Below are 54,618 nucleotides of genomic sequence, written 5' to 3'. Positions count from 1 at the left end.
GCCCGATGACCGAGCGCTGGGTCCAGCCGTGCGCCCGGCACACGGCGGCCGCCGCCTTCGCGATGGCCTCCAGCTGGACCTTCGGCCACGGGTCCTCGCCGTCGCCGAGGTTCTCGCACTCGAAGCCGTAGAAGTGCCGGTTGCCGTCCGTCGTGGCCTCGTCGTCCGGCGGCAGACGCTGCTCGGCGACGACCGCCCTCAGCACCTCGTCGTCGCCGAGGCCCGCGTGGTTGGTGCGGCCGTAGCCGACGAGGTGGACCGTTCCGTCCTTGGCGATCACGCCGTGGCAGAGCGGCCCCGGCAGGGCCGCGTAGCCGTCCCGGCAGAGCCGGACGGTGCTCGCGGTGCCCTTGGTCACGGTGTGATGGATCATCACGCCGTGCACCGGGCCCCACGGGCCCTTGTGGTTGCGGTTGTGGGTGGACCAGTCGCCGACCTGGACGACCGCGAGGCCCTCGTCACGCAGTGCGTCGAGGAACCTGCTCGCGGACATGGGTGAGGCCATGACCGACTCCCTTCGGGGGACGGGGTGAACTTCCGGAGTACCGGAGTCCGCCGCTCCGCGGCCATCCGTTCGGGTGGTGTGCGAGCCGATCCGGACACGGCGGGACGCGGCCCGCGACGCGCCGCCGCCCGGGGGAAATCGCACGACATGCCCCGAAGATCGTCGAACAGTCCCACCCGAATGTGTAATGGCGCGGACACGTTCCGTGCTGAAAGGCTTTCTCTCGCAACTCACGCATACGAGAGGGAGTTCCATGTCCGTTGGTTCGGTTGGCGACGAGGTCCGTACGGACCAGGCACCGCAGCAGAGTCTCGGTACCGCCGCCGCGCGGAACCTCGCCACGACCACCAAGTCCGCGCCGCAGATGCAGGAGATCACCTCCCGGTGGCTGCTGCGGATGATGCCGTGGGTGCAGGTGCAGGGCGGTACGTACCGGGTGAACCGCAGGCTCAGCTACTCCGTGGGCGACGGCCGCGTCACCTTCGTCCAGACGGGGCAGCGCGTCGAGGTCATCCCCGCCGAGCTCGGCGAACTCCCCGCTCTGCGTGGTTACGAGGACGAGGGCGCCCTGGCCGAGCTCGCGTCCCGCTGTACGCAGCGGGAGTACGCGGCGGGCGAGATCATCGCGGCCGTCGGCGCGGCCAACGACCGCGTGCACCTCCTCGCACACGGCCGGATCGAGCAGGTCGGCGAGGGACCCTACGGGGACGAGGCCGTCCTCGGCGTCCTCGCCGACGGCGCCTACCTCGGAGAGTCCGCGCTGGTCAGCGCCGACGCCGTCTGGGACTGGACGGCCCGCACCGCCACCGCCTGCACGGTCCTCGAGCTCACCCGGGCCGACGTGCTGAACCTCGCGGACCGGGCCCCCTCGCTCGCCGCCCACCTGGAGGCCGTCGCCGCGCTGCCCGACCAGCGCACCAACACCTACGGCGAGGCCGCCATCGACCTCTCCGCCGGCCACGTCGGCGAGGCGGTCATCCCGCACACGTACGTCGACTACGACCTCGCGCCCCGCGAGTACGAGCTGAGCGTCGCCCAGACCGTGCTGAAGGTCCACAGCCGCGTCGCCGACCTCTACAACCAGCCGATGAACCAGACCGAGCAGCAGTTGCGGCTGACCGTCGAGGCGCTCCGCGAGCGCCAGGAGCACGAGCTCATCAACAACAAGCAGTTCGGTCTCCTCGCCAACTGCGACTACGGACAGCGGCTCCAGCCCCACGACGGCGCCCCCAGCCCCGACGACATGGACGAGCTGCTCTCCCGCCGTCGCGGCTCGAAGCTCTTCCTGGCCCACCCGCGCGCCATCGCCGCCTTCGGCCGCGAGCTCAACAAGCGCGGCCTCGTGCCCGAGACGATCGAGGTCAACGGCAACCGCATCCCGACCTGGCGCGGTGTGCCGATCTTCCCGTGCAACAAGATCCCGGTCTCGGACGCCCGGACCACGTCGATCATCTGCATGCGTACGGGCGAGGCCGACCAGGGTGTGATCGGTCTGCACCAGACCGGCCTCCCCGACGAGATCGAGCCCAGCCTCTCGGTCCGCTTCATGGGCATCGACGAGCAGGCGATCATCTCCTACCTCGTCACGGCCTACTACTCGGCCGCCATCCTCGTCCCGGACGCGCTCGGCATCCTGGAGAACGTCGAGGTCAGCCGCTGGCGCTGAGCCGGTGACGCCCGGGGGCGGGGACCGAACCTCCCGCCCCCGGGCGTTCCCCAGCGCTCGCGCCGCGAAGGACATGAAGGAAGTGACCGTGACCACGACCAGCGCGGAAGCCGTCGCCGACGGTCAGGGGGCCGTGATGCTCCTGGACCAGACACGGGCCGCCGTCCATCCTCAACTCCGCTCCACCGTCGAGTCCCTGCCGGGCTCCATACGCCGGGTGGCGATGTACCACTTCGGGTGGGAGCACGCCGACGGCACCCCGGCCGCCGGGCAGGCGGGCAAGGCGATCAGGCCCGCCCTGGTCCTCGCGGCGGCCCGCGCCCTCGGCGCCGAGTCCACCCAGGCCGTGAAGGCCGCGGCGGCCGTCGAGCTCGCACACAACTTCACCCTGCTCCACGACGACATCGTGGACGAGGACCCGACCCGGCGGCACCGGCCCACCGCCTGGACCGTCTTCGGCATCCCGGACGCCCTCATCGCCGGTGACGCCATGAACGCACTCGCCCTGCGGCTGCTCGCCGAGGACCCGCACCCCGCCTCGCCGGCCGCCGCCGCACGCCTCGCCGCCTGCGTCATCGAACTCTGCGCGGGCCAGCAGGCGGACTGCGCCTTCGAGCAGCGCGGCCCCCGTGACGTCTCGCTCGACGAGTGCCTGGCCATGGCCACCGCCAAGACCGGAGCCCTGCTCGGTGCCTCCTGCGCCATCGGCGCGCTCTACGCGGGCGCGGGGGAGGAGGAGGTCGCGGCGATGGACGCCTTCGGCCGCGAGGCCGGACTCGCGTTCCAGCTGATCGACGACCTCATCGGGATCTGGGGCGACCCGGACCGTACGGGCAAGCCGGCCGGCGCCGACCTCGTCGCCCACAAGAAGTCGCTGCCCGTGGTGGCGGCGCTCGCCTCGGGGACCCCGGCGGGCGACGAACTGGCCGAGCTCTACTCCCGTCCGGCCCTCGACGCGGCGGCGGTACGGGCGGCGGCGGACGCGGTCGAGCGGGCCGGCGGCCGGGACTGGGCGCAGGCCCAGGCGGCCGAGCGCATGGGCCGCGCCGTCGAGTATCTGGCCGAGGCCGTCCCGGACCTGGCGGCGGCGGGGGACCTGCTCGCCCTCGCGGAGTTCGTCACCCGGCGCACGCGCTGAGGCGCTCCGGGGGCGTGGTCACTCCGCCGGGACGATCCGGTTGACCACGGTCTCGACCAGGTCGTCGAGGTCCCGCTCGGCGTGGAGGCCGGGCACGGTGAAGTGGTCGAGCAGCAGCCCGGTGAGGGCGAAGTAGAGCACCCGGACCGTGTCCGCGTCCCCGGGCATCCCCGAACCGACGTGCAGCCGGATGTTCAGGTCGAGGTCCTCCCGGAGCACCTGGGTGAAGCGGGCCTGGAGCTCGGGGCGGCGAGCGGCCTCCAGACGCAGCTCGAAGAGCCCCAGGTAGCAGGTGCGCTCGGCGGTCATGCGCCGGGCGACCCAGCGCATCAGCTCGACGACGAGAGCGCGGCTGGGCTCCGGGAGCAGTGCGGCGTCGATGGCGCCGGGCTCGGGGGTCAGCCGGACGAAGATCCGGTCGGCGACCTCGGACAGCACCTGGTCCCGGTCGCTGAAGTAGTTGGACGAGGTGCCCGTGGGGACCCCCGCCCGTGCGTCGACGGCCCGGAAGGTCAGCCCGCGGGCACCTTCCTCGGCCAGCACCTCGATCGCGGCGTCGAGCAGTGCCGTACGGCGCTCCGGATTCCGGGCCACGTGGGCCCCCTCTCTCTCAGGACTCTTCGGATTCTGCGAGTGCTCTTTCGAGCTCTTCGAAAATAGGTCTTGCGCAACCACTACAGATGAAGCACTATAGCCGTCGTGGTTGCGATCGCAGTCCACTCCCAGAGAGACAAGAGGACCGGTTTGCGCAAGCTCACCTACTTCATCGCCTGCACCATCGACGGCTTCATCGGTGACCCCAAGGGCGATGCCACGTCCATGTACCAGTTCGTGGACGCCGAGTTCCTGGAGTTCCTGACCGGCGAGTACCCGGAGACCGTCTCGGCCCAGGGCCGGGAGATGCTCGGGATCGACGCGGAGAACAAGCGGTTCGACACCGTCATCCAGGGCAGGGGCTCGTACCAGATCGCCCTGGACATCGCCGTCACCAGCCCGTACGGCCATCTGCGGGAGATCGTCGCCACCCGCTCGCTGTCCGAGTCGCCCGACTCCAACGTGGAGCTGATCGCCGACGACCTCGTCGGCCGCGTCCGCGAGCTCAAGGCCGAGGACAGTCCGCTGGACATCTGGCTGTGCGGTGGCTCGGCGATCGCCGGCGAGCTCATCGACGAGATCGACCAGCTGATCATCAAGACATACCCGCAGGTGTACGGCTCCGGCATGCCGATGTTCGGCGCCGGCTTCGAGCCGCGGGACTTCGAGCTGGACGACCTGCGTGTCTTCGGCAACGGCGCGTTCGTCCGTACGTACACCAGGAAGCGGTAGCGGCGGGGAAGCGGGTCCGTGCGAGGCGTCCTACCCTGGAAGCATGCGTCACGAGGTGCCTCACACGACGCGGGACCCCTTGGCCGAGCCCACGTGCCCGGCCTGCGGTGGACCGTGCGACAAGGTGGCCACCCGGCACAAGGTCCTCGGGGCCTGGGTGCCGGAGTGGGAGGTGCAGCCGTGCCGCAACCCGGACTGCTCGCTGTACGAGGGCGCGGAGCGGCGCGCCGACGGGGGGCGGGGTCCGGGGCGCGGAAGCCACTAGCACGCAGGTGACCGGCAAGAACGGCGAGATCGGGAGAAGTCCGGCCACCGGGTGACCGGCCGCGCGCCGGAGCCGGTCATACCGCTACAGTCCGCGCATGTCATCGGAGTCGACAGAAGTCTGGACCGGTTGGTACCGGGACCGCAGCGGCGCGGAAGCGATCGTCATCACGGCCACCGGGCGGCACGTCGCCACCCGGATCAGGGGGGTCGAGTACACGGGCGCGACCTTCGCCGCGCTCAGCGCCGCCGAGAGCGGCGGGCAGGCCCTCGGCGGCTGCGTCCTGGAGTGGGACCTGCCGCTCCCCGTCGTCGTGGACGGCGTGACCCAGCAGGCCACCCTGAGCTGTCTGCTGACGCTCGGTGAGCGCTCGGACCTCAGTCTGACGCTCCACTACGGTGGCGCCGCCTTCGAATCGTGCGTCGCCGGAGGTGACTTCGACGGGGCGCTCGACCGGGTCCGGCGTCAGCTGCCCCCCGGCGCCGACTTCGGCCGTCGCCTCCTGCAGACGGCCTGACGCAGCCCGGGTCCCGAACCCCACCCGAACGCCGGACGGCGGCGCCCTTCACGGGCGCCGCCGTCCTCTTCGTACCGGTTTCTCGCCTCGGCCTCGGGGATCAGAAGGTCTTGAACGCGGAGGCGAGTCCGTTCCGCCACAGCTGGTCCACGCGGGAACGCTCCTGGGCGTTCGGTGTGGCGTTCTGGCAGGAGGTGCCGGGGCCGCCGCCCGACATCAGCTCGCTGCACGGACCGCTGTAGTGGTCCGGCAGGCCGAGGACGTGCCCGGTCTCGTGGGCGGTCACGCGGGTCGAGTTGTACTGCTGGTTCTGGCGGTAGTCGAGGAAGATGTAGCCGCGGCCGTGGCCGTCGGTGCTCGCGTACGAACCGCGCGAGTCGTTGCCCTCGTAGTAGCGGAAGTCCGGGTTGCTGCCCTCGACGAGCCGGACGTTCACCACCGAGCTGTTCCATATCTGGGTGGAGCGGGCGATCTGGGTGCGGAAGCTCGGCGCGTTGGAGGCGCTGTAGACGACGGTGACGGCGGCGGCGCCCGGGTTGGCGGCCCGCTTCTTCGCCACCGACTTCACGACGGCGTCGAAGAAGGCCTTGTTGGCCTTCGCGTCCTCGGACGAACCGGCGTACGCGGCGGTGACGGTGCCGGCGGTCACGGCCCTGTCGGTGTCGGCGGCCACCGCAGGAGCGGCACCGAGCGAGGCGGCGAGACCGAGGCCGAGGGCCGCGGTCAGTACGGAGTTGAGGACCTTGGGGTGACGCATGGGGGGCTCCTCCTGTAGGGGGTCGGAGAGAGTCTCGGGGAAGCCGGGGCGCGTGGGGATGATGTCAACCGGCGATAGCCCGCCCACATCACCCGGTCCGGACCCCCCAACTGCCTTGCATACCAAGGCGTTTGACATGTACCGGCTGTCTGGTGCGACGCAGGCCGCCGCCCTACCCTCGGGCCATGGAGCTGGAGGTGAGGCATCTGCGGGCGCTCTGCGCCATCGCGGACGCGGGCAGCCTGCACAAGGCGGCGCGACAACTGGGCATGAGTCAGCCCTCGTTGACCACCCAGCTGCGCCGGATCGAGAACTCCCTGGGCGCCGAACTCTTCTCCCGCGACCGCACCGGCTGCCGGCCCACCCCGCTCGGCCGCTCCGTGCTCAGCCGGGCCCGCCCCCTCGTCGCGGACATGGCCGCGCTGGTCACCGAGACCCGGGCCGCGGTCGCCCGTACCGAGGGTCCCGGACTCCGCGTCGGCTCCACCGCGAGCCGGGCGCTCCCCGGCTGGCTGCGCCGGATCCGTGAGCGGCTGCCCGGCACGGACGTCGGCCTCCGCGTGGACGTCTCCGCCAACGCGCTGCTGCGCACGGTCGCCGCGGGCGGGCTCGACGTGGCCTTCGTCCACGAGGTCGAGGGCTGCCCCCTACGGGTGCCCGAAGGGCTCCAGCACCGGGTCCTGGTCGCCCGTGAACCGCAGTTCGTCTCCATGGCCCGCGACCATCCCGCCGCCGCGAGCCCCGTCGTCGACCTCGCCGACCTCGCCGGCGACCACTGGATGGTCGATCCGACCGTGGACGGCGAATGGGACGGTCTCCTGAGGGTCCTCGGGGCGGCCGGCATCGACCCGCCCCTGCTCCACGGCGACTACCACACGGCCGCGTCCCTGATCGTCCTCGGCGAGGCCGTCGCCCCCTGCCAGCCGACCTCCGTCCCCCGCGAGGACATGGCGATCCGGCCCCTGCGCGGCGACCCGCTGGCGGTCCGGCTGCTGCTGTACGCGCGCCCCGGGACGGCCCTGGACACGCTGTACGCGGAGCTGTCCGCCGCCTATCGCGAAGCGGCCGTGCGCGCCGCCCCGTACCGCGAGTGGCTGCGGCGTCAGGGCGCGGCCGCCGGGCTGTCGGTGGGGCCGTGCATGATGGCCGTATGAGCGATCGTGACAGCGGGGGCGGACGGGCCGTGGTGCGCCGCGCCCGCGTGGACGACCTGGGGCGGGTCGTCGAACTCGTCGCCGAGCACGCCGAGTACGAGAAGGCCACGCCCCCGGCCCCGGGCCTCGAAACCCGCCTGGCCGGCCTCCTCTTCGGCGGGGAGGGGCCGACCGGCGGGTCGCACGGACGGACGGGTTCAGGCGGCGCGTCGCCCCGCCTCCGCTGCCTCGTCGCGGAACTCCCGGACGGCAGCCTCGCGGGCTACGCCACCTGCGCGCCCGAACTCTCCACGTGGGACGGCGTCGCGTACCTCCACATGGACTGCCTCTACCTCACCTCCACGGCCCGGGGCCACGGCCTCGGCCCGCTCCTGGTCGACGCGGTCCGCGCGGAGGCGCGGGCGCTGGGCCTGACGGAGATCCAGTGGCAGACCCCCGCCTGGAACGAGGGCGCGATCCGCTTCTACGACCGCCTGGGCGCGACGTCCAAGGAGAAGCGCCGCTACACCCTCCCGACGGACCCGGCCTAGGGCCTGTCCGGCGGATCATGGCCGGGGCCGCGGCGTCTGGCACGGCACCTCGCCGCTCCTATCCGACCCTGATCCGTCGGACAGGCCCTAGCGTGCGTCGACGAGGCCCAGCTCCGGATCGGCCCGGAGACCGGCCTGCCAGACCGTGGGCCCGCAGCGCTCGCCGTTGGGCGTGGACTTGCGCAGCGTGACCTGGGCGGAGCGGTCGTAGACGGGGCGGCCGTCGGCCGGGTCGGTGACCCGGAAGCGCACGGTCACGCGCTGCTCTCCGGTGGCCTCGGGCAGGAGCACGTGGAAAGTCCCGAAGGGCGCGTCCTGCGCCACCCCCGTCGCGTCCCGGCAGACCTGGTCGACGCAGAGCCGGTACAAGGCCCCGGTGGGGAACTGCGGGACGTCCCAGACGACACTCACCTGGGAGTCGGCACCGATCAGCGTGCAGATCCTGGGCTCCTCGCCGCACCCGGCCACGGTCACCGAAGCCGCCGCTGCCACCACCCAGCGAACCGCTCTCTCCACCGTCATCATCGAAGTATCAGTCCGGTACCGACGGCGGCCAAGGGGCGTCGAGCAGCCGCTCCGCCTCCTCGACGACGGCTGCCGCCCGCAGTTCCCGCTCGGCGCGCGGCATCGCGGCCCAGTCGTTGAAGGCATCGGTCCTGTCGACCAGCTCCTTCAGCGACCGCGGCCGGCCGAGCGCGGACCAGCCTTCGTACGTGATCAGGTCGCCGCCGGCGCCGGGCGCCAGACTGCCGTTCACGATGAGCCGGAGCCACCAGCGGACGAGCTCCCAGCGGGCCGCTTCCTCGGGAAGGTCCTGGAGCAGACGGAGTTCGGCCAGTACGTCCTCGAACAGGCTGTCGGCCTGCCGGTGTTCGGCGCGGGAGAGGCCGGCGAGGAGAGGGAGGGACTCCGCCTCGACGTCGAGGACCAGGGCGGTGAGGCCGGCCTCGACGAGCTGCTCGGGGCGGTGGGTACGGCCGATCAGCCGCTCCAGGGCCAGCATGCGCAGGCAGTCGACGGCCTCCTGCGCGCTCACGGCGTACGGCGTGAACGGGGTGGGCGCGGTGACGTCGATGCCCGGCCCGCAGTCGACGAAGTACGACCAGAAGTCGACGCCAAGGCGGCCATGGGCGCCACTCGCCTGACCGAGGAACTCGTACCGGAGGTAGTCGCTGAGGTCATTGCCGTAGACGATGATGTCGGTCTGCCAGACCGACAGGACGGGCTGCCCGTACGCGCCCGCCGTACCGGGCAGGTAGCGGTGTCCGTAGACCGGAACGAGCCGCGGCGCGGTCGCCATCTCCGACCGCGCGAGCCGCAGCGCGTCGGACGTCTCCGCGGGCCGCGGCGGCCACGAGGGGTGCCAGAACCTGGCGTGCTCCACGTCGAAGAGCACACCCTCCACGGGCCGGGCGAGCCGCCCGGCCAGGTCCTCGGGATCGCCGTCCCGCCAGTCGGGCCAGCGCGACGAACCGAGGGGGAGGCCGGCGGCGAGGAACACCCGGTGATCCGCCGAGAACGTGAAGCCGAACCGCGCCTCGACCGCGTCCAGTTCCCGCTCGCCGAGCCCCGGACCGATCTCGGCCCCCAGCATGCCCTGAAGGCTTCGGGCGGCGTCCGGCGTCAGGGGCGAGGGCGGTGGGACGGTCATGACCGTCAGCGTAGTGAGGAGCGCGCACGCCCCGCGCCGGGGGCCGGAACGCAGACCGCACCCGGTCCGTCGGGACGCCGTGTCGGGCGGCCCGCGGAGCGGGTGCGGTCGGAGGGAGCGGCGAAGGTCAGGCCTTCTTCGTCTCCTGGTAATGGGCTGGGTCGGTGACCTGCGGGGACGGGTGCCGCAGGTCGCTGACCTGCCCTTTTGGTGATGGTTGGCGAGGGGGTGCGACGGTCCTGATCGGGTGTCCTGCGGACTGGGTGCGGACTGCTCTGCCGAGAGCGGACAGGAAGAGCTGCCGAGTTTCGCTGGTTCGCGTGCCGGATGGCGAACCCGGTCGTTACCGATCACGGTCCTCGGTGGTTGACCTGGGGCCTTGCGACGATGAAGGGCACCACAGGCCGTCATGACCCACCGTTTTCCTGACCTCGCTTCGACTCCGTGCGGCGAAGCCACCCCGCCTCCGGACCAGATGCTGCCGGGAGTCCACCCGAAGGTACTGCGGGACGAACTCGTCGCTGCGGCGGAGTGGGTGTCGCAGTACTTGAGCAGCCTCCCGGCGGGCCCGGTGAGCCGTCCGATGTCTCCGCGACGCCGGGCCCGGCTGCGTGAGTCACCGCTGGCCCGCACCGGCGCGGAGCTGGGAGAGGTGCTGGACTTCGTGCGCGAGGAGATCGCACCGTTCCCGACGGGCAACGGGCATCCCGCGTTCTTCGCCTGGGTCAACTCGCCGCCCGCACCGGCCGGGATCATCGCCGAGCTGCTGGCCGGCGCCGTCAACGCGACCTGCGGCATGGGCGAGAACGCGCTCATGGACCTTGAACGCGGCACCGTGCGAACGCTCGCGGACCTGGCCGGTCTGCCCGACGGGACGGGTGGGGTACTGACCAGCGGCGGCTCCATGGCCAACCTGCTCGCCCTGGCCACCGCCCGCACCTGGTTCCTCACCCGGCGCGGCTCCGGCGACGGCCCCGCCTACGACCGCGACCACGCCCGCCTCACCCTCTACTACGGCGCCCAGGCACACATGTCCGTCGCCAAGGCCGCCGCCTGCATCGGCCTGCCCGCGCACCGGCTGCGCCCCATCCCCACCGATGCCCATGACCGACTGGAGCCCGCCGCCCTGCGTGCTGCGGTCACCGCCGACCTGGACGCGGGCTTGCTGCCGTTCTGCGCCGTCACCACCCTGGGCACCACCGCCACCGGAGCCGTCGACCCGATCGAGCCCGTCACCGACCTGTGCCGCAGCGTCGGGATGTGGCACCACGCGGACGGCGCCTGGGGTGGGCTAGGCGCCGCCGTCCCGGCCCTGGCACCGCTGTACCGGGGCATCGGGGGAATCGATTCGCTGACCGTGGACCCGCACAAGACACTCAGCGTGCCGGTGGGATGCGGAGCCCTGCTGGTCCCGGACCCCGAGCACCTGCACACGGCCTTCGCCCACCGCGCCTCTTACCTCACTGCCAGCGAACCGGACACGCTGCCGTGGCTCTCCCACTCCACCGTCGAGCTGACCCGCCCCGGCACCCGGGCCCTGGCCCTGTGGGCCACCCTGCACCACCTCGGCCGCGACGGCGTCAGCACCCTGATCGAGTACTACCTCTCCCTCGCCGAGCAGCTGCGCGACAAGATCAGCGCTCAACCCGGACTGGAACTGCTGGCGGGGGGTCCCTGGCCGGTCGCCTGCTTCCGCATCACCCACCATGGCGGTGACCCGGACGCCCTCCACGTCCGCGTCGCCCAGCGCGTCCAGGCCGCCGGACGCGCCTACCTCGCCACCGTCTCCGTGCGGGGACACACCGTCCTGCGCGCCTGCCTGTGCAACTACCGCACCACCACGGACGACCTCGACCTGCTGATCCGCGAAGTCATCCACGCCGCCGACGCCGGCCACCAACCACCGCCTGTGGTGAACGAGCGGCCGGCACACCGTCAATGACCACCGGGGCCGGCGCCACCGTCTGGGTTCCCTTCGTCGGGCGGATTGTCGGGCATGTGGGGGCGATGGCCTCGTCAGCACTGGCTTGGGCGGCGAGGCTGCCGCCGAGGGTTTGATTGCGGGCGATGGGGTGCGACGGTCTTGATCGGGTGCGCTTCGGACCACCGCGCGGCGCTCCGCCGCTGGAGTGACGATGGGCCTGCTGCCGGAGCGGGAGGGCAACACCCTCGACGGCTTCCTTGAGGCGCTCGCCGCATGGGTGCACGACTCTTCAGGCGCGTACCGCCGCGGAGGAGAACGCATCCCGCCCGACGGGGACTGGACCTTCAAGGCCCGAGCCCTCCAGGCGGCCACCGTCGACGAGTGGAGAGGCGCTCATCGCGCACATCGGCGCTCACAAGATCAGCACGGTGAAGTAGTCGACTTCGTTGCGTACGGGCGGCGGCTACCGCGTACGCCTGCTCGCGCAGCCACTGGCGTGGGGTGATCTGCCGGCCCTGACGTTCGGCCTTGGCGCGCTCAGCGCCGGTCGGCGTGGGGTGGGGCGGTGAGGTCGCCGGACTCCAGGCGGCGTAGGCCGAACTCGATCTCGTTCTTGAGACATTCGGCTTGGGCGCGCCGGCCGTCGGCGTACGCGATCGTGAGCGCGGAGGCGGGAGGAGCGGATGGGGCACAGGCTGAAGGGCGTCGAGGGCACCTACTCGCACGCCTCGCCCGAGATGGAGCGCGCCGTCGCGAGGGGGCTTCAGAAGCTGTGGGAGGTGTCCGCGGGCGCCGAGGACTGGGCGCACCGGCAATTCTGGGTGACGCCCGGCTACCGTACCTCCCATATTTCTCCCATTGGATCTTGAAAACAGGAGCGGCCCGCGCCGGGATGACCGGGCGGACCGTTCCATTTGCCCTCTGACCTGCAACGGAGCAGATGGCGGGAGAGACCTGGATCAGGCCTTCTTGGTCTCCCAGAAGATGCGGTCGATCTCGGCGATGAGCTCCAGCGCCTTCTCGCCCGTCTTCGGGTCGGTCGACGCCTTGGCGGCCGAGAGGGCCTTCAGGGTGTCGTTGACCAGCTGGTTGAGCTGGGGGTACTTCTCGAAGTGCGGGGCCTTGAAGTAGTCGCTCCAGAGCACCGAGACGTGGTGCTTCGCGAGCTCCGCGCGCTGCTCCTTGATGACCGTGGCGCGGGCACGGAAGTGCGCGTCCTCGTTCGCCAGGTACTTCTCCTGGACAGCCTTGACCGACTCGGCCTCGATGCGGGCCTGGGCCGGGTCGTACACGCCGCAGGGGAGGTCGCAGTGGGCGCTGACCTTCACCTTGGGGGCAAACAGGCGGGAGAGCATTGAGCCGTCCTTCCTCGTGATCGTCTTCTCAGGTGGGACATTACTCGGTGAGAAGGGCGTTTTCGCGGGCGCCCCCTGGGGCTTAGGTCAAAAGTCCAGGGTCATCATGGGACTCGTGTACGAGTGGACGAGGCGTGTCGCGGGACGGGTGCTCGCACGGCGGGAGTGGCGATGAGGGAAGCGGGGCCGGAGCGGGTGGGTGCGGTCGGTGGGCCGCCGTTCGGGGTCGCCGAGGTCACGGGGGTGTCGATGGTGCCCACACTGCTCCACGGCGACCAGCTGCTCGTGCACTACGGCGCACGGCTGCGGCCCGGTGCCGTCGCCGTACTGCGGCATCCGCTCCAGCAGGATCTGCTCATCGTGAAGCGGCTGATCGAGCGACGTGACGGCGGCTGGTGGGTGCTGGGGGACAACCCGGACGCCGAGGGGGACAGCCGCGTCTTCGGAGCCGTACCGCCCGAGCTGGTCCTCGGGCGGGTGCGGGGGCGGTACCGGCCGGTGACGCCGGGGCGTCAGCGGTCGGCCTGGGTGGTGCTCTCCTGGCTCTTGTCCTCGGTCAGGCCCGTGTGGTCCGACCGCTCGGCCTCCAGGCGCTTGCGGGCCCGGTAGGCGGCCACGTTGGCCCGGGTGGCGCAGCGGTCCGAGCAGTAGCGGCGGGAGCGGTTGGTCGAGGTGTCCAGGTAGGCGTTGCGGCAGGGCGGTGCCTGGCAGAGGCCGAGCCGGTCGGCGCCGAACTCGGTGAGGTGGAAGGCCAGGCCCATCGCCGCGATCGCCGCGTAGCCCGCGGTCGCGTTCGAGGGGTGGTCGGCGAGGTGCATGTGCCAGCGGGGCCGGCCCTCCTCGTCGAGGGTGTCGTGGCCGGAGATCTGCGGGCTGACGGGGAACTCCAGGAGGAGGGAGTTGAGGAGGTCCACCGCGCCCGTGTGGTCGCCCTCGTCGGCCGCGGTGAAGACCGCCCGCAGGCGCGCGCGCACCGAACGGAAGCGCGTCACGTCGGAGTCGGTCGCCCGCCGGGCCATCTGGGTGGCCGGGCCGAAGAGCTCGCGGATCACCTCGACGGAGGTCAGGGCGTCCTTGCTGCGGGCCGGCTCCTCGGTGTTGACCAGACGCACGGCGTAATCCGAGTAATAGGCCAGTTCCACTTGTAGTCCTTACTCCGTCGGGCTAGGGTCTCGGTCGGGAGGGGTAACGGCTGTTTCCCCTTCGAGGGTATTACGAAGAGGGGATGGCGCGGCGATGACCGGAACCGACTGGGCGGGCTGGCAGCAGAGCTGGGACCGTCAGCAGGAGTGGTACATGCCGGACCGTGAGGAGCGGTTCCGGGTGATGCTCGACATGGTCGAGGCCTTGGTGGGACCGAAGCCCCGCGTCCTCGACCTCGCGTGCGGTACGGGAAGTATCACGGATCGGCTCCTCCAGAGGTTCCCGGAGGCCACCAGTACCGGAGTCGACCTCGATCCGGCGCTGCTCGCGATCGCCGAGGGGCACTTCGACGGCGACGAGCGCGTCACCTTCGTGACCGCCGACCTCAAGGACCCCGCGTGGGCCGAGCGGCTGCCCCACGGCTCGTACGACGCCGTCCTCACCGCCACCGCGCTCCACTGGCTCCACAGCGAGCCCCTGACCACCCTCTACGGGCAGGTCGCCGGTCTCGTCCGCGACGGCGGCGTCTTCATGAACGCCGACCACATGATCGACCAGGCCACTCCCCGGATCAACGCCGCCGAGCGCGCCCAGCGGCACGCCCGCATGGACGGCGAGAAGGCCGCCGGGGTGCTCGACTGGGCCGCGTGGTGGGCCCTCGCCGCCAAGGACCCCGTCCTCGCCGAGCCCACCGCCCGCCGCTTCGAGATCTACGGCGAGCACGCCGACGGCGACATGCCCTCCCCGCGCTGGCACGCCGACACCCTCCGCGCCGCCGGCTTCGGCGAGGCCAGGGCCGTCTGGGCCTCGCCCTCCGACACCCTGCTCCTCGCCGTGAAGTGAGTGACGGAGAGGGACAGACGGAAGGGGCGGTACGGGTCTTCCCGTACCGCCCCTTCCGTCTGTCCGCGCCGCTTACAGCACCTTGGACAGGAACGCCTTCGTCCGGTCGTGCTGCGGGTTGCCCAGGACGTCCCTCGGGTGACCCGACTCGACCACGACGCCGCCGTCCATGAACACGAGGTTGTCGCCGACCTCGCGGGCGAAGCCCATCTCGTGGGTGACGACGACCATCGTCATGCCCGACTCGGCCAGGTCCCGCATGACGTCCAGGACGTCACCCACGAGCTCCGGGTCGAGCGCCGACGTCGGCTCGTCGAAGAGCATCAGCTTCGGCTCCATCGCCAGCGCGCGGGCGATGGCGACACGCTGCTGCTGGCCTCCGGAGAGCTGCGACGGGTAGTTCCCCATCTTGTCCCGCAGGCCGACGCGGTCGAGCAGGCGCTCGGCCCGCTCGCGCGCCACGGCCTTGGACTCGCCCTTCACCTGGATGGGCGCCTCCATGACATTGGCCACGGCCGTCATGTGCGGGAAGAGGTTGAAGCGCTGGAAGACCATGCCGATGTCACGGCGCTGGACCGCGACCTCGCTGTCCTTCAGCTCGTAGAGCTTGTCGCCCTTCTGCCGGTAGCCGACCAGCTGGCCGTCGACGTAGAGGCGACCTGAGTTGATCTTCTCCAGGTGGTTGATGCACCGGAGGAAGGTGGACTTGCCGGAACCGGACGGGCCGACCAGGCAGAACACCTCGCCGTTGTTCACCTCGAGGTCGATGCCCTTGAGGATGTGCGCGGCGCCGTAGGACTTGTGGACGCCCTCGGCCTTCACCATGGCAGTCACTTGGCCACCGCCTCACGGTTGGAGAATCGGGAGAGGTTCGCCTTGATCTTCTGCCACGGCGTGGGAGGCAAGGACCGCAGGGAGCCGCGGGCGTAGTGCCGCTCCAGGTAGTACTGGCCCACGCTGAACACCGAGGTCAGGATCAGGTACCAGATCGAGGCGACGAAGAACATCTCCATGATCGCGAACGAGGTCGAGGCGATGTCCTGCGCGGCACGCAGCAGCTCCGGGTACTGCACGGCCACGACCAGCGACGAGGTCTTGAGCATGTTGATGAACTCGTTGCCGGTCGGCGGGATGATCACCCGCATCGACTGCGGGAGCACCACGCGCCGCATGGTCTTCGACTGGCTCATGCCCAGGGCGTGCGAGGCCTCGGTCTGACCCTCGTCGACCGACTGGATGCCGGCCCGGACGATCTCCGCCATGTACGCGCCCTCGTTCAGGCCGAGGCCCAGGAGGGCGGCCAGGAAGGGGGTCATGACATCGGTCATCTCGTCCTTGTAGAACCCGATGTTGAACACCGGGAAGATCAGGGCGAGGCTGAACCAGATCAGCAGCTGCACGTAGACCGGGGTGCCGCGGAAGATCCAGATGTAGAGCCAGGCGACCGAACTGGTCACCGGGTTCTTCGAGAGGCGCATCACGGCGAACACCACGCCGAGCACCAGACCGAGGGCCATCGAGGCCACGCTGATGAGGATGGTGTGCCAGAGACCGCTCAGGATGGTGGAGTCGAACAGCTTCTCCGGCACGGTCGCCCAGCGCACGTTGCCCTGGGAGAAGGCGTACCCCAGGAGCACCAGCAGGGCCACCACCACGACACCGGCGACCCAGCGTCCGTAGTGGCGGACCGGAATGGCCTTGATGGCCTCCGGCGGGACTCCCGCCGGGGTGGGGGACCCGGCGGGAACCTTGTCGAGCTTGTCAGTCACAGCGACTGCCCTTCAGTGGTACGTGGGGGTCAGGAGCCGCCGTTGATCTTGGCCGCGGGAATGGCGCCGTCACCGGCGTTCCACTTGTCGAGGGCGGCCTTGTAGCTGCCGTCCTTGATGGCCGCGTCCAGGGCTTCCTTGAGCGCGTCCCGCAGCTGGGAGTTCTTCTTGTCGACGGCGATGCCGAAGAGGCCCGCGTCCGTCTTGTTGGCGATCGCATCGAAGTCGTTGCCGCCACCGGCCGTCTGGGCGATGTAGGCGGCGACCGGCGAGTCGTTGAGGTCGGCCACCGCGCCGCCGGCCTTGACGCGGGTCTGCGCCTCGGCGTCGGTCGGGTAGGACTCGAAGGTCAGCTTGGGCTTGCCGTCCTTCTCGCACTTGGCGGCCTGGTCCTTGGCGGCCTGCTCGTACGTCGTGCCTCGCTGCACCGCGAGCTTCTTGCCGCACAGGTCGTCGAGGGACTTGATGTTCTCCGGGTTGCCCTTCTTCACCAGGATGCCGGTGGAGGCGGAGAAGTAGTCGACGAAGTCGACGCCGGCGCCGGTCTTCTGGCCCTTGTCGTCCAGGCCCTCCTGGCGGGCCTTGGTGTCCGTCATCGAGGACATGACGACGTTGGTGCGGCCGGTCGTCAGCGAGGTGAGCAGGGTGTCGAAGGTCCCGCTCTCGAACGTGAACTTCACGCCGAGCTGCTTCGACAGGGCGGCGGCGATGTCGGGGTCGAGGCCGACGATCTCCTCGCCCTTCTTGAACTCCATCGGGGCGTACGTGGCGTCCGTGCCGACCTTGATCACGCCGGCCTTCTGGATGTCGGCCGGGAGCTTGGAGAAGAGCGGGGCGGAGTTGACGGACTCGGAGCCCTTCGTCGGGGTCGCGGAGCCACCGCCCGCGGTCTGGTCGCCACAGGCGGTCAGCAGCATCGAGCCGGCGACCGCGACGGCGGCGACCGCGGCAAGACGGGACGTGCGGGTCTTGGCGGCGGTCGTGCAGCGCGTGGAGCGTGCGGTCATGGTCGGGTTCCTCCGGCGTGTGAGGGAGTTGCCAGTAGGTCACGTACACGTCTTCGAGCATCGCGACCTCGTGTGATTACGGCATCTTGCCATTCGGACCGCCTCAAACCGACGGCCACGGATGTCAAAATCGGATAACGGGTGACCCCCGAATCCCGACAGGCCGGTACATCAAGGCCGGACCTTCTACGGAAACCCTTCCCCGTCACCGGAAAATCTCCGGTTGATCTCGCCATTCGGACGAGCCGAAAGCGGCCATTCGGGTGCCGTAGGCATCTATAGGGACATCGGGTGACGTGTCGCTCTCCGTCCGCGTCCGGACGCACTCGGTATGAGTCGCGTCACCGAGAGGTTATGGACTCGTCTGCGGTGCCGTCTGTCCGGTAAGAAGGATCCTTACACCCCTCATCCGGGGCTCAGGGCGCGTTGTGCGGCGCGCCCGAGCGGCTGCCAGACAAGGCGGCCGCGGTGCCTCCCCACCCCTCCTCAACCAGGAGCGGCCACCCTCAAATGAAACAGACTTAAGGGGTCAACCCAATGGCAGCGGAGATCGTCAATCCTCGCAATGACAGCGGTACGGAAGGAGCTCCCGAGGAGCTCTTCGACCCTGTCTTCGCCCTCCACCGGGGCGGCAAGATGGCTGTGCAGGCCACCGTGCCCCTCCGGGACAAGGACGACCTGTCCCTCGCGTACACGCCCGGCGTCGCCAAGGTGTGCACCGCGATCGCCGAGCAGCCCGAGCTGGTCAACGACTACACCTGGAAGTCCCAGGTCGTGGCCGTCGTGACCGACGGTACGGCGGTGCTCGGCCTCGGCGACATCGGCCCGGAGGCCTCCCTCCCGGTCATGGAGGGGAAGGCCATCCTCTTCAAGCAGTTCGGCGGCGTGGACGCGGTCCCGATCGCCCTCGCCACCACCGACACCGACGAGATCGTCGAGACGGTCGTCCGGCTCGCCCCGTCCTTCGGCGGAGTGAACCTGGAGGACATCTCGGCGCCGCGGTGCTTCGAGATCGAGCGCAAGCTCCAGGAGCGCCTGGACATCCCGGTCTTCCACGACGACCAGCACGGCACCGCGATCGTCACCCTCGCCGCCCTGCGCAACGCCGCGAAGCTGACCGACCGGACCCTCGGCGACCTGCGCGCGGTCATCTCCGGCGCCGGTGCGGCCGGTGTCGCCATCGCCAAGTTCCTGCTGGAGGCCGGCCTCGGTGACGTCGCCGTCGCCGACCGCAAGGGCATCGTGAGCCGCGACCGCGAGGACCTCACCGACGTCAAGCGTGAGCTCGCCGAGATCACCAACAAGGCGGGCCTGACCGGCTCCCTGGAGACCGCCCTCGCCGGCGCGGACGTCTTCATCGGCGTCTCCGGCGGTACGGTCCCCGAGGCGGCCGTCGCCTCCATGGCCCCGAACGCCTTCGTGTTCGCCATGGCCAACCCGAACCCCGAGGTCCACCCCGACGTCGCGCACAAGTACGCGGCCGTCGTGGCGACCGGGCGTTCGGACTACCCGAACCAGATCAACAACGTCCTCGCGTTCCCCGGCATCTTCGCCGGCGCGCTCCAGGTCCGGGCCTCCCGGATCACCGAGGGCATGAAGATCGCCGCGGCCAACGCGATCGCCGACGTCGTCGGTGACCAGCTCGCCGCCGACTGCGTGATCCCGTCGCCGTTCGACGAGCGGGTCGCCCCCGCCGTCGCGGCCGCGGTGGCCGCCGCTGCCCGTGCGGAGGGCATCGCGCGCCGCTGAGCTCGTACCTGAGCCCCCGACAGGGCCCCGTTCCGGACTCCGGGACGGGGCCCTGTCGCGTGCGGGGGCGGAGCCCTGTGGCGTACGGGGGCGGGATTTTGCCGTGTGCGCGGCCCGTCGGCGTGTCGCCGGGCGGAGGTATGTGTCACACGGGTGCGTGGTTCCGCCACGCGCCCGTCGGACCCTAGGGTCGGGGCCATGTTCGCTGCCTACGCCGCCCGAATCGACCGCGACCAGCCCCTGAACGGACTCGAATTGGGCGAACGCCCCGAGCCCGAGGTCCGGCCCGGCTGGACCACCGTCACCGTCAAGGCCGCCTCGCTCAACCACCACGACCTGTGGTCGCTGCGCGGGGTCGGGCTGCCCGAGGAGAAGCTGCCGATGATCCTCGGCTGCGACGCCGCCGGCATCGACGAGGACGGCAACGAGGTCGTCCTGCACTCCGTGATCGGCCAGACCGGCCATGGCGTCGGGCCGGACGAGCCCCGCTCCATCCTCACCGAGCGGTACCAGGGCACCTTCGCCGAGCGGGTGACCGTCCCCCGCTGGAACGTGCTGCCCAAGCCGAAGGAGCTCTCCTTCGAGGAGGCCGCCTGCCTGCCCACCGCCTGGCTCACCGCCTACCGCATGCTCTTCACCAACGCCGGGGTACGGCCCGGTGACTCGGTGCTCGTGCAGGGCGCGGGCGGCGGTGTGGCCACCGCCGCGATCGCCCTCGGCAAGGCGGCCGGCCTGCGGGTCTTCGCCACCAGCCGGGACGAGGCCAAGCGCAAGCGCGCCGTCGAGCTCGGTGCCGTCGAGGCGTACGAGCCGGGGGCGCGGCTGCCGCAGCGCGTGGACGCGGTCATCGAGACCGTCGGCGCCGCCACCTGGTCGCACTCGGTCAAGTCGCTGCGGCCGGGCGGCACCCTCGTCATCTCGGGCGCCACGAGCGGGGACCGGCCCGCGCACGCGGAGCTGACGCGGATCTTCTTCCTGGAGCTGAAGGTCGTCGGTTCCACGATGGGCTCCAAGGGCGAGCTGGAGGACCTGCTGTCGTTCTGTGCGGCGACGGGCGTCCGGCCGGTCGTCGACGAGGTCCTGCCGCTGGACCGGGCCCGTGAGGGCTTCGAGAAGATGGCCTCCGGCGAACTCTTCGGAAAGATCGTCCTGACGACCTCTTGATGACTCGTCAGTACTCCTGATGGGATCTCCGGCACGGGAAACGTGAACATCACTCACCTTGTCGTGCCGGAGGTCCTACGTGTTGCGAACCACCCTTGCGGCGGCCGTCGTCGTCGCCGCGCTGCTCGCCCCGACCGCCGCCCACGCGGACCCCGCAGGACCGGAGAGTCCTCCGGGTCCTGCGAGCCCGGAGAGTCCGGCGGGGGCGGGCATACCCGCCCTCACCGACGACCGCGGCCGGACCCTCACCCTGCGCGGCTGGAACGTCGGGGACAAGGCGCACAGCGGCGACGCCGCCCTCTCCGCCATCACCGAGAAGCACTTCCGCGACATGCGGGCCAAGGGCTTCAACTTCGCCCGGGTCCTCGTCTTCTGGGACGACCTGGAGCCCGACCCCGGCCGGTACAGCCAGGCGTACCTCCGCAAGATCGAACGGGTCCTGGACTGGGCCGAGCGTCACGACGTCAAGGTCGTCCTCGATGCCCACCAGGACGTCTTCGGGCCGGCCTTCGACCACCGGGGCATACCCGCCTGGGCGACCAGGACCGACGGCCTGCCCTTCACCCCGCACCCCGACGACTGGTTCTCCGAGTACTTCGAGCCCGCCGTGCAGCGGGCCTTCACCCACCTGTACGAGGACGAGGACCTCCAGCGCGCCCAGGCCCGCATGTGGCGGGTGCTCGCCGACCGCTTCGAGGACCACCCGGCCGTCCTCGGCTACGACCTGATCAACGAGCCGATGGGCGAGCTGCGGGAGGGCGAGGACCTGGCGACGGCCGCCCGGCGCATCGAACGGGACCAGATCACCCCGATGTACAACCGGATCGCGGACGCGATCCGCTCGGTCGACGACGACAACTGGCTCTTCGTCGAGCCGACCCCGATCGTGGGCGAAGGGGTGCCCACGGGGCTCGGCCGGATCGACGACCCGAAGGTCGTCTACGCCCCGCACTTCTACAACGGCGGCATGGAGGCGGGCGGTGACTACGACCCGGACGCCGGCTGGATCGAGAACTACGAGCAGGCCGTCACCCTGTACCCGAAGGAGTACAAGGTGCCCGTCCTGGTGGGCGAGTGGGGACCCCTCAACAACTCCCGGCCGAACATGAACCGCTTCTACCGCGAGGCCATGGCCTCGCTCGGCCGCTACAGCTCCGGCTGGGCCGGCTGGGAGTGGTGCTACGGCGGCGGCTACTGCGCGGTGGACGGCACGGGCGCCTTCCGCACCAACAAGGAGCTGACCGCCGAGCCGTACGCCGAGGCGGTCGCCGGCACGGTCCGCTCCTCGGCCTACGACGCGGCGGCAGGGGTCTACCGACTCTCGTACGACGCCGCGGGGCGGCGCGGCCCCCGCGTCACCGAGCTCTCGCTCCCGCCCGGCGACTGGCGGGTGAAGGCCCGGGGCGCGGCGATGGTGCTCCGCAAGGACCGGGGGAGGGCCTGGGTCCTCGCGGCCCCGGGCGCCCGGGTGACGGTCACCGTCACCCGGGGCTGACCCGGTCCGCTCAGCTGTCCCCCCGGGGGTTCAGCACGTCCGTGATCCGCACCGCCGCCGTCGACAGATGGCGGCGGGTCGCGGCCAGCTGCTCCCCGGTCACCCCGTGGTCCCGGGCCGCGTCGCGGATCTCGTCCCGGAAGCGGTCGAGCAGCCGGTCGAGATCGCGGCCCGGATCGCCCGACCCCTCCGTGTCCCGCGCCCACTCCGGCGCCCACCCGGCCTCGTCGGCGGCTTCGGCCGAAGCGTCCTCGACGGTGGCTCTGTACGCTCCGGCGGCGCTGGCCGCCTGGGCCGCCGCCTTGGGGTGGGTCGTGCCCGCCACCAGGCCGCCGAGCTGCGCCGTGATGTCCGAGAGGCCCTCCCAGACCCCCTTGGGCCAGTCGCCCCGCGAGAACCGGTCCTGGACCTCCTCCTGCACCTGCTGGGCGATGCGCTGGAACTCCTTCGCCTGGTGGCGGGCCGACTGGGCCTCCGCCTTGGCCTGGCGGGCCTGCTCCTTCCACTCCTGCTTGGCCCGGCGCAGCTCCTCCTTGGCGTCCGCGAAGGACGAGCCCTCCGTCTTCTGCGTCTGGCCCGCCGCCGCGCGCATCTCGCTGCGCACCCGGCCGGCCGCGCCGCGCACGTCGTCGCGGATCTCCGCCGCCAGCTCCGAGACCGAGTCGCGGATCTCCCTCTCCAGATCGGTCAGTTCGGCCCCGCGGCCGGCCAGCTCGGCACGGCCCGCGTCCGTGATCGAGTAGACCTTCCGGCCGCCCTCGCTGGCGTGTGTGACGAGGCCTTCGGCCTCCAGCTTGGCGAGTCTCGGGTAGACCGTGCCGGCCGAGGGGGCGTAGAGCCCCTGGAAGCGCTCCTCCAGGAGCCGGATCACCTCGTAGCCGTGGCGGGGGGCCTCGTCAAGCAGTTTGAGCAGGTAGAGGCGGAGGCGGCCATGGGCGAAGACGGGCGACATGTCAGAGCACCTTTCCGGTCGCGGAGGAGGAGGCGGGAGCGCCGGTGGGGGAGGCCGCGGGGGCGGACTCGGTGTCCTCCGCCGTCTCGGGGCGGCGGAGCAGGGCGATGGAGCCGGACACGGTGGTCGCCTTGAGCGTGCCCCGACCGGAACCCAGGGTGCCGGTGATGGACTTGGTGCCCCACTGCCCGGTCACCCGCAGGTCCTCGAAGGCGTTCGACACGGAGCCGCTCGTCGTGCTCGCCTCCACCTGGGCGTCGGCCGGGTGCGGCAGCCGGATGGCGACCTGACCGGAGACGCTGGTGAGCCGGATGTCGGCGGGCGGGCCGTCGAGCTCGGCCGGGTCGAGGTCGATGACCATGTCACCGCTGACGGTCTCCGCCTTCACGGAGCCGCCCGCACCCTCGATCACCGTGACGGCGCCCGTCACCGAGGTGACCCGCAGCGCGCCCGTGACCGACTGGGCCTCCAGACTTCCGGAGACGGTCTCGGCACGGACCGGACCGGAGAGCCCGAGGAGGGTCGTGTCGCCCGTGACGCCGCGCACCTCCGTACGCCCTCTGATGCCGGAGACGACCGCCTCCGCGTCCACCGCGCCGACCTCGACGTCGACGCCCGCGGGGACGGCGACGGAGACGACGGCCCGGCGCTTGTGGCCCTTGCGGTCGAACCACTTGAGGAGGTTCTTCCAGTGCAGGTCCTCGTAGGTCACCGTCAGGGTGGAGCCGTCCTGCGTCACGATCAGCGGCGGCCCCTGGATCTCGGAGATCTCCACCCGGGCGGAACTCTCGTCCGTCCCCACCACGTTCACCGTTCCGTTGACGATGCGGACCTGCAGGCGCGTCACGGGGTCGGCCGGGGCAAGTTTCGTCGGCTCGGTGACGGACCACTCTGTCATGGTGCTGACCTCCCGTTTCGGCAACGCAACATATCGCGACTCTCGATAGACACGATATATCGCGGTCGGGCGAAGTCAACCCTGACTCTTCCCTGATGCGTAGGGGGCAATCGCCGCCGTACACGGACAAATTGGCTAGCGTGGAGGCATGAACGCGACATCCGGATCGAGCCCCTCAGGGGCGCTGCTGCTCTGCCGTGCCGACCCCGCGGCGGTCAGGCCACCGGCCCAGCTCCTGCGGGAACAGCTGCTCCTCGCCCCCGCGGGCGACGACTGGAGCGTGCTCGTACCGGAGGGGAAGCCCTGGCTGCACGGCGGGGAGTCCGTCGAACAGGTCGTCACCGGCTGGGCCACCGCCCTCGCCGTCTCCGCCGCGACCTGGCCCGTCCTCGCCCTGTGGTGGGACCGCGACCGGGCCGGGATCACGCTCGCCGCCGGCTTCCGCCGCACGGTCGGCTACACCTGGCTCGCGGACGGCACGCCCGTCGGCGAGGACGAGGCCATGCGTACCTTCGCGGCCCGGCTCGCCCTCGACCCCGTCCTGGACGTGCAGGCCCTGGAGCCGCTCACCGAGCCCGACGGGGACGCCGACGCCCACAGCCGGCTCGTCGGCATCGTCGCCGTCCTCGCCCGCACCGGCCTCGCCCTGCCGACCGGCCTCGTCCCCGGCGACAGCGCCGACCGGCTGCGCTCCGTCGCCCTCGCACAGGGCGCCGAGCAGCTCGAATGGCTCGGCTGGCGCGATGCCGTACGAGCCGAGCTGGACGTGATGGAGGAAGGGCCCCTCGGCCCGTACCTGCGCGGCCCCAGGGCGCGGGCACTCAACGGGGCGCAACTCGCGGCGGGCCTGCCGCTGCTGGCCTGGGGGATCGGCCGGCGCAGCGGCGGCTGGGCGGCGGCAGGGGCGCTGCTCGTCGCGCACGGTGCGCTCGGACTGGCCTACGACCGCCTGCGGGACCGCTGGCCGGGGGAGCGGAGCCGGATCCGGAAGCCGGAGCCGATGCCTCAGCAGGCCTGACGGCTGCCCGAGGACTTCCTACTCGTCGTCGTCCTCGTCGTCGTCCAGACGGGCCAGCCAGGTCGCGAGGCGCTCGACCGGCACCTCGAAGTCGGGGTTGAGGTCGACGAAGGTCCGCAGCTGCTCGGCGAGCCACTCGAAGGTGACCTCCTCCTCGCCGCGCCGCTTCTCCAGTTCCTCGATGCCACGGTCGGTGAAGTACATGCGACCAGGATAGGCAATCCGGAAACGCCGGAGGCCCGGCACCCCTCGCGGGATGCCGGGCCTCCTCCCGTACGCACACGTACGCGTACGGAGTGGTCGATCAGGCGTCGAAGACCTCGTTGACCAGCTGCTGCTGCTCCGCCTGGTGGCGCTTGGCCGAGCCGACCGCCGGGGAGGAGGAATGCGGACGCGAGATCCGGCGCAGGCGCTCGCCCGCCGGGATGTCCGCACCGACCGCCAGGTCCAGGTGGTCGATCAGGTTGAGCGCGATGAACGGCCAGGCACCCTGGTTCGCCGGCTCCTCCTGCGCCCAGATGTACTTCGCGGCGTTCGGGTACTTGGCGATCTCGGCCTGGAGCTCGGCACCCGGCAGCGGGTACAGACGCTCGAGGCGGATGATCGCGGTCTCCGTGTCGCCCCGCTTCTGACGCTCGGCCTCCAGGTCGTAGTAGACCTTGCCCGCGCAGAAGACGACCTTGCGGACGTCCGCCGGGTTCGCCGTGGCGTCGCCGATCACCGGACGGAAGCCGCCGGTGGTGAACTCCTCCACCTTGGACGCCGCGGCCTTCAGACGCAGCATCGACTTCGGGGTGAAGACGATGAGCGGCTTGTGGTGCGGGTTGTGGACCTGCCAGCGCAGGAGGTGGAAGTAGTTCGACGGCAGCGTCGGCATGGCGACCGTCATGTTGTCCTGGGCGCACATCTGGAGGAAGCGCTCCGGGCGCGCGGACGAGTGGTCCGGGCCCTGGCCCTCGTAGCCGTGCGGCAGGAGCAGCGTGACGCCGGAGGTCTGGCCCCACTTCTGCTCGGCCGAGGAGATGAACTCGTCGACGACGGTCTGCGCGCCGTTGACGAAGTCACCGAACTGGGCCTCCCAGATGACCAGGGAGTCCGGACGGGCCAGCGAGTAGCCGTACTCGAAGCCCATCGCCGCGTACTCGCTGAGCAGCGAGTCGTAGACGTTGTAGTGGGCCTGGTCCTCGGCCAGGTAGAGCAGCGGGGTGTAGTCCTCGCCGGTCTCCTGGTCCACCAGGACCGCGTGGCGCTGGCCGAAGGTGCCGCGGCGGGAGTCCTGGCCCGAGAGGCGGACCGGGGTGCCCTCCATCAGCAGGGAGCCGATGGCGAGGGTCTCGCCGAAGCCCCAGTCGATGGTGCCGTCGTCGATGGAGGCGGCACGGCGCTGCATCTGGGGCATCAGACGCGGGTGGACCGTGATCCGCTCCGGGACGCTGACCTGCGACTCGGCGATCCGCTTCACGACCTCGGCGGAGACCGCGGTGGTGACGCCGACCGGGAACTCGGCCCGGGCGTCCGGGACCTGGGTCGGGGTCGGCGCGGCGGTGGCCTCGCGGACCTCCGCGAACACCTTCTCCAGCTGGCCCTGGAAGTCCTGGAGCGCCTGCTCCGCCTCTTCGAGGGTGATGTCACCGCGACCGATGAGCGACTCGGTGTACAGCTTGCGCACCGAACGCTTCTTGTCGATCAGGTTGTACATCTGCGGGTTGGTGAACTGCGGGTTGTCGCCCTCGTTGTGACCGCGGCGGCGGTAGCAGATGAGGTCGATCACGACGTCCTTGTTGAACGTCTGGCGGAACTCGAAGGCGAGCCGCGCGACGCGGACCACGGCCTCCGGGTCGTCGCCGTTCACGTGGAAGATCGGCGCCTCGATCATGCGGGCCACGTCGGTCGCGTACATCGAGGAACGCGAGGACTCCGGGGCGGCGGTGAAGCCGACCTGGTTGTTGATGACGATGTGGACCGTGCCGCCGGTGCGGTAGCCCCGCAGCTGCGACATGTTCAGGGTCTCGGCGACGACGCCCTGGCCGGCGAAGGCCGCGTCACCGTGGAGGGCGACGGGCAGGACGGTGAAGTCCGTGCCGCCCTTGTTGATGACGTCCTGCTTGGCGCGGACGATGCCTTCCAGGACCGGGTCGACCGCCTCGAGGTGCGAGGGGTTGGCGGCCAGGGAGACCGTGATCTGCTCGCCGTCGAGACCGGTGAAGGTGCCCTCGGCGCCCAGGTGGTACTTGACGTCGCCGGAGCCGTGCATCGACTTCGGGTCGAGGTTGCCCTCGAACTCGCGGAAGATCTGCGCGTACGACTTGCCCACGATGTTCGCGAGGACGTTCAGGCGGCCGCGGTGGGCCATGCCGATGACGACCTCGTCGAGGCGCGACTCGGCGGCCGAGTCGATGACCGCGTCGAGCAGCGGGATGACGGACTCGCCGCCCTCCAGGGAGAAGCGCTTCTGGCCGACGTACTTCGTCTGCAGGAAGGTCTCGAAGGCCTCCGCCGCGTTCAGCCGGCGCAGGATCCGGAGCTGCTCCTCGCGCTCCACACGGGCGTGCGGGCGCTCGACGCGGTCCTGGATCCACTTGCGCTGCTTCGGGTCCTGGATGTGCATGAACTCGACGCCGGTGGTGCGGCAGTACGAGTCGCGCAGGACGCCGAGGATGTCGCGGAGCTTCATCATCGACTTGCCGGCGAAGCCGCCGACCGCGAACTCCCGCTCCAGGTCCCACAGGGTGAGGCCGTGCTCGGTGATGTCCAGGTCGGGGTGCTTGCGCTGCTTGTACTCCAGCGGGTCGGTGTCGGCCATGACGTGGCCGCGGACCCGGTAGGAGTGGATGAGCTCGAAGACGCGCGCGGCCTTGGTGACGTCGTCGTCGTGCGACGCGTCGATGTCCTTGAGCCAGCGGACCGGCTCGTAGGGGATGCGCAGCGCCTTGAAGATGTCGTCGTAGAAGCCCTGCTCGCCGAGGAGGTAGTTCGCGACGACGCGCAGGAACTCGCCGGAGGCGGCGCCCTGGATGACCCGGTGGTCGTAGGTCGAGGTCAGGGTCATGACCTTCGAGATGCCCAGCTTGTTCAGGGTGTCCTGGGAGGTGCCCTGGAACTCGGCCGGGTAGTCCATCGAGCCGACGCCCATGATGACCGACTGGCCGGGCATCAGACGCGGCACGGAGTGGACGGTGCCGAGGCCGCCGGGGTTGGTCAGGGAGACCGTGACGCCGGTGAAGTCCTCCATCGTCAGCTTGCCCACGCGGGCCCGCTTGACGATGTCCTCGTACGCCTGCCAGAACTCGAAGAAGTTGAGCGTCTCGGCCTTCTTGATGCCCGCGACGACGAGCTGGCGGTCGCCGTTGGGCTTCACCAGGTCGATCGCGAGACCGAAGTTCACGTGCTCCGGCTTGACCAGGGTCGGCTTGCCGTCCTTCTCCGCGAAGGAGTAGTTCATCGACGGCATGGCCTTGATCGCCTGCACCATCGCGTAGCCGATGAGGTGCGTGAAGGAGATCTTCCCGCCCCGGGCGCGCTTCAGGTGGTTGTTGATCACGATCCGGTTGTCGAAGAGCAGCTTCACCGGGACGGCGCGGACGGACGTGGCCGTCGGCACCTCCAGCGAGGCGTTCATGTTCTTCGCGACCGCGGCGGCGGGGCCGCGCAGCGTGATCAGCTCGGGGCCGACGGGGGCCTCGGCGGCCGGGGCGGCCTTGGCCGGCGCCGGAGCGGCGGCGGCGGGCTTCGCGACGGCCGGCGAGGGAGCCGCGGCGGGCTTCACAGGAGCCGGGGCCGCGGCCGGGGCGGGCGCGGGGGCCGGAACGACCGCGGGAGCCGAAGGCGCGGCCTGTGCGGGGCTCGCCTGCGGCGCGGCGGGCGCGCTCGGGGTGGTGGCAGCCGGGGCGGTCGGGGTCGCCGACGCTCCGGGCTTGTAGTCGGCGAAGAAGTCCCACCAGGCACGATCGACCGAATTCGGGTCCTGGAGGTACTGCTGGTAGATCTCGTCGACGAGCCACTCATTGGCACCGAAGGCGGCGGCAGGGTTCTTACCCTGCCCGTCTTGGTCGGTCGGGGAGCTCGGGGTACTGGGGGACTGAGACGACACGGCGGCAACCGCCCTCTTCCGCTTCACAAGGTGATGGACAGCGGAAATAAAGGCTACGCCTGTCCGGCCGGGAGGTGCAGGCCAGGCACTCCAACGTCGCGCAAGTCACACTTGACGAGGTGTTTCGGGACCGTGAATGGCGGGAAACAACCGTGGTTCCGCATGTGTGAGGGTACGGAAAAGCACGGGCACGGCCCACTTCGACCGCATCCCTGATCGCACCCCGTTCACGTGCGCGCAGGTCCCGCTCACGTACACGCAGAACGTGCTCTTCCGGTTCGAACCCTACGTCAATCTCTCGGGGGAAGGCTGCCCGGAAGAGTGACTCGGATGCGGCAGCCGCGTGACGATTCGGCCACGCCGATCCCGCCACCGTGCAGATCCACGGCCCAGCGGGCGATCGCGAGCCCGAGCCCGGTGCCGCCGTCGCTGCCCGGACCCTGCCGGTCCGGCACCGTGCCGCGGTTGAACCGCTCGAAGACCTTGTGCCGCTCGGACTCCGGGATGCCGGGACCCTCGTCCTCGACCACCAGCTCCAGCGAGTCCGGATACGGGCCGCGCCGGGCCCGGACCGTGACCCGGCCGTGCGGCGGCGAGTGCTTCACCGCGTTGTCGATCAGATTGGCCATGACCTGGTGGAGCCGTTCCGCGTCCGCGTGGGCGACCAGCTCGGGCGGCGACACGTCCAGGTGCAGATGGACGTCCGTGCGGTTGTGCAGCCCGGACGTGGAGAACAGGCCGCGCTGGGACGCGGCGAGGTTCGCCTCCCGCAGCACGCCCGACAGGTACGGCCAGACCTCGAAACGGCTCGCCCTCAGCGCCACGACACCGTTGTCAAGACGTGACAGGTCCAGCAGCGTCTCCACCAGCCGGCCCAGCCGTTCCGTCTGTTTCAGCGCCGAGCGCATGGTCTCCGGATCGGCCTCGGACACCCCGTCCACGACGTTCTCCAGGACGGCCCGGAGCGCGGCGATCGGTGTGCGCAGCTCGTGCGACACATTGGCGACCAGCTCCTTGCGGTGCCGGTCGACGGCCTCCAGGTCGTCCGCCATGCGGTTGATCGTCGAGGCCAGGTCGCCCAGCTCGTCCCGCCGGTCCGCGCCCCGCACCCGCCGGCTGAAGTCGCCGCGCGAGATCGTCCCGGCCACCGTGGTCATCTCGTCGAGCGGCGCCGTCAGGGACTGCGCCACGAACTGGGTGATCAGCAGCGTCGCGATCATCGCGAAGATCGTGATGTACCGGAACTCGGTGGACGTGCGGATCGCCACCAATGCGAGACACGAGGTCAGCAGGACCGCGCCGACGACCAGGGCGCCGAGCTTGGTCTTGATTGAGATCACGATCCGGCGCCGGGCTCCGGTGCGCCTGCCCGGCCGTCGCCTCACGGCGCCGGGGTCTCCAGCGCGTACCCCACGCCATGGACCGTACGGATGCGCTCGGCTCCGATCTTCCGGCGCAGCGCCTTGATGTGGCTGTCCACGGTCCGGGTGCCGGAGGCGTCCGCCCAGTCCCACACCTCGGCGAGCAGCTGCTCGCGCGAGAGGACCGCCCTCGGGGTGCTCGCCAGACAGACCAGCAGGTCGAACTCGGTCGGGGTCAGGTGCACGTCCTCGGAGCGCACCCGGACCCGGCGCTGCGCGTGGTCGATCTCCAGCTCGCCGAGGCGCAGGATCCCGCTGCGCGGGGTGACGGCCGCCAGCGCGGCCCGCTCGACCCGGCGCAGCAGGACGTGCACCCGGGCGGCGAGCTCGCGCATCGAGAACGGCTTCGTCATGTAGTCGTCCGCGCCGACGCCGAGCCCGACCAGCATGTCGGTCTCGTCGTCCCGGGCGGTCAGCATGAGGACCGGGACGGGGCGCTGGGCCTGGACCCTGCGGCACACCTCCAGGCCGTCGAAGCCCGGGAGCATCACGTCGAGGACCATCAGGTCCGGCTGCCAGGCCTCGGCGGCGTCGACGGCCGCGGGGCCGTCCGTCGCGGTCTGCACGAGGAAGCCCTCGGCGCGCAGCCGCGCGGAGATCGCCTCGACGATCGTCGCGTCGTCCTCGACCACGAGGACCCGTCGCTGGGCCCCGGGAGTGGCCGCCGCACCGTGGTGAGTGGTGTGTGTCTGCTCCATTGCCCCGCCTCGCGTCGCCGATGTCGGTGCAGCAGCCTAGAGGTACGGGTGGTGTCCCGGCTATCCAGGAGTTACCGGGGACGGATGCCGAGGTGGACCACGTCGGGGACGCCCCGGGCAACGGGGATCTCTTCGGTCCGTACCCCGCTGAATCCGGCATTCCGCAATGAGTCTTCGAAATCGGCCGAGGGCTGAGCGGACCAGACAGCGAGCACACCGCCGGGGTTCAGCCGGGCCGCGCAGGCCGCCAACCCCTCGGCCGAGTACAGGGTTTCGTTGTCCTCGGTGACCGTCCAGTCCGGCCCGTTGTCGATGTCCAGACAGAGGGCGTCGTACGTGTCGGAGGAGGTGCGGAGGTGGTCCACGAGGTCCGTGTGCAGGATCACGGTCCGCGGATCGGCCAGTGCGGGCCCGGAGACCGAGGAGAGCGGCCCCTCGCGGTGCCAGTCGATGATCGCGCCCTCACGCTCGGCGACGACGATCCGGCCCCAGCGCGGGTCGGCGGCCGCGTGGGCGAGCGAGAAGCCGACCCCGAGGCCGCCGACGAGGACGGAGGCGCCGGTGCGGGACTCCTCGGGCAGGGCGGCCAGGGCCGCGTCGACGAGGAGCCGCTCGGAGCGCCCGTCGGAGGTGTCCATGAGGAAGGTGCCGTTGGCGATGATCTCGAAGTGCTCGGCGCGGCGGCGCAGCACGACTTCTCCGTACGGACCGTCTCGGCGGTCGAGTGTCACGGGGCTGGTCAAGGTCGGTCACTCCGCTCTCGGCTCGGCAGGGGATGGCCCGGCCATCCTCGCGGGGCGCGGACGGCCGGGACAAACACTTAACGGAGCCGCGGGGTCGCGCGGTGCGATGACGCCTGGAGGGAGGCCGTCACGGGCGCGGGGCCTCGTGCTTCACGAATTGCTCGATCCGGTTCAGCTCGCGGCGGGCGTCGACCCGGGTGCCGTAGGTGCGGTCCCAGGTGATCGGGGCGATCGTGACGTGGCCCTTGTCGAGGAGCCAGGTGGAGTCGGCGTCCTTCCGCCCCTCCGCGCACTCGCCCTCGCCGCTGCCGTCCACCGGGCAGAGGCCGAGCGCGATGTCGAAGGAGTCGCTGTTCCCGCGCTGTTCGAAGGCGTGGTAGACGATGGCCCCGTCGCCGACGCGGGTCCAGACCGGGGCCTTGGCGGGGGTGCCGGTGCTGACGTCGGGGTAGTCGACCTTGAGGGCGAACTTCGAGGTCAGCAGCCCGCGCTGCTTGAGGCCGGCGACGAGGCGGGCCCCGAACTCGGCGTGGGCGCGGTAGTTGGCGCGGGGGAAGAAGGTGTTGCTCTCGTCGCCGGAGGAGGAGAAGGCGAGGGCCGGGACCTCCTGGTCGACGGCTGCGACGGCGGCGCCGACGGTGCCGGAGTCGTTGACGCTGGCGGAGATGTTGGGGCCGGAGTTGATGCCGGTGAGGACGAGGTCGGGGGCCCCGGTCCAGCCGGCCTTGGCCTTGAGGCCGCCGCGCAGGGCGAGCTTGACGGTGTCGGCGGGGGTGGCGCTCGCGGAGTCCTTCGTGCAGGGGACGTCGGAGAGGCAGACGCCGTAGACCGCGCCCTTGGCGGGGGCGCCCGCGCAGTCGTTCTCGTACCCGGCGGGCAGGGCGGTGCGGCGCTGGGCGGTGACGACGCCGCCGTTGGTGACGGCGGTGCCCTTTCCGGACTGGACCTGCCAGGGGGCCATCACGACGACGTCGGCGCCGGCGGCGCACATCGCGCGGCGGAGCTCGTACAGGCCGAGGCCGTCGGAGTTGCTCGCCTTCGCGGCCTGCATCGAGTCGTCGTTGGAGATCAGGATCCGCATCCCCGCGAGCGGCCGGGAGTCGGGGGCGGTGCCCGTGGTGGCGTAGGCGGTGGCGCCCAGGCCGGCGAGCAAGGCGGTGGCCGCGGACAGTGCTACGTACGTGCGCATGGAGAACCCTTCAGGTGCATGACATGCGGGCAGGGGAGATCCGGGGGCCCGGCCCCCCACGGGCAGGCCCCCGGATCGTGCGCGGGGTCGTTCAGGTCCCCCGCGGTCTGTGGGTGTTCCGGCCTAGAGGGCCAGATCCAGGCCGTGGCCGTGGGCGAAGACGGGGTCCGCCGTGTCGTTCGGGACGTCCGGGCGGGCCGCCTCCACCGCCGCCATCGAGCGCGGCAGCTCGAAGGGGAGCCGCCCCTCGGCCTTCGCCCGCCCGAAGGCCACGTCGAGCAGGGCCTCGTCGCTCGCGCCGAAGTCGGCGATCAGCGCCGCCGCCCGCTCGGCGATCTCCGGCAGGACCGCCGGCCGCTCCAGGTTGACGCAGACGACCGTCGGCACGGTGGCGAGCAGGCCCAGGATCCGGGTCAGCTCGGGCTCGGGGAAGGCGAGCGAGCCGGAGTGGAAGAAGGACTCGAAGAGGTTCGGCCGCTCCTCGTACGGGGTGCGCAGCCGCAGCACCGCGAGGTCCGCCGCGGCCGGGTCGGCGACGACCTCGCCGTACGCCGCCGCGACCGCCGGGTCGACGTTCTCCACGTACAGCCTCGGCCGTCCCGACAGGGGGAGCGGCCCGTCGGTGAGGACGGTGAGGGAGCGGCGCTGAGCGGCGGCGCCCGCGGCCGCGAAGTCGGCGCGGCCGACGGTCTCCGCGGCCTCGTCGGGGTCGACGTACCGCCGCTCGTCGAAGAGCCCGAGGAGGAACTTCTCGCGCAGGAGGCGGCGTACGGACGTGTCGACGCGGGCCTCGGAGATCCGGCCCGAGGCCATCAGCTCCACGACGACCTCGGGGCACTGCTCGCCGCCGAACTGGTCCGCGCCCGCGTCGAGGGCCTTCGCCGTCCGCTCGGCCACGCTCAGGTGCTCGACGCCCCAGGCCCGCGCCTCGTGCGGCTCGCCGAAGACCGTCGAGTCCGTGAGCAGGCCCCAGTCGGTGCAGACGATGCCGGTGAAGCCGAGCTCCTCGCGGAGGAGCCCCGTGATCACGCCCTTGTTGAAGCCGAAGCCGACCTCCTCCCAGTCGGTGCCGATCGGCTGGCCGTAGTACGGCATCATCTGCGAGCAGCCCGCCGCGATCGCGTGCCGGAACGGCTCCAGGTGGTACTCGCGCATCCCGCCCGGGTAGACCTGCTCCTTGCCGTGCGGGAAGTGCGGGTCCTCGCCGTCCTTCTGCGGGCCGCCGCCGGGGAAGTGCTTGATCATCGCGGCCACCGAGTCCTTGCCGAGGCTCTCGCCCTGGAGCCCGCGGACGTACGCCCGGACCAGCTCGCCCGTGAGCTTCGCGTCGGAGCCGAAGGTGCCGGACTGGCGGGACCAGCGGGGCTCGGTCGCGAGGTCGATCTGCGGGTGGAGCGCCGTACGGAAGCCGACGGAGAGGTACTCGCGGCGGACCGTGTCGGCGAAGGCGAGAACCAGCTCGGGGTCGCCGATCGCGGCGAGACCGAGGGCCTCGGGCCAGGCGGAGAAGGCGCCGGCGTTGAAGGATGCGCCGATGTTGTCGGTGAAGGCGTGGCGGGGGTCGGTGGAGAGCGAGACCGGGATGCCGAGGCGGGTGCCCGCGGCCATCTCCTGGATCGCGTTGTGCCAGAGCGCCATCTCGCGGGCGCCGTAGGTGCCGAGCAGGTTGAAGTGGGTGAGCCGCCGGTCCTCGATGAGGTCGGGGGTGGTGAGCGGCAGCGTCGAACCGTCCGTCTCGGTCACCGGCGTGCCGTCGGGATTCATCATCAGCATGGAGTGGAAGAGCTGGCCGGCCTTCTCCTCCGGGGTCATCCGGGAGAGGAGGTCCTCGACGCGCTCGCCGACGGGACGAGTGGCGTCCTGGTAGGGGTGCATGGCGTACGTCCCTGCTTGCGTGGCCGGATGACGGCGTCAGGCTAAGCGCGAAAACCGAGTGACCACTAGGTTTCTGGAATGTGTCCTGGATCACAGGCCGGAGCCTCTTCCGGGGCGGGGATCCAGCCCCGGGAAGGCGCCCCCGTAGGGTGGGGCGCATGCCGGAGAAGAAGGAACCGACGCCCCGTAAACCCGCAGGCCGGGGCAGTTACGCGGTCGGTGACGCGCGCCGCCGAAAGATCCTGGACACCGCCGTCGACCACTTCGGGCGCTGGGGGTTCCACGCCTCCTCGCTCGCCCGGATCGCCAACGACTGCGGGATCACCCAGGGCGGACTGCTGCACCACTTCCGGAGCAAGGAGGACCTGCTCCTCTCGGTCCTCGGGCAGAGCGAACAGCACGACATCGAGCGGCTGTTCAGCGTCGAGCCCGAGTCGTACGCCGCCTACCTGGAAACCCTGGTCGCGCTGATCGAGGAGAACACCCGGCGCCCCGGCATCGTCCGGATGTACAACGTCCTGGTGGGCGAGTCCGGCAACATCGGCCACCCCGCCCACGAGTACTTCAAGGAGCGCTACGCGCGCGTGCTCCGGCACACGGTCGAACTCCTGGAGGAGGCCGTGCGGCGCGGCGAGCTGCGCGCCGACATCGACTGCCGGGCCGTCGGGCAGGAGCACCTCGCCGTCATGGACGGGCTCCAGATCCAGTGGGCCCTCGACCCGGAGTCGATGGACATGCCCGCGCGCGTCCGGTCCTTCCTGGAGCGGCGGTACGCGGAGATGGCGGCGCCGCGGGGGTGACTCTCCCCCCTCCCGGGCTGTCGCCGTTCAGGACGCCGTCGCGGCCGGCGTCTTTCTGCCCGCCTCCCACTCCCGGCCGATCGCGTTCAGCAGTTTCGGGTACACGCCGAGGTACCGGAACGGCTTGATCCCCGCCACGTAGAGGGTGCCGAGCAGGCCGTTGGGCTTCACCAGGACGGCCATCCGGGCGCGGTGCCGGCCGGGATCGCCCGGGGTGGGGTCCGGGACCCAGCCGATGTGCATCACCGCGTGGGCGGTCCGGTTGGCGGTCTCCGCCACCCACTCCCGGTCGGTCTGGTAGACGGACGTGAACGGCACCACCTGCAGGTCGGGGCCGCGCGTCCCCGTGCGCAGGTCCTCCGGGAGCCGCTCCCGGAGGGAGCCCACCCGTGCGCTCAGGCCGGCGGCCGGCTTGTCCAGGCCGAGCAGGGCGCCCAGCTTCCAGCGCAGCGCGAAGAGCGCGCGGACCACGGGGGTGGAGAGGGCGGTGCCGTCGCCGTTCGTGAACTGCCGTACGAGTCGTTCGAGTTCGTCCGGGCCGCCCGTCACGGGCAGTGCCCACACGTCCTCGACGTGGAAGTCGTCCGCGAACTCGTGGATCCGCCACGGGCGGGAGGTGTGCGCGGTGCGGGGAAGTCTCATGGTCATGCCCCTGTTCCTCCGTCGGTTCCTACGCCCGGCCGCACTTGTACGGTGGCGTATAGATCAAGCGTAGACCCGTCTGTACGGCACCGTATAGTCGGGCGGAGGAGTGGCGAGGTGAGGAGGGACACACCATGGGCGCGATCCGCACACCGCGTGGCCGGTGGATCGAGGAGGGCCTCCGCGCGCTCGCCGAGGGCGGCCCGGAGGCCGTACGCATCGAACCGCTGGCCCAGGCCCTCGGCGTCAGCAAGGGCGGCTTCTACGGGTACTTCGCCAACCGCGACGCCCTGCTCGCCGAGATGCTCGACACCTGGGAGCGCGAGGTCTCCGAAGCCGTCATCGAGCGGATCGAGAGCGGCGGGGGAGAGGGCCGCGCCAAACTCGGCCGGCTCTTCGACTTCGTCCAGAACGTCGCCGACGGGCCGGTGACCGGCCTCGCCGTCGACCTCGCCGTCCGGGACTGGGCCCGGCGCGACGAGGCCGTCGCCGCACGGCTCCGGCGCACCGACAACCGGCGCATGGAGTACCTGCGTTCGCTCTTCCGGAGCTTCTGCCCCGACGAGGACGACGTCGAGGTCCGCAGCCTGCTCGTCTTCTCGCTGCGCGTGGCCGACCACTTCATCGCGGTCGACCACGGCGGGCGCACACAGGCGGAGATGGCGGCGCTGACGAGGGACTGGCTGCTCAGGTAGGTACGGTCGGGCTGTCGGGCTGTCGGGCCGGCGAGTCGAGCCGGCGTCCCGCTGCTCAGGACTCGCCGGCCGTACGTCGGCCGCCCCGCCACGCGTACAGCGCCGTGCCCACCACGAAGCAGACGGCGGCGACCGCCCACGCCTCGGCCTCCGGGCCCGGGCGCATCACCCAGGCCCACCAGACCGCGCCGCCGTCCGCCCCGGCGGGGGCCGCCAGATAGACCACGCCGGCGTAGAAGGTCGGCGGCAGCCAGCTCAGCCGGGCGCCGACCAGGGTGGCGGAGCCCGCCGCCATGCCCATCAGGCCCAGCGCGTTGCGCACGGCGGCGGGCGCGCCGAACTCCCCGGCGTGCCCCGGCAGGGCGAGGGCGAGCAGCGCCACGGCGAGCGCGGTCGGGGCGAGGACATGGCCGAGGCGGCGGGGCCACCAGGCCCGTACCGCCGTACGGTCCAGCTCGTCGCTCGGCGTGTGCAGGCTCGTCCCGATGACGCCCGCCGCGAGCAGCGGCCCGAGGACCACCACCGGCAGCCGCGCCGTGTGGTCGAAGTCCGGCAGCGACACCAGCCACCAGGCCGCCCAGGCGGCGGCCGCCGCAGTGCCGAGCAGGGCGGCCAGCGCGCCGGGCAGGCCGCGGGAGCGCAGATAGAGAACCTGCGGGGGGCGCCTCATGGGATCGGCACCTCGTCCGGGCGGCAGGTGTTCGCGGCCAGGTAGCGGGTCAGGTAGTCGCGCTGCTCGGCCGGGGACTTGGCTTCCAGCCGGTCGATGTACGGCTGGGCGCCGGTGGTGTCGGGGCCGTAGTCGTCCGGGGTCGGCGCCAGCCACTCCTGGACGGCGAGATTGACGTAGCTCGCCCGCTCGGCGTTGGGACCCGCGCCGTCGCCCGGCCGGCACGTGTCCGAGAACAGCCAGGCCGCGGCCGAGCTGAGGTACAGGTCGGGGCGGGCGAGCCGGTTGCGCTCCGCGTCCTGCCGGGCGTTGGGCAGCTCGACGTCGCCGGGGAGAGCCGGTCCGTTCATGCCGCCCACCCAGCGGGTCGGGGCGCCCGGCACCCCCTTGAGGCGGCTGTTCAGAGGGGCGAGGGCCGCCGACACCTCGGGCAACAGCGCCTCGTCCACGGCCGTCAGGCACACCTGCGGCGTGCCGTCGTCGCAGACCTGCCGGGACAGGGCCGGGTCCGGACGCCACGGTCCCTGATCCTGCGGCAGCCGCAGGATCAGGCCGGCGGCGGCGACCGCGACGGCCAGCGGGACCAGGGCGAACACTCTCAGGCGGGCCGGACGCAGCCCGTACGCGAGGAGTACGGCGAGCGTGAGCCCCGCCGTCCACGCCATCGACACCGGGCCGAACCACCACACCGGCCTGTCCCAGGAGAACTGGTGCTCGCCCGCCGGGCTGAGCCAGCGCGCGGTGCTCTGCGTGTAGGCGGTGAGCCCGAGGACGACGTACCCGACGATCCCGAGGAGCGGGGCCGTCAGCCGCCACCGGACGACCCGCCCGGCGAGATGGCCGAGCGCGCCGAGGGCGGCGACGGCGACCGCGTCGGCGGCGAGGAGCTCGAGGTAGGGGCGCCCCGCGGAGACGTACGGCCAGGTGGCGAGCAGGCAGACGGTGTCGGCGAGCAGCAGCCCGGCGGCGGGCCAGAGCGCGGAGGGGGCGACGGCGACCAGGAGGCGGCGCAGCGGGGAGCGGGGGACGGACTCCCACAGCTCCGTCGTCCGCCGCCGCCGGTCCCGGCCGCCCTGCCAGCAGCCCGCCGCGAGCGCGAGGGGCCCGCAGAGCAGTCCGGCGGCGACGTGCAGGAGGTTCGTCACGTCGGCCCAACGGCCCTGCCACTCCGGCGCCTTGCTGTACATCGTCACCAGGACGGTGAGCGCGACGGCGGCGCCGGACCACGGCCCGAGGCCGCGCAGCAGCTCGGTGCGGAGCGGTGCGGGCGCGCGTACGGGCGCAGGCTTCTCCGTACGGGGCGGGGTGAGGGTCGTCGTCATCGGAGCGACTCCTTCACGCGCTGTCCGGCGCCGCCCCCGGCGAGGCGGTCGCGGTGGGCGCGCAGGGCGGCCGTGTAGCCGCGCTCGATCGCGTTCGTCGTCGAGTCACCCGCATCCGCCGACTCGCCGCCGAGCGCGGCGAGTTCGGCGGTCGTGCCCCGGAAGGCGAGCACCCCCGACTCGATCAGCGCGACATCGGTGCAGGCCGCGGCCACGTCCTCCACCAGGTGCGTGGAGACCACCACCGTCGCCTCCGTGCCCAGCTCCCGCAGCAGCGCGCGGAAGTCGACCCGCTGCTCCGGGTCGAGGCCCGCCGTCGGCTCGTCGAGCAGCAGCAGCTCCGGCTCGTTCACGATCGCCTGGGCGATGCCCGCGCGCCGGACCATGCCGCCCGAGAGCGTCTTCATCCGCGCGTCGATCCGGTCGGCGAGCCCGACGCGCTCGACCGCCCGCTCCACGGCCGCCCCGGCCCGGTCCGCCGGCACCTCCTTCAGCCAGGCCACGTACGCCACGAACTCACGGACCGTGAAGGCCGGGTAGTAGCCGAACTCCTGCGGCAGATAGCCGAGTCGGCGCCGGATCTCGGTGCGCTCGCCATGGCTGCCGACGTCCCCGCCGAGCAGCTCCACCCGCCCGGAGGAGGGGGCGGCGACGGTCGCGAGGACCCGGATGAGCGAGGTCTTCCCGGCACCGTTCGGGCCGAGCAGGCCGTGGATTCCGGGGGAGAGGGACAGGTCGAGCGCGTCGAGGGCGACGGTGCGGCGGTGCCGGACGGTCAGTCCGGTCACCGCGACCGTGGCGGGCTGGTTCACCGGGTCTCCAAGTGGTCGAAGGAACGGCGCCGCAGCACGAGCAGGGCGGCGCAGGCCAGCGCGGCGACGGCCCAGCTCCCTTGTGCGACAGGACCGGAGAAGTAGCGGACGAGGACGGCCGCACCGCCCGTGTCGGCGCCCTGCTGCCCGAGCAGCGGGCCCGTCACGGCGAGGAGCCAGCCGCCGGCGAGCGTCGCGGCCGCCGCCCGGCAGCCGACGAAGGAGCCGAGCGCGAGGGTCGCCAGGGTCAGCGCGAGCCCCGGCAGCAGCCAGGCGGCCGCCCCCGGGAAGCCGGCCACCGGAGGCAGCAGCGCCCCGCCCGCGGTCAGCAGCGGTACGCAGACGGCGAGCACGGCGGCGGTACGGGTGAGGAGCAGCCGCAGCCCGCCGGACGGGGTGGCGGCGGTGATCTCGTACAGCGGGTCGGCGTGGCGTCCGTACGAGACGGCGACGCCGGCGAGCGGGAGGACCGGGGAGGCGGCGAGCAGCCAGCTCCGCGCGCCCTGGAACCCGGCGCCGTAGGCCAGGGCGAAGGCGCCGCCCAGGACGAGCGCCACCGCCACGACCCAGGAGCCGCGCAGGGCGGGCCCGGCGGCCCACCAGAGCCGCGCGCTCCGGCCGAGGGGGTGGCGGGCCGGCACGGGTGCAGCCGCCGGCGCGGGTGCCGGTGCCGGCCGGTGTCCCACGGAGGCCAGGAGCTCCGCCCGTACGGCGGCCAGGGCCGGGCCCGCGGCTCCGGCGCGTACGGCGGCCGAGACGCGCCCCGCGCAGGGGGAGCAGGACTCGACGTGCTTCTCCAGCGACCAGGCGTCCGTCTCGGCCGCGGCACCCTCCGCGTACCGGAGCGCCAGCGCGTCGGTGACGTGCCAGGGGGGTGGCGTCGGGGATGAGGCGGGGGACGTCATGCGGTGCCTCCCAGGGGGTACGGGCCACCGGCGCCGAGGGCGGCGCGCAGTTCGCGGCGGGCGCGCAGGGCGCGGGTCTTGACGGTGCCTTCGGGTATGCCGAGCAGCCGGGCGGTCTCGCGGGTCGTCAGGCCGTCGACGACGGTCGCCCGCAGGACCTCGGCGAGTTCGGGCGAGATCCGGTCGAGGGCGGCGCCCACCTCCCCGTACTCCAGGCCGGCGAGCACCCGCTCCTCGGCGGAGGGCGCGGGGGCGGGCGGTTCCGCGGGCACGGCCGCGCGGTCGACGCGGGCCCGCACCCGCTGGGCGTCCACGAGGCGGCGGGCGGCGATCACCCAGAGCCATCCGCCGGCCTCGCCCCGCCCCCGGTGGGTGCCGGCCGAGCGCCAGACCGTCACGAAGGTGTCCTGGAGGACCTCCCGCACGGTCTCCTCGTCCGGGCAGCGCCGGGCGAGCCGGGCGTGCAGCCAGCCGGCGTGCCGGTCGTAGAGGACGCCGAGCGCCTCGGAGTCCCCCCGGGCGACCGCGCGCAGCAGCGCCGCGTCGTCGTCCTCGTCTCCCCCTGCGGGGCCTGCCCCTGAGGGGCGCAACAGTCTCACGCACTCTCTATCGCGCCCGGACCCCGGTTCGGTTCACGGTGGTCCGGGTTCCGGCTCAGGGGCTCGTCGGCGGGCCGCCTTCCGGCAGGGCCGCGAAGACGCGCCGGAGGGCCGCGGGGCGTTCGCCGTCGCCCGCGACGACGAGGCGGTGGCGGTAGGTGATGAAGTACTGGAACCCGTCGGCGATCGGGCTCCCGGTCGGCCGGTTCGGCACGCGCGCGTACGCCGGGTCCTCCAGGGCTGCCCGCAGCTCGGCGGCCTCGGCGGGCGTCTGCTGCCCGGTGCGGGGAGGCTTGGTGCCGGAGCGGCTGGTCCAGCTGCCGCCGTAGTGGACGACGAGCTCGTTGCGGACCCCGGCGAAGCCGCCGCTGACGACCACCTCGACGAGGACCTCGCCGGGCCGGGGTTCGGCAGGGGGCGTGGTCGGGGTCGTACTCGGCGTCGGGGCCGTGGTCGTACTCGTGCCCGTGGCCGTACTCGTGCTCGCTTCGGGTGTACGGGTCGCAGTGCCCGACGTGCCCGACGTGTCCGGCGCATTCGGAGCCGGAGACACGGTCGCCCCCGATGCCGGTCCGCCCGGCGCGGGCGGCGTCTCGGGCCCGCACGCGCTCGTGCCGCCGGCCAGGACCACCGCCAGCAGCAGGGCCCCGCACCACTTCCCCCGTACGCCTCGGCCTCGCACCATGGATCGAGCATGCCCCGTACGGGGTGCCCGGCGCAGCCGGACGGTCAGGTTCCCGACCGGACGATCCCGGTGAGGGGCCCGCGGTAGCGCCAGTCGAGGGAGTCGTACAGCGCGAGGCCGTCCGTGGTCGCCGCCAGCACCCCGGTCTCGGCGCCGGCCTGTGCGGCGGCCGCCTCCAGCGTGCGCATGACGTTCGCGCCGAGGCCGCGCCGCCGGTGCGCGGGGTCGGTCTCGATCTGGTCGGCGACGGCGGTGGAGCCGGTCGGGGCGATCTGGCCGCGCGCGGCCAGGGTGCCGTCCGGGGCGAGGACGCGGACCCGGATGACCCCGTTCCGGACCTCGGTGGTCCGCGCGTACCCCTCCGGAGGCGCGGGGCGGGCGCCCGGGTCCAGCGGCTTGACCATCATGAAGCCCGGGTCGTCGGGGACCGTCCACCCCTCGGTGATCCACGGCGCCACCTCCTCCGGCGCCGCCATCACCTTGAGCCAGCTGTACGGCTCGGTGAGCCGCTCGCAGAGCGCGCCGACGGAGTCCGCGTCGGGGGCGGGCAGCACGTGCCGTACGACATGCCGCGGCAGGCCGACGTCGATCCGGTAGCCCCAGGGCTCGACGACGGCGGCCGGGGTCCCCCGGGAGACGGTCCACCCGGCCACCCACACGGAGGTAATGGCTGCAATATCCATAGAGGCATTACATCGGCAGCTCACGGCTCCGCGGAAGAGTGATCGCTCAGAGCGAACTACGGCTGGGGAACATTCCTGGGCTCATGTGCATTGAGTCCGTACAGCTCAACTTGACTGCCGAAGGGGAGATCATGGCTTCTGCGTCCAAGGCGTCCGCGCCGCTCACTCTGCCTGTGCTGCCGCTCGACGACGAGGTCGTGCTGCCCGGAATGGTGGTGCCGCTGGACCTCTCCGACAACGACGTACGGGCCGCCGTCGAGGCCGCCCAGGCCGCCGCCCGTCCGGGAGGCGGCAAGCCGCGGGTGCTGCTCGTGCCCCGCGTCGACGGGACCTACGCGGGGACCGGTGTCCTCGGCACCGTCGAGCAGGTGGGGCGGCTGTCCGACGGCGACCCCGGCGCGCTGATCCGCGGCCTCGGCCGCGTCCGCATCGGCGCCGGCACGACCGGACCCGGCGGCGCCCTGTGGGTCGAGGGAAGCACCGTCGAGGAGGCCCTGCCCGACCCGCTGCCCGGCTCCGTGAACGAGCTGGTCAGGGAGTACAAGGCACTCGCCACCAGCTGGCTGAAGAAGCGCGGCGCCTGGCAGGTCGTCGACCGCGTCCAGCAGATCGACGGCGTCGGCGCCCTCGCCGACAACTCCGGCTACTCGCCCTTCCTCACCGTCGAGCAGAAGGTCGAGCTCCTGGAGACCGCCGACCCGGTCGCCCGCCTCAAGCTCGCCACCGCCCAGCTCCGCGAGCACCTCGCCGAGCAGGACGTCGCCGAGACCATCGCCAAGGACGTCCAGGAGGGCGTCGACAAGCAGCAGCGCGAGTTCCTGCTCCGCCGCCAGCTCGAAGCCGTCCGCAAGGAGCTCCGCGACCTCAACGGCGAGGCCGAGGGCGACGAGTCCGACGACTACCGCGCCCGCGTCGAGGCCGCCGACCTGCCCGAGAAGGTCCGCGAGGCGGCCCTCAAGGAGGTCGAGAAGCTGGAGCGGTCCAGCGACCAGTCCCCGGAGGGCTCCTGGATCCGCACCTGGCTCGACACCGTCCTCGAACTGCCCTGGAGCGAGCGCACCGAGGACCGGTACGACATCCCGGGCGCCCAGGCGGTCCTCGACGCCGAGCACGCGGGCCTGGAGGACGTGAAGGAGCGCATCACCGAGTACCTCGCCGTGCGCAAGCGGCGGGCCGAGCGCGGCCTCGGCGTCGTCGGCGGCCGCCGCGGCGGAGCCGTCCTCGCCCTCGTCGGCCCGCCCGGCGTCGGCAAGACCTCGCTGGGCGAGTCCGTCGCCCACGCGATGGGACGGAAGTTCGTCCGCGTCGCCCTCGGCGGCGTCCGCGACGAGGCCGAGATCCGCGGCCACCGGCGGACCTACGTCGGCGCCCTGCCCGGCCGGATCGTCCGCGCCATCAAGGAGGCCGGGTCCATGAACCCGGTGATCCTGCTCGACGAGATCGACAAGGTCGGCTCCGACTTCCGGGGCGACCCGGCCGCGGCCCTCCTCGAAGTCCTCGACCCCGCGCAGAACCACACCTTCCGCGACCACTACCTGGAGGTCGAACTCGACCTCTCCGACGTCGTCTTCCTCGCCACGGCCAACGTCCTCGAAGCCATCCCCGAGGCGCTCCTCGACCGCATGGAGCTGGTCAGGCTCGACGGGTACACCGAGGACGAGAAGGTCGTCATCGCCCGCGACCACCTCCTCCCGCGCCAGCTGGAGCGGGCCGGCCTGGAGCCCGGCGAGGTCGTCCTGGAGGACGCGTCCCTGCGGAAGCTCGCCGGCGAGTACACCCGGGAGGCGGGCGTCCGCACCCTGGAGCGCGCCATCGCCCGGCTGCTCCGGAAGGTCACGGCCCAGCACGAACTGGGCGACCGCGAGCTGCCGTTCACGGTCACCCCGGAGGACCTGCGGGACCTGATCGGCCGGCCGCACCACGTGCCCGAGTCGGCCCAGGACCCGGCCGAGCGGCGTACGGCCGTGCCGGGCGTCGCCACCGGACTCGCGGTGACCGGCGCGGGCGGAGACGTCCTCTTCGTGGAGGCTTCCCTCGCCGACCCGGAGACCGGCGCCGCCGGGCTCACCCTCACCGGCCAGCTGGGCGACGTGATGAAGGAGTCCGCGCAGATCGCGCTCTCCTTCCTCCGCTCGCACGGCGCGGAGCTGGAGCTGCCCGTCACCGGACTCAAGGACCGGGGCGTGCACATCCACTTCCCGGCCGGGGCCGTCCCCAAGGACGGGCCGAGCGCGGGCGTCACGATGACGACCGCCCTCGCGTCCCTGCTGAGCGGCCGCCAGGTCCGTACGGACGTGGCCATGACCGGCGAGGTCTCCCTCACCGGCCGGGTCCTCCCGATCGGTGGCGTGAAGCAGAAGCTGCTCGCCGCGCACCGGGCGGGCATCACGACGGTCGTGATCCCCAAGCGGAACGAGGCCGACCTGGACGACGTCCCGGCCGAGATCCTGGAGAAGCTGGAGGTCCACCCGGTGACCGACGTCCGGCAGGTCCTGGAGATCGCGCTCGCTCCGGCGGCGGTTCCGGTGGCCGTCGCCGCGTAACTCCCCGGCCGTGAGCGGGGTGTCCTTCGGGGGCACCCCGCTCCGGCGTGTCCGGATGTCAGTCGGGGGTGTCATGCTCGTACGCATGAACGACGACGCCTTCTGGGCTCTCATCGACGAGTTGGGCGGCCGCCCGGGTGACCGGGACGAGCGGCTGGAGTGGCTGCGGGTGGAGCTGACACGGCGCCCGGCGGCCGAGAGCGTGGCGTTCCAGGTGTGTCTCGAGGAGGCGTGCGAGCGGGCGGACACCCGCGCGGTCTGGAAGGCGGCGAACCGCGTCGAGGGCGGCGGCTGCACGGAGGACGCCTTCCACTACTTCACGCTCTGGCTGGTCGGCCAGGGGCGGAAGGTGTACGAGTCGGTCGTCGCCGACCCCGACGCCCTGGCCGACGTGCCCGGGGTCCGGGCCCTCGTGGGGCGACACCGGGACGAGTGGGACGACGACGAGTGGCCCGAGTGGGAGGAGCTCGACTACGTCGCCCAGGACGCGTTCGACGAGCTGACCGGCCAGGAGGACGACGAGGGGGACGAGTTCCTCGACGCGGTCGAGGAACTCGCGGACGAGCGGGGCGAGCGGGAAGAGGACGACGTGCCCCTGGGGTCTCGGCCGGAGGGGTTGGCGATACCCCGGCTCACCGCCCTCTTCCCGCTCGGGTCGTCCGGCTCCTAGGAGGCGGACGGGTTCCGGCGGCGGCCCAGGAGCAGGGTGCCCCCGGCGAAGGCGGCGAGGGCGCCCGCGCCCGCGAGCGCCAGGGGGAGCGGCGAGGAGGGGGCGCCGGTGGCCTCGGCGGAGAGCGCCGGGGCCTGCTCGTCGCCGCCGTGGCCGGCGTGGCTGACGGTGGACAGGTCGGCGCCCGCGGCGATCTTCGCCTCGGTCGGGGCCTGGGCCGTGAGCTGGGCCGGCGCCGCCGCCGTACCGCCGAAGGTGACGTCCGAGCAGCTGTAGAAGGCCTCGGGGCTGTCGTTGCGCTGCCACACCTTGTAGACGATGTGGCGGCCGGTGCGGGCCGGCAGGTTGCCCGTGAAGTTGTAGTAGCCGTCCGTCGCCGTGCGGGTGGTGTTGTGGACGGCGACCGGGGTCGCGTCCAGGTCCGACCACTTCAGGGGCTGCGTCGGGTCGAAGCCGGCCTTGGTGATGTAGACCGTCATCGTGCCCGAGTGGGCCGCCGTCACGCGGACCTTGAAGTCGAAGGAGCCGGCCGCGACCGCCGTCGCCGGCCAGTCGGTGCGCGCCCAGTCCAGCGCCCGGTACTTGGCGCGGTTCGCCGAGCAGAGCTTGCCGTCCGGGATGAGGGCCTGGTGCTGCCCGTCGGCGTTGGCGATGTTGACCTCGTTCCAGTCGTAGAGCGGCTGGGTGCCGGAGTCGGCGACGAGGTCCTTGCACACCTGCGACTTGGGCGTCTCGGGGCCTTCGGCGTAACAGGCCGCCACCCGGCTCACGGGGTTGAAGACGGCGCCGTGGGCACCGGCCGTGGAGGGGGTGAGGCCGACGAGGGCGGCCGCGGACAGGGCGGAGGCGGCGACGGCGGAGGTGCGGCGGTACGAGGGCATGCGGGGGCTCTCTCTCGTGCGTGGGGGGATACGGAACGAGCAACGCGCGCTGGGTGCACGGAAGTTGAATTCCGCGCGACCGCCGTAGAGCGTCGCATTGGTCCATACCAATGGGCAAGGGGGAGGGCGGAAAAAGCCGAAGCGGCCCTCCGGGGTGCCGCACACCCGGAGAGCCGCCGTCGTCGCGAGGAGCGAGGAGCGAGAAGGGGAGAGGGAGGAGAGGGGGAGGGCGCCGGGTCAGCCGTTGGCGAGTGCCTGGACGCGCGAGAGGTCGCCGTTGAAGTGGTTGTGGTCGCCGACCGTCGGGCCCGAGGACGTGTACTGCCACATCGTGTAGTACTGCCAGCCGGCCGGGAGTTCGCCCACGGTCGAGGCGTACCGCGCGATCCAGAGCGGGTTCGTCGCGGCGAAGCCGGAGTAGTTGCCCGTGCACTGGGTCCACCAGCTGGTCGCCGTGTAGATGACCGCGTCGCGCCCGGTCCGGTACTTGTACCGGTTCAGGAAGTCGCGGATCCAGGTCACCATCCCGGACTGGGTCTTGCCGTAGCAGGTCGCGCCGTACGGGTTCCACTCGATGTCGAGGACGCCCGGCAGGGTCCTGCCGTCCTTCGACCAGCCGCCGCCGTTGTTGACGAAGTAGTCGGCCTGGGCGGCGCCGGTCGTCGTGTCCGGGGTGGCGAAGTGGTACGTGCCCCGGATCATGCCGACGTTGTACGAGCCGTTGTACTGCTGCGTGAAGTAGGTGTTCTTGTAGTACGTGCCTTCCGTCGCCTTGACGTAGGCCCACTTGACCCCGCTGTTCCACAGCGTGGACCAGGCGACGTTCCCCTGGTGGCTGGAGACGTCCACGCCTTCCGTCTGGACGGCCTGGACCGAGATCCCGCCGGGCTTGCCGTCGCGGCCGTCGTGCTTCAGGACGCCCATGCCCATGGAGGCGGAGCCGCGCACGGGCTCCTGCCGGGCACCCGGGTCCTGGGCGGCGCCGGCGGAGCCGGCGAGGGGGAGGAGGAGGGCCAGGGCCGCGAGGGCGGCGCCGGCGAGGGTCGTTCCGGATCTGTGCACACGCATGCGTGCCTCCGAAAGGCGGTGGGGGACCGGTCGACATGTCTGGTGTGAACATGTCAGGCATGACGCTACGCACGTAGACCCGTCCGGCGGAAGGGGGGCCGGATACCGCCGTTGGTCTACTCCTGCGAAATACTGAAGGAGCTGCGGCGATGGCCGTGGAGGGAAGAAACTTTCAGCGGCCGGGACGTCGCCGGAGAACGCGTGGGAGGTGCTGACGTGCACGGAAGCGGTACGGAAAGTGAAGGCCGGGCCGTCACGCCCCCCGGGGTGGACCCGGAATTCCTCGCTCTCGAACGGGAACTGGCGGTCTTCCTCCGCCGCGCCCGCGCCCAGTCCGGCGAGATGGCCCGCGAGGTGCACCCCGAACTGGAGCCGGCCGCCTACGGGCTCTTCGTGCGTCTCGACGACGCCGGCCCCCAGCGCGCCACCGAACTCGCCGGGTACTTCGGCGTCGGCAAGGCGACCATGAGCCGCCAGCTGCGCGCGCTCGAAATGCTCGGACTCGTCGTCCGCGACCCCGACCCCGCCGACGGGCGCGCCTCACTGGTGCGGCTCACGGAGGAGGGCCGCGACCGCTTCCGGCACGTCCGGGACGCCCGCCGCGAGCGGTACGTCCGCAAGCTCGTCGACTGGGACCGCGCCGAGGTGGCCGAACTGGCGAGACTGCTCCACCACTTCAACGTCCGCTCCGAGGGCTGACGCGGAGCCCCGGGAGGGGCATGAGCAGGGGCGGCCTCACCCGAGGGCGTCGCGCAGTTCCGCGTACACCGCCGTCGCGTCGTCATGCCTCTTCCAGCGGCGCAGGCCGCCCGCCTCCGCGTCCGCCCTCTCCAGCGCCCGCACCCGCCGGAGCAGACCCGAAGGGCCCTCCGCGCGCAGGACGCCGAAGCACTCGGCCCAGTCGCCCGCGCCGAACAGCTCCACCCAGCGGCTCGCCCCGTCCGTGAGCGCCGCCAGGGCCCGTACCTCCGCGCGCGGGGTCGTCCCCGTCACGGCCAGCGCGGCGACCGACGGGTCGGCCGCCGCCGTGAAGAAGCCGCCCTCCCGGTTCCGCAGCCGGTCCGTCGCCTCCAGGGAGCGCAGGATCTCGTCCGGGACCCGGTCGAGCCGGTCGTCGAGCACCGCCCGGACCGAGCCGTCGGGCGCTTCCAGGAGGAGAGCGGAGTCGGAGAGGACGAGATGTTCGACCGAGGCCTCGTCCCAGCGTGCGAGGACCACCGTCGCCTGGGGCGTGCGCACGTGAGAAAGGTCACAGGTGTCGCGATGGGCTTCCGCGGTGCGCCGGATTGCCGCGGACAGGATCTCCGGCAGGGGCATGTCCGGGCGGGAAGCGGACAGTTCGGTCAAAGCCCCGCCAAGGCGAGCGGTGAACCACGGCACGGTGTGCACACAACCGTCATCACCGGCCGGTGGTGTGACGCCGTCGAGGAGGACGACCGTCCCCCCGCCGCCCGAGGCGGGCAGAGCTGCGGCTGCCCAGTCCTCGTTGGGGCGTTCGGGGCTGCCGGGGAGGGTGGCGACGTCGCTGCGCATGACGCCCAGTGTGCCCGCCCGGCCGCACTCCTTCACGGCACCTCCAAACGGCCGTAAAAGGCCTGTACCAACCGGCCGGAGGCGGCGAGAGAGGCGGAACCGGGACCTCCGCAGAGCTGCGGGCGGGCATCCTGCCAAAGCCCGCGCGGAAGATCCAACCGGGGGCCCCCGGAGGGCCGTGGCCCCCGTCCTGGAGAGTTGTTCGCCAACTCATGAGTGTTGTTCACTCGTTCGGGTGGCGGAGCGGCCGATGCGCGTCCCCTTCCCAGAACCGCTGGAATGGTCGGAAGCCGTACCAGGGGTGGGGGCGCTCCACGTGACCGGCCGTCACCTCTGCTTTGTGGGCGGACGAGTCAAGAATGCGAGCACCGGTGGAGAAGAAGCGGCCTCGGAGCAAGAACGGCGCGCGGAGCCAGACCCCCGGTTCAGCGCCGACCCCGGTCGGCACCGCAGCCACGCCCGACGGCGGCCACCCCTCGGAGCCCGCCGCGTCGCCCGCCCCGCAGCCCCCGGCCGGCCGCTCCAAGCGCGTCCGCAACCGCCTTGTCGCCGGCGTCGCCCTCGTGGGCGTGACCGTCCTCGTCGCCGGCGCCCCCGCGATCCTCACGGCCTCCGCCGAGCTGTCCGACTCCCAGCGCCTGGTCACCCTCGCCGAACTCGACCGGCAGGCCGTCACCCTCGCGCACTCCCTCGCCGACGAGCGCGACGAGGTCGTCGCCTACATCGCCGCAGGCCGCGACGCGCAGACCGGCGCCGCCAAGGACAAGCGCCAGATCACCGACACCCGGTCCACCCGCGTCGACCGCCAGATCGACGAGATCCGGCCCGCGGCCGCCACCGAACTCCGCCGCGACCTCGCCGGCGTCCCCTCCATCCGCCGCGCCGCCCTCACCGGCAAGGGCACGGCCCTGGAGGCCCACAAGGCGTACACGGACGTCATCGGCAAGCTCCAGGCCCTCTCCGACGAACTCGCCGAGCAGACCCCGCCCCGCGCCGCCGGCAGCGCGCTCACCGAGGCCACCCGCGCCCCCGCCGCCCTCGGCCGCGCCGTCGAACAGGCCTCCGCCACCCGCGGCCTGCTCGTCGCCGCGCTCGCCGTGCCGCAGCCCGAGCCGACCGGCGAGGTCCACTACGACCCCGCCACCGGCACCTACGTCCCGGACGTCCCCGAGGGCGCCGACGAGGCCGAGCGCGCCCGCGACGCCCTCACCGCCGCTGCCCAGCTGGCCCGCGTCCGCGAACTCGCCGCCCTCGGCGACTTCGACCAGGCCGCCGGCTCCGCCGCCCGCGACGCGATCGCCACGACCGTCACCGGCCCCGACGTCAAGAGCGCCGAGCGCTCGCTCGCCACGCTCACCGACCAGCCCCGGCTGACCGAGGCCGAGAGCGGTACCGACCCGGCCGGCCTGGAGGCCGCCCTGTCCGCCCGCATCGAGCAGATGCGCGGCGTCGAGTCCCGCCTCGCCGCCGAGCGGGTCGAGCACTTCGCCGCCCTCCGGGACGACGACGTCACCGCCCTCGAACTGCGCATCGCCTTCCTCGGCGGCTGCCTCGTCGTCGCGATCGGCATCTCCACGTACGTCGCCCGCACCCTCACCCGGCCGCTCGCCGTGCTCCGCATCGGCGCCGCCCGGCTCGCGGCGGCACCCGAGCCGCACACCGAGGAGCCGGTCCGCTTCACCGGCCGCAACGACGAGTTCGCCCAGGCCGTCCGCTCCCTCAACACCCTCCACGGCAAGCTCGCCGGCCTCGCCGCCCACAGCGCGCGGCTCACCCGCGAGAACGCCGAACTCGCCGCCGCCAAGGAGTCCGTCGGCGCGGAGCTGGCCGCCCAGCGCGCCGACCTCCAGGGCCGGGTCGCGCTCCTCACCGCCGACCTGGAACGCCTCAAGGACACCGTCCACCACACCTTCGTGAACCTCTCGCTGCGCAGCCTCGGGCTCGTCGAGAGGCAGCTCGGCGTCATCGAGAAGCTGGAGGAGCGCGAGCAGGACCCGGACCGCCTCGCGACGCTCTTCCGGCTCGACCACCTGGCGACCGTCATGCGCCGCCACAGCGAGAACCTCCTCGTCCTCGCCGGCCACGAGCACGTCCACGGCCACGCCGGACCCGTCCCGCTCGTCGACGTCCTGCGGGCCGCCGTCAGCGAGATCGAGCGGTACGAGCGGGTCACCATCCAGTCCCTGCCGCCGCACGCCCAGGTCGCCGGCTTCGCCGCCGACGACCTGAGCCACCTGATCGCCGAGCTCCTGGAGAACGCCACGTCGTTCTCGCCGCCCGACGCCGAGGTCCAGCTCTCCGGCTGGCTCCTGGAGACCGGCGAGGTCATGCTCTCCGTCCAGGACGCCGGCATCGGCATGACCGGCTCCCGGCTCAACGAGCTCAACGCCCGCCTCGCCGAGGCCGACCCGGACGCCTTCGAGGGCGAGGGCCTCGGCATGCGGGTGACCGCCCTGCTCGCCGCCCGCCACGGGGTCCGCGTCGAGCTGCGCGAGCAGAAGCCGGGCGGCATCGCGGCCGTCGTGGTCCTGCCGCTGCCCCTGCTGCCCACGGCCCCGCCGACCGTCGTGTCGGAGCCGGTACGGGTGGCGGGCGCGGCGCCCACGCTCCACCTGCCGGGCTCGGCGGCGGAGGCCAACTCCAACACCCTGCCGTCCCGGAACCGCGACCCGCTGGTGGAGGCCGCGGAGCGCGCGTTCCTCGCGGCGGAAGCGGAAGCGGAAGCGGAAGCGGAAGGGGAAGCGGAGGCGGGAGCAGAAGCGGAAGCCATGGCGGAAGCGGAGGCCGCGCCCGTAGAGGCGTACGAGCCCGCGCCCGTAGAGGCGTACGAGCCCGCGCCCGCGGAGGCGTACGGGCCGGCGCCCACCGAGACGTACGAGCCCGCCGGATTCGGGGAGTCCGTCTCCGAGACGACGCTCCAGGTCCGGCTGCCCGACCCGCAGCCCGAGCCGGACGCCCATGAACGCGCCGCCGACGGAGACCCCGTCGCCGTCGCCGTCGCCGACGTCCCCGCCACGCCCGCAGCCGTCCCCGACGCGCCCGCCGCCCCCGAACCGGTCTCCGACCAGCCGGTTCCCGGACCCCGCGCCGCCCAGTGGGAGCGGGTCACCGACAAGGGACTCCCCAAGCGCACCCCGCAGGTGGTCCGCCAGCCCGGCGCCCCCACCGCTCCCCGTAAGGGAGGCGTGGACGCCGAGGCCCTGCGCCGCCGGCTCGGCGGCTTCCACCAGGGCGCCAAGGCCGGACGCCGGGACGTGGAGGCCGAGATCGGGACGGAGACGGACGCGGCGGCGCGGATAGCCGCCGCAAGGCCTGCACGTACAGAGGAGATGACGGGGGACACAGTCGAGGAGGCACGCAGTTGACTGCGACGGGAACGTTCGGACTGAGCACGGAGGCCCGCAACCTGCAATGGCTGCTGGGCAATCTCGTGGAGGAGGTACCGGGAGTCCGCTCGGTCGCCGTCGTCTCCTCCGACGGGCTGATGCTGCTCTCGTCCGACCCGGCCGTGCAGCAGGCCGGCGCGGCCGCAGCCGACGCCGTCCGGCCCGAGGGGCCGCGCGGCTCCAGCGCCGACCTGGCCACCATCGTCTCGGGCATCGGCAGCCTCACCATCGGCGCCGCCCGGCTGATGGACGGCGGCGGGGTCAAGCAGACCATGGTCGCGATGGAGGACGGCAGCGTCTTCGTGATGTCGATCAGCGACGGCTCGCTGCTCGGCGTGCACGCCACCCCTGACTGCGACATGAGTGTCGTGGCGTACCACATGGCGCTCTTCGTGGGCCGCGCCGGACACGTCCTCACCCCCGAAGTCCGCAGCGAGCTGCGTAAATCGATGGAGAGCAGCCAGTGAGGGAGAGCACCCAGTGACGTCTGCGTCCGCGGCCTTTCACGCCCACAAACTGCCGGTGCGCGGTGACGGGCGGCGCCCCGCGCGCGTGCGCCCGTACTCGCTGACCGGAGGCCGTACCCGCTTCGGCCACGTCCTGCTCGTCGAGACCTTCGTCGCCGCGCTCGAAGCGGCCCCCGTGCGCAAGGTCCTGACGGGCGGCGGGCCCGCCGCCCGCGGTCTGATGCCGGAGATGCGGGCCATCGTCGAGGTCTGCCGCCGCATGCGGACGGTCGCGGAGATCTCGGCGCTGCTGAAGATGCCGTTGGGAGTCGTCCGGGTGCTGCTCAGCGACCTGGCCGACCAGGGAAAGATCCGTGTGTACGGGACCGGTCACGGTACCGGCCAGCCCGACCGCGCGCTCCTCGAAAGGGTGCTGAGTGGACTCCGTCGTCTCTGACGCCACCGCCGTCTCCGACTCACCGGTGGAAGCCCCGGCGATAGCCGCCGGCATCCCCGCGCAGCCCCACGCCGATCCGCACGAACCGGAACAGGCGCAGGAACCGGAACGGGAACCGGATCCGGACGCCGAGGACGGCGCCCAGGACTGGCAGCTCGACCACACCCGGGCCCCGATCGCGACGAAGATCGTGGTCGCGGGCGGCTTCGGCGTCGGCAAGACCACCTTCGTCCGCGCGGTCTCGGAGATCACCCCGCTCCAGACCGAGGCGCTGATGACCCGGGCGAGCGAGGACACCGACGACCTCACGTCCACCCCGGACAAGCTCACCACCACGGTCGCGATGGACTTCGGCCGGATCACCCTCGACAACGACCTCGTGCTGTACGTCTTCGGTACGCCGGGACAGCAGCGCTTCTGGTTCATGTGGGACGACCTGGTGCGCGGGGCGATCGGGGCGATCGTGCTCGCCGACACGCGCCGGCTGACCGACTGCTTCCCGGCCCTGGACTACTTCGAGAGCTGCGGCCTCCCGTACATCGTGGCCGTCAACCACTTCGAGGGCACCGAGCGCTTCGAGCCGGAGGACGTCAGGGAGGCGCTGACGGTCTCCCCGGACGTGCCGGTGGTGATCATGGACGCGCGCAAGCGCTACAGCGTCGTCGAGACCCTGCTCTCCATGGTCGCGCACGCGCTCGAAGCCTCCCCTGAATAGCCCGTACCGTCGCACGCACCAGTCGCAGGAGCACCACCCATGCGGAAGATACTCATAGTCGGCGCCGGCCAGTCCGGTCTGCAGCTCGCCCTCGGACTTCAGACGCAGGGGTACGAGGTCACCCTGATGTCGAACCGGACGGCGGACGAGATCCGCGCCGGGCGGGTCATGTCCACGCAGTGCATGTTCGACACGGCCCTCCAGCACGAGCGGGACCTCGGCCTCAACTTCTGGGAGTCCCAGGCCCCCAGGACCGAGGGCCTC

At 72.1% G+C, this 54,618-nt stretch carries 54 protein-coding genes and 1 pseudogene (2 of these 55 running past the window's edge); 24 read left to right on the top strand and 31 right to left on the bottom strand.

What is annotated here, in order from left to right:
* Positions 1 to 505, bottom strand: partial view of an N-acetylmuramoyl-L-alanine amidase gene (locus tag DEJ46_RS12805; RefSeq protein WP_150266196.1) — the 5' portion only. It extends 86 nt beyond the left edge of the window; only the first 505 of its 591 coding nucleotides appear in the window; it begins with the start codon at positions 503 to 505; its stop codon lies off the left edge, out of view.
* A 253-nt stretch (positions 506 to 758) separates the two neighbouring features.
* On the opposite strand from DEJ46_RS12805, the gene DEJ46_RS12800 reads away from it, so the two are divergent.
* Both DEJ46_RS12800 and DEJ46_RS12795 read left to right on the top strand, forming a co-directional pair.
* Positions 759 to 2,171: a family 2B encapsulin nanocompartment shell protein gene (locus DEJ46_RS12800; RefSeq protein ID WP_150266194.1), complete on the top strand. Its 1,413-nt coding sequence runs from the start codon at positions 759 to 761 to the stop codon at positions 2,169 to 2,171.
* 73 nt (positions 2,172 to 2,244) lie between these two features.
* Positions 2,245 to 3,309: a family 2 encapsulin nanocompartment cargo protein polyprenyl transferase gene (locus tag DEJ46_RS12795; RefSeq protein ID WP_190622606.1), complete on the top strand. Its 1,065-nt coding sequence runs from the start codon at positions 2,245 to 2,247 to the stop codon at positions 3,307 to 3,309.
* 18 nt (positions 3,310 to 3,327) lie between these two features.
* Here the strand turns inward: DEJ46_RS12795 and DEJ46_RS12790 are convergent, their stop codons facing one another.
* Positions 3,328 to 3,903: a TetR/AcrR family transcriptional regulator gene (locus tag DEJ46_RS12790; protein ID WP_150266190.1), complete on the bottom strand. Its 576-nt coding sequence runs from the start codon at positions 3,901 to 3,903 to the stop codon at positions 3,328 to 3,330.
* Positions 3,904 to 4,053: 150 nt separating this feature from the next.
* Here DEJ46_RS12790 and DEJ46_RS12785 point away from each other — a divergent pair, with 150 nt between their 5' ends.
* The 3 genes from DEJ46_RS12785 (at position 4,054) to DEJ46_RS12775 (ending at position 5,417) form a co-directional block, all read left to right on the top strand.
* Entirely contained in the window at positions 4,054 to 4,635 is a 582-nt protein-coding gene (locus DEJ46_RS12785) for a dihydrofolate reductase family protein (protein WP_150266188.1), read from the top strand.
* Between the two features lie 43 nt (positions 4,636 to 4,678).
* Complete coding sequence (locus DEJ46_RS12780) at positions 4,679 to 4,900, top strand: hypothetical protein (protein ID WP_150266186.1); 222 nt, start codon at positions 4,679 to 4,681, stop codon at positions 4,898 to 4,900.
* A gap of 97 nt (positions 4,901 to 4,997) precedes the next feature.
* Positions 4,998 to 5,417 carry a DUF6304 family protein gene (locus DEJ46_RS12775; protein WP_150266184.1) on the top strand — a complete coding sequence of 140 codons (420 nt, stop codon included), beginning with the start codon at positions 4,998 to 5,000 and terminating at the stop codon, positions 5,415 to 5,417.
* 100 nt (positions 5,418 to 5,517) lie between these two features.
* On the opposite strand, the gene snpA is transcribed toward DEJ46_RS12775, so the two are convergent.
* Entirely contained in the window at positions 5,518 to 6,174 is a 657-nt protein-coding gene (snpA, locus tag DEJ46_RS12770) for a snapalysin (protein ID WP_150266182.1), read from the bottom strand.
* A gap of 185 nt (positions 6,175 to 6,359) precedes the next feature.
* Between snpA and DEJ46_RS12765 the strand changes: the two genes are divergently transcribed.
* Entirely contained in the window at positions 6,360 to 7,328 is a 969-nt protein-coding gene (locus DEJ46_RS12765) for a LysR family transcriptional regulator (protein WP_190622604.1), read from the top strand.
* Positions 7,325 to 7,858 (top strand): GNAT family N-acetyltransferase, encoded by a 534-nt coding sequence (locus DEJ46_RS12760; protein ID WP_150266180.1) that lies wholly within the window; start codon positions 7,325 to 7,327, stop codon positions 7,856 to 7,858. Before DEJ46_RS12765 ends, DEJ46_RS12760 begins: the two co-directional genes overlap by 4 nt.
* 87 nt (positions 7,859 to 7,945) lie before the next feature.
* On the opposite strand, the gene DEJ46_RS12755 is transcribed toward DEJ46_RS12760, so the two are convergent.
* Entirely contained in the window at positions 7,946 to 8,380 is a 435-nt protein-coding gene (locus DEJ46_RS12755; RefSeq protein WP_150266178.1) for a hypothetical protein, read from the bottom strand.
* A 10-nt stretch (positions 8,381 to 8,390) separates the two neighbouring features.
* On the bottom strand, positions 8,391 to 9,509 hold the full coding sequence (locus DEJ46_RS12750) for a hypothetical protein (RefSeq protein ID WP_223834604.1): 1,119 nt from the start codon (positions 9,507 to 9,509) through the stop codon (positions 8,391 to 8,393).
* Between the two features lie 583 nt (positions 9,510 to 10,092).
* On the opposite strand from DEJ46_RS12750, the gene DEJ46_RS12745 reads away from it, so the two are divergent.
* Positions 10,093 to 11,451 (top strand): pyridoxal phosphate-dependent decarboxylase family protein, encoded by a 1,359-nt coding sequence (locus DEJ46_RS12745; protein WP_223834603.1) that lies wholly within the window; start codon positions 10,093 to 10,095, stop codon positions 11,449 to 11,451.
* Positions 11,452 to 11,854: 403 nt separating this feature from the next.
* Here the strand turns inward: DEJ46_RS12745 and DEJ46_RS39850 are convergent.
* Positions 11,855 to 12,078, bottom strand: a pseudogene (locus DEJ46_RS39850) (mobilization protein); the annotation flags it as partial.
* A 314-nt stretch (positions 12,079 to 12,392) separates the two neighbouring features.
* Positions 12,393 to 12,788 (bottom strand): superoxide dismutase, Ni, encoded by a 396-nt coding sequence (sodN, locus tag DEJ46_RS12735; RefSeq protein ID WP_150266174.1) that lies wholly within the window; start codon positions 12,786 to 12,788, stop codon positions 12,393 to 12,395.
* A gap of 171 nt (positions 12,789 to 12,959) precedes the next feature.
* On the opposite strand from sodN, the gene sodX reads away from it, so the two are divergent.
* Positions 12,960 to 13,397, top strand: coding sequence for a nickel-type superoxide dismutase maturation protease (gene sodX, locus DEJ46_RS12730; RefSeq protein WP_150266172.1), 438 nt, complete (start codon positions 12,960 to 12,962; stop codon positions 13,395 to 13,397).
* Here the strand turns inward: sodX and DEJ46_RS12725 are convergent.
* A complete protein-coding gene (locus DEJ46_RS12725) occupies positions 13,301 to 13,930 on the bottom strand; it encodes a CGNR zinc finger domain-containing protein (protein ID WP_150266170.1) in 630 nt (209 codons plus the stop codon). The genes sodX and DEJ46_RS12725 overlap by 97 nt on opposite strands.
* 94 nt (positions 13,931 to 14,024) lie before the next feature.
* Between DEJ46_RS12725 and DEJ46_RS12720 the strand changes: the two genes are divergently transcribed.
* A complete protein-coding gene (locus DEJ46_RS12720; RefSeq protein WP_150266168.1) occupies positions 14,025 to 14,774 on the top strand; it encodes a class I SAM-dependent methyltransferase in 750 nt (249 codons plus the stop codon).
* Positions 14,775 to 14,846: 72 nt separating this feature from the next.
* Here the strand turns inward: DEJ46_RS12720 and DEJ46_RS12715 are convergent, their stop codons facing one another.
* The 3 genes from DEJ46_RS12715 to DEJ46_RS12705 are packed head-to-tail and all read right to left on the bottom strand — an operon-like array spanning position 14,847 to position 17,550.
* Positions 14,847 to 15,608, bottom strand: coding sequence for an amino acid ABC transporter ATP-binding protein (locus DEJ46_RS12715; RefSeq protein ID WP_150266166.1), 762 nt, complete (start codon positions 15,606 to 15,608; stop codon positions 14,847 to 14,849).
* Positions 15,605 to 16,543, bottom strand: a complete 939-nt coding sequence (locus tag DEJ46_RS12710; RefSeq protein WP_150266165.1) for an amino acid ABC transporter permease — start codon at positions 16,541 to 16,543, stop codon at positions 15,605 to 15,607. Before DEJ46_RS12710 ends, DEJ46_RS12715 begins: the two co-directional genes overlap by 4 nt.
* 29 nt (positions 16,544 to 16,572) lie before the next feature.
* Positions 16,573 to 17,550, bottom strand: a complete 978-nt coding sequence (locus DEJ46_RS12705; RefSeq protein ID WP_150266163.1) for an ABC transporter substrate-binding protein — start codon at positions 17,548 to 17,550, stop codon at positions 16,573 to 16,575.
* Between the two features lie 537 nt (positions 17,551 to 18,087).
* Here DEJ46_RS12705 and DEJ46_RS12700 point away from each other — a divergent pair.
* The 3 genes from DEJ46_RS12700 to DEJ46_RS12690 all read left to right on the top strand — a co-directional run bounded on the left by DEJ46_RS12700 (position 18,088) and on the right by DEJ46_RS12690 (position 21,958).
* Positions 18,088 to 19,299, top strand: coding sequence for an NADP-dependent malic enzyme (locus DEJ46_RS12700; RefSeq protein WP_150266161.1), 1,212 nt, complete (start codon positions 18,088 to 18,090; stop codon positions 19,297 to 19,299).
* A 198-nt stretch (positions 19,300 to 19,497) separates the two neighbouring features.
* The gene (locus DEJ46_RS12695; RefSeq protein WP_150266159.1) at positions 19,498 to 20,463 is read left to right on the top strand and encodes a zinc-binding dehydrogenase; all 966 of its coding nucleotides are present in this window, start codon (positions 19,498 to 19,500) and stop codon (positions 20,461 to 20,463) included.
* An 82-nt stretch (positions 20,464 to 20,545) separates the two neighbouring features.
* On the top strand, positions 20,546 to 21,958 hold the full coding sequence (locus DEJ46_RS12690) for a cellulase family glycosylhydrolase (protein WP_411757819.1): 1,413 nt from the start codon (positions 20,546 to 20,548) through the stop codon (positions 21,956 to 21,958).
* Between the two features lie 10 nt (positions 21,959 to 21,968).
* Here DEJ46_RS12690 and DEJ46_RS12685 read toward each other — a convergent pair whose 3' ends face one another.
* Positions 21,969 to 22,910, bottom strand: coding sequence for a helix-turn-helix transcriptional regulator (locus tag DEJ46_RS12685; protein ID WP_150266155.1), 942 nt, complete (start codon positions 22,908 to 22,910; stop codon positions 21,969 to 21,971).
* 1 nt (position 22,911) lies between these two features.
* The gene (locus DEJ46_RS12680) at positions 22,912 to 23,808 is read right to left on the bottom strand and encodes a DUF4097 family beta strand repeat-containing protein (protein ID WP_150266153.1); all 897 of its coding nucleotides are present in this window, start codon (positions 23,806 to 23,808) and stop codon (positions 22,912 to 22,914) included.
* Positions 23,809 to 23,956: 148 nt separating this feature from the next.
* Between DEJ46_RS12680 and DEJ46_RS12675 the strand changes: the two genes are divergently transcribed.
* The gene (locus tag DEJ46_RS12675; RefSeq protein ID WP_150266152.1) at positions 23,957 to 24,826 is read left to right on the top strand and encodes a hypothetical protein; all 870 of its coding nucleotides are present in this window, start codon (positions 23,957 to 23,959) and stop codon (positions 24,824 to 24,826) included.
* An 18-nt stretch (positions 24,827 to 24,844) separates the two neighbouring features.
* Here the strand turns inward: DEJ46_RS12675 and DEJ46_RS12670 are convergent, their stop codons facing one another.
* From DEJ46_RS12670 to DEJ46_RS12640, 7 genes are all read right to left on the bottom strand, one after another.
* The gene (locus DEJ46_RS12670) at positions 24,845 to 25,030 is read right to left on the bottom strand and encodes a DUF6104 family protein (protein ID WP_024761804.1); all 186 of its coding nucleotides are present in this window, start codon (positions 25,028 to 25,030) and stop codon (positions 24,845 to 24,847) included.
* 100 nt (positions 25,031 to 25,130) lie between these two features.
* The gene (locus tag DEJ46_RS12665; RefSeq protein WP_150266150.1) at positions 25,131 to 28,916 is read right to left on the bottom strand and encodes a multifunctional oxoglutarate decarboxylase/oxoglutarate dehydrogenase thiamine pyrophosphate-binding subunit/dihydrolipoyllysine-residue succinyltransferase subunit; all 3,786 of its coding nucleotides are present in this window, start codon (positions 28,914 to 28,916) and stop codon (positions 25,131 to 25,133) included.
* A gap of 290 nt (positions 28,917 to 29,206) precedes the next feature.
* On the bottom strand, positions 29,207 to 30,259 hold the full coding sequence (locus tag DEJ46_RS12660) for an ATP-binding protein (RefSeq protein WP_411757818.1): 1,053 nt from the start codon (positions 30,257 to 30,259) through the stop codon (positions 29,207 to 29,209).
* Between the two features lie 38 nt (positions 30,260 to 30,297).
* A complete protein-coding gene (locus DEJ46_RS12655) occupies positions 30,298 to 31,035 on the bottom strand; it encodes a response regulator transcription factor (protein WP_056644011.1) in 738 nt (245 codons plus the stop codon).
* Positions 31,036 to 31,106: 71 nt separating this feature from the next.
* Positions 31,107 to 31,778, bottom strand: a complete 672-nt coding sequence (locus tag DEJ46_RS12650) for a spermidine synthase (protein WP_150266146.1) — start codon at positions 31,776 to 31,778, stop codon at positions 31,107 to 31,109.
* A 127-nt stretch (positions 31,779 to 31,905) separates the two neighbouring features.
* A complete protein-coding gene (surE, locus tag DEJ46_RS12645; RefSeq protein ID WP_150266144.1) occupies positions 31,906 to 32,967 on the bottom strand; it encodes a 5'/3'-nucleotidase SurE in 1,062 nt (353 codons plus the stop codon).
* A 123-nt stretch (positions 32,968 to 33,090) separates the two neighbouring features.
* Positions 33,091 to 34,842 carry a glycoside hydrolase family 3 protein gene (locus DEJ46_RS12640; RefSeq protein ID WP_150266142.1) on the bottom strand — a complete coding sequence of 584 codons (1,752 nt, stop codon included), beginning with the start codon at positions 34,840 to 34,842 and terminating at the stop codon, positions 33,091 to 33,093.
* Positions 34,843 to 35,000: 158 nt separating this feature from the next.
* On the opposite strand from DEJ46_RS12640, the gene DEJ46_RS12635 reads away from it, so the two are divergent.
* On the top strand, positions 35,001 to 35,642 hold the full coding sequence (locus DEJ46_RS12635) for a TetR/AcrR family transcriptional regulator (RefSeq protein WP_150266140.1): 642 nt from the start codon (positions 35,001 to 35,003) through the stop codon (positions 35,640 to 35,642).
* Between the two features lie 27 nt (positions 35,643 to 35,669).
* On the opposite strand, the gene DEJ46_RS12630 is transcribed toward DEJ46_RS12635, so the two are convergent.
* Positions 35,670 to 36,284, bottom strand: a complete 615-nt coding sequence (locus DEJ46_RS12630; protein ID WP_150274359.1) for a DUF2867 domain-containing protein — start codon at positions 36,282 to 36,284, stop codon at positions 35,670 to 35,672.
* A gap of 134 nt (positions 36,285 to 36,418) precedes the next feature.
* Between DEJ46_RS12630 and DEJ46_RS12625 the strand changes: the two genes are divergently transcribed.
* The gene (locus tag DEJ46_RS12625) at positions 36,419 to 36,979 is read left to right on the top strand and encodes a TetR/AcrR family transcriptional regulator (RefSeq protein WP_150266138.1); all 561 of its coding nucleotides are present in this window, start codon (positions 36,419 to 36,421) and stop codon (positions 36,977 to 36,979) included.
* Positions 36,980 to 37,034: 55 nt separating this feature from the next.
* On the opposite strand, the gene DEJ46_RS12620 is transcribed toward DEJ46_RS12625, so the two are convergent.
* Genes DEJ46_RS12620 through DEJ46_RS12590 form a run of 7 tightly spaced genes read right to left on the bottom strand, consistent with a single transcriptional unit; the run spans position 37,035 to position 42,655 of the window.
* On the bottom strand, positions 37,035 to 37,649 hold the full coding sequence (locus tag DEJ46_RS12620) for a hypothetical protein (RefSeq protein WP_150266136.1): 615 nt from the start codon (positions 37,647 to 37,649) through the stop codon (positions 37,035 to 37,037).
* Complete coding sequence (locus DEJ46_RS12615) at positions 37,646 to 38,971, bottom strand: hypothetical protein (protein ID WP_150266134.1); 1,326 nt, start codon at positions 38,969 to 38,971, stop codon at positions 37,646 to 37,648. The genes DEJ46_RS12620 and DEJ46_RS12615 overlap by 4 nt, the downstream gene beginning before the upstream one ends.
* Positions 38,968 to 39,783: an ABC transporter ATP-binding protein gene (locus tag DEJ46_RS12610; RefSeq protein WP_150266132.1), complete on the bottom strand. Its 816-nt coding sequence runs from the start codon at positions 39,781 to 39,783 to the stop codon at positions 38,968 to 38,970. The genes DEJ46_RS12615 and DEJ46_RS12610 overlap by 4 nt, the downstream gene beginning before the upstream one ends.
* Complete coding sequence (locus DEJ46_RS12605) at positions 39,780 to 40,688, bottom strand: zf-HC2 domain-containing protein (protein ID WP_150266130.1); 909 nt, start codon at positions 40,686 to 40,688, stop codon at positions 39,780 to 39,782. Before DEJ46_RS12605 ends, DEJ46_RS12610 begins: the two co-directional genes overlap by 4 nt.
* The gene (locus DEJ46_RS12600) at positions 40,685 to 41,287 is read right to left on the bottom strand and encodes an RNA polymerase sigma factor (RefSeq protein WP_150266128.1); all 603 of its coding nucleotides are present in this window, start codon (positions 41,285 to 41,287) and stop codon (positions 40,685 to 40,687) included. The genes DEJ46_RS12605 and DEJ46_RS12600 overlap by 4 nt, the downstream gene beginning before the upstream one ends.
* Before the next feature lie 55 nt (positions 41,288 to 41,342).
* Entirely contained in the window at positions 41,343 to 41,972 is a 630-nt protein-coding gene (locus tag DEJ46_RS12595) for a hypothetical protein (RefSeq protein WP_150266126.1), read from the bottom strand.
* Positions 41,973 to 42,016: 44 nt separating this feature from the next.
* A complete protein-coding gene (locus tag DEJ46_RS12590; protein WP_150266124.1) occupies positions 42,017 to 42,655 on the bottom strand; it encodes a GNAT family N-acetyltransferase in 639 nt (212 codons plus the stop codon).
* A gap of 131 nt (positions 42,656 to 42,786) precedes the next feature.
* Between DEJ46_RS12590 and lon the strand changes: the two genes are divergently transcribed.
* Together lon and DEJ46_RS12580 are read left to right on the top strand one after the other, a co-directional pair.
* Positions 42,787 to 45,198 (top strand): endopeptidase La, encoded by a 2,412-nt coding sequence (gene lon, locus DEJ46_RS12585; protein WP_150266123.1) that lies wholly within the window; start codon positions 42,787 to 42,789, stop codon positions 45,196 to 45,198.
* A gap of 85 nt (positions 45,199 to 45,283) precedes the next feature.
* The gene (locus DEJ46_RS12580; protein WP_150266121.1) at positions 45,284 to 45,868 is read left to right on the top strand and encodes a DUF4240 domain-containing protein; all 585 of its coding nucleotides are present in this window, start codon (positions 45,284 to 45,286) and stop codon (positions 45,866 to 45,868) included.
* On the opposite strand, the gene DEJ46_RS12575 is transcribed toward DEJ46_RS12580, so the two are convergent.
* Together DEJ46_RS12575 and DEJ46_RS12570 are read right to left on the bottom strand one after the other, a co-directional pair.
* Positions 45,865 to 46,749: a lytic polysaccharide monooxygenase gene (locus DEJ46_RS12575; protein ID WP_150266119.1), complete on the bottom strand. Its 885-nt coding sequence runs from the start codon at positions 46,747 to 46,749 to the stop codon at positions 45,865 to 45,867. The two genes, DEJ46_RS12580 and DEJ46_RS12575, sit on opposite strands and share 4 nt — an antisense overlap.
* Before the next feature lie 237 nt (positions 46,750 to 46,986).
* Complete coding sequence (locus DEJ46_RS12570; RefSeq protein ID WP_150266117.1) at positions 46,987 to 47,817, bottom strand: lysozyme; 831 nt, start codon at positions 47,815 to 47,817, stop codon at positions 46,987 to 46,989.
* Positions 47,818 to 48,033: 216 nt separating this feature from the next.
* On the opposite strand from DEJ46_RS12570, the gene DEJ46_RS12565 reads away from it, so the two are divergent.
* Positions 48,034 to 48,516, top strand: a complete 483-nt coding sequence (locus DEJ46_RS12565; protein ID WP_150274357.1) for a MarR family winged helix-turn-helix transcriptional regulator — start codon at positions 48,034 to 48,036, stop codon at positions 48,514 to 48,516.
* Positions 48,517 to 48,552: 36 nt separating this feature from the next.
* Here the strand turns inward: DEJ46_RS12565 and DEJ46_RS12560 are convergent, their stop codons facing one another.
* Positions 48,553 to 49,350, bottom strand: a complete 798-nt coding sequence (locus tag DEJ46_RS12560) for a protein phosphatase 2C domain-containing protein (RefSeq protein ID WP_150266115.1) — start codon at positions 49,348 to 49,350, stop codon at positions 48,553 to 48,555.
* Between the two features lie 359 nt (positions 49,351 to 49,709).
* Here DEJ46_RS12560 and DEJ46_RS12555 point away from each other — a divergent pair, with 359 nt between their 5' ends.
* The 5 genes in view from DEJ46_RS12555 to DEJ46_RS12535 are tightly spaced (at most 39 nt apart) and all read left to right on the top strand, a layout consistent with a single transcriptional unit that may run on beyond the window.
* Positions 49,710 to 52,715: a nitrate- and nitrite sensing domain-containing protein gene (locus DEJ46_RS12555; RefSeq protein WP_150266113.1), complete on the top strand. Its 3,006-nt coding sequence runs from the start codon at positions 49,710 to 49,712 to the stop codon at positions 52,713 to 52,715.
* Positions 52,712 to 53,203 carry a roadblock/LC7 domain-containing protein gene (locus DEJ46_RS12550; RefSeq protein ID WP_150266111.1) on the top strand — a complete coding sequence of 164 codons (492 nt, stop codon included), beginning with the start codon at positions 52,712 to 52,714 and terminating at the stop codon, positions 53,201 to 53,203. The genes DEJ46_RS12555 and DEJ46_RS12550 overlap by 4 nt, the downstream gene beginning before the upstream one ends.
* Positions 53,204 to 53,216: 13 nt before the next feature.
* A complete protein-coding gene (locus DEJ46_RS12545) occupies positions 53,217 to 53,639 on the top strand; it encodes a DUF742 domain-containing protein (protein ID WP_150266109.1) in 423 nt (140 codons plus the stop codon).
* Positions 53,620 to 54,354, top strand: a complete 735-nt coding sequence (locus tag DEJ46_RS12540) for a GTP-binding protein (RefSeq protein WP_150266108.1) — start codon at positions 53,620 to 53,622, stop codon at positions 54,352 to 54,354. The genes DEJ46_RS12545 and DEJ46_RS12540 overlap by 20 nt, the downstream gene beginning before the upstream one ends.
* Positions 54,355 to 54,393: 39 nt before the next feature.
* Positions 54,394 to 54,618 carry the 5' portion of a styrene monooxygenase/indole monooxygenase family protein gene (locus tag DEJ46_RS12535; protein ID WP_150266106.1) on the top strand. 1,011 nt of this gene lie beyond the right edge of the window, so 225 of the gene's 1,236 nt are visible here — the first part of the coding sequence; the start codon lies at positions 54,394 to 54,396; its stop codon lies off the right edge, out of view.

It is taken from the genome of Streptomyces venezuelae, assembly GCF_008642375.1.
Classification (GTDB): Bacteria; Actinomycetota; Actinomycetes; order Streptomycetales; family Streptomycetaceae; genus Streptomyces; species Streptomyces venezuelae_G.
This window is presented reverse-complemented; position numbering and strand designations above follow the sequence as displayed.

Excerpts from the sequence above, each read along its gene's own strand:
- DEJ46_RS12675 (WP_150266152.1), top strand. The coding sequence starts at position 23,957 with ATGAACGCGACATCCGGATCGAGCCCCTCAGGGGCGCTGCTGCTCTGC.
- DEJ46_RS12635 (WP_150266140.1), top strand. The coding sequence starts at position 35,001 with ATGCCGGAGAAGAAGGAACCGACGCCCCGTAAACCCGCAGGCCGGGGC.
- sodX (WP_150266172.1), top strand. The coding sequence starts at position 12,960 with ATGAGGGAAGCGGGGCCGGAGCGGGTGGGTGCGGTCGGTGGGCCGCCG.
- DEJ46_RS12680 (WP_150266153.1), bottom strand. The coding sequence starts at position 23,808 with ATGACAGAGTGGTCCGTCACCGAGCCGACGAAACTTGCCCCGGCCGAC.
- DEJ46_RS12795 (WP_190622606.1), top strand. The coding sequence starts at position 2,245 with ATGAAGGAAGTGACCGTGACCACGACCAGCGCGGAAGCCGTCGCCGAC.
- DEJ46_RS12575 (WP_150266119.1), bottom strand. The coding sequence starts at position 46,749 with ATGCCCTCGTACCGCCGCACCTCCGCCGTCGCCGCCTCCGCCCTGTCC.
- DEJ46_RS12625 (WP_150266138.1), top strand. The coding sequence starts at position 36,419 with ATGGGCGCGATCCGCACACCGCGTGGCCGGTGGATCGAGGAGGGCCTC.
- DEJ46_RS12580 (WP_150266121.1), top strand. The coding sequence starts at position 45,284 with ATGAACGACGACGCCTTCTGGGCTCTCATCGACGAGTTGGGCGGCCGC.
- DEJ46_RS12685 (WP_150266155.1), bottom strand. The coding sequence starts at position 22,910 with ATGTCGCCCGTCTTCGCCCATGGCCGCCTCCGCCTCTACCTGCTCAAA.
- DEJ46_RS12560 (WP_150266115.1), bottom strand. The coding sequence starts at position 49,350 with ATGCGCAGCGACGTCGCCACCCTCCCCGGCAGCCCCGAACGCCCCAAC.
- DEJ46_RS12570 (WP_150266117.1), bottom strand. The coding sequence starts at position 47,817 with ATGCGTGTGCACAGATCCGGAACGACCCTCGCCGGCGCCGCCCTCGCG.
- DEJ46_RS12670 (WP_024761804.1), bottom strand. The coding sequence starts at position 25,030 with ATGTACTTCACCGACCGTGGCATCGAGGAACTGGAGAAGCGGCGCGGC.
- DEJ46_RS12800 (WP_150266194.1), top strand. The coding sequence starts at position 759 with ATGTCCGTTGGTTCGGTTGGCGACGAGGTCCGTACGGACCAGGCACCG.
- sodN (WP_150266174.1), bottom strand. The coding sequence starts at position 12,788 with ATGCTCTCCCGCCTGTTTGCCCCCAAGGTGAAGGTCAGCGCCCACTGC.
- DEJ46_RS12630 (WP_150274359.1), bottom strand. The coding sequence starts at position 36,284 with ATGAGACTTCCCCGCACCGCGCACACCTCCCGCCCGTGGCGGATCCAC.
- DEJ46_RS12695 (WP_150266159.1), top strand. The coding sequence starts at position 19,498 with ATGTTCGCTGCCTACGCCGCCCGAATCGACCGCGACCAGCCCCTGAAC.
- DEJ46_RS12640 (WP_150266142.1), bottom strand. The coding sequence starts at position 34,842 with ATGCACCCCTACCAGGACGCCACTCGTCCCGTCGGCGAGCGCGTCGAG.
- surE (WP_150266144.1), bottom strand. The coding sequence starts at position 32,967 with ATGCGCACGTACGTAGCACTGTCCGCGGCCACCGCCTTGCTCGCCGGC.
- DEJ46_RS12555 (WP_150266113.1), top strand. The coding sequence starts at position 49,710 with ATGCGAGCACCGGTGGAGAAGAAGCGGCCTCGGAGCAAGAACGGCGCG.
- lon (WP_150266123.1), top strand. The coding sequence starts at position 42,787 with ATGGCTTCTGCGTCCAAGGCGTCCGCGCCGCTCACTCTGCCTGTGCTG.
- DEJ46_RS12765 (WP_190622604.1), top strand. The coding sequence starts at position 6,360 with ATGGAGCTGGAGGTGAGGCATCTGCGGGCGCTCTGCGCCATCGCGGAC.
- DEJ46_RS12655 (WP_056644011.1), bottom strand. The coding sequence starts at position 31,035 with ATGGAGCAGACACACACCACTCACCACGGTGCGGCGGCCACTCCCGGG.
- DEJ46_RS12760 (WP_150266180.1), top strand. The coding sequence starts at position 7,325 with ATGAGCGATCGTGACAGCGGGGGCGGACGGGCCGTGGTGCGCCGCGCC.
- DEJ46_RS12595 (WP_150266126.1), bottom strand. The coding sequence starts at position 41,972 with ATGGTGCGAGGCCGAGGCGTACGGGGGAAGTGGTGCGGGGCCCTGCTG.
- DEJ46_RS12775 (WP_150266184.1), top strand. The coding sequence starts at position 4,998 with ATGTCATCGGAGTCGACAGAAGTCTGGACCGGTTGGTACCGGGACCGC.
- DEJ46_RS12780 (WP_150266186.1), top strand. The coding sequence starts at position 4,679 with ATGCGTCACGAGGTGCCTCACACGACGCGGGACCCCTTGGCCGAGCCC.
- DEJ46_RS12705 (WP_150266163.1), bottom strand. The coding sequence starts at position 17,550 with ATGACCGCACGCTCCACGCGCTGCACGACCGCCGCCAAGACCCGCACG.
- DEJ46_RS12750 (WP_223834604.1), bottom strand. The coding sequence starts at position 9,509 with ATGACCGTCCCACCGCCCTCGCCCCTGACGCCGGACGCCGCCCGAAGC.
- DEJ46_RS12590 (WP_150266124.1), bottom strand. The coding sequence starts at position 42,655 with ATGGATATTGCAGCCATTACCTCCGTGTGGGTGGCCGGGTGGACCGTC.
- DEJ46_RS12615 (WP_150266134.1), bottom strand. The coding sequence starts at position 38,971 with ATGACGACGACCCTCACCCCGCCCCGTACGGAGAAGCCTGCGCCCGTA.
- snpA (WP_150266182.1), bottom strand. The coding sequence starts at position 6,174 with ATGCGTCACCCCAAGGTCCTCAACTCCGTACTGACCGCGGCCCTCGGC.
- DEJ46_RS12720 (WP_150266168.1), top strand. The coding sequence starts at position 14,025 with ATGACCGGAACCGACTGGGCGGGCTGGCAGCAGAGCTGGGACCGTCAG.
- DEJ46_RS12745 (WP_223834603.1), top strand. The coding sequence starts at position 10,093 with ATGTCTCCGCGACGCCGGGCCCGGCTGCGTGAGTCACCGCTGGCCCGC.
- DEJ46_RS12755 (WP_150266178.1), bottom strand. The coding sequence starts at position 8,380 with ATGACGGTGGAGAGAGCGGTTCGCTGGGTGGTGGCAGCGGCGGCTTCG.
- DEJ46_RS12700 (WP_150266161.1), top strand. The coding sequence starts at position 18,088 with ATGGCAGCGGAGATCGTCAATCCTCGCAATGACAGCGGTACGGAAGGA.
- DEJ46_RS12605 (WP_150266130.1), bottom strand. The coding sequence starts at position 40,688 with ATGACGTCCCCCGCCTCATCCCCGACGCCACCCCCCTGGCACGTCACC.
- DEJ46_RS12620 (WP_150266136.1), bottom strand. The coding sequence starts at position 37,649 with ATGAGGCGCCCCCCGCAGGTTCTCTATCTGCGCTCCCGCGGCCTGCCC.